At 70.1% G+C, this 57,671-nt stretch carries 50 protein-coding genes and 1 tRNA gene (1 of these 51 only partly in view); 33 read left to right on the forward strand and 18 right to left on the reverse strand.

What is annotated here, in order from left to right:
* The first annotated feature begins 544 nt into the window (after nt 1-544).
* A complete protein-coding gene (locus N5079_RS15345; RefSeq protein WP_261584434.1) occupies nt 545-1,453 on the forward strand; it encodes a glycoside hydrolase family 26 protein in 909 nt (302 codons plus the stop codon).
* Nucleotides 1,454-1,496: 43 nt separating this feature from the next.
* On the opposite strand, the gene cysC is transcribed toward N5079_RS15345, so the two are convergent.
* Nucleotides 1,497-2,744, reverse strand: a complete 1,248-nt coding sequence (gene cysC / locus N5079_RS15350) for an adenylyl-sulfate kinase (RefSeq protein ID WP_261584523.1) — start codon at nt 2,742-2,744, stop codon at nt 1,497-1,499.
* 93 nt (nt 2,745-2,837) lie between these two features.
* On the opposite strand from cysC, the gene N5079_RS15355 reads away from it, so the two are divergent.
* Complete coding sequence (locus tag N5079_RS15355) at nt 2,838-3,371, forward strand: SigE family RNA polymerase sigma factor (RefSeq protein WP_261584436.1); 534 nt, start codon at nt 2,838-2,840, stop codon at nt 3,369-3,371.
* Nucleotides 3,368-4,597 (forward strand): hypothetical protein, encoded by a 1,230-nt coding sequence (locus tag N5079_RS15360; RefSeq protein ID WP_261584437.1) that lies wholly within the window; start codon nt 3,368-3,370, stop codon nt 4,595-4,597. Before N5079_RS15355 ends, N5079_RS15360 begins: the two co-directional genes overlap by 4 nt.
* A 176-nt stretch (nt 4,598-4,773) precedes the next feature.
* On the opposite strand, the gene N5079_RS15365 is transcribed toward N5079_RS15360, so the two are convergent.
* Nucleotides 4,774-5,502, reverse strand: coding sequence for a class I SAM-dependent methyltransferase (locus tag N5079_RS15365; protein ID WP_261584438.1), 729 nt, complete (start codon nt 5,500-5,502; stop codon nt 4,774-4,776).
* Between the two features lie 435 nt (nt 5,503-5,937).
* Between N5079_RS15365 and mfd the strand changes: the two genes are divergently transcribed.
* From mfd to N5079_RS15410, 9 genes are all read left to right on the forward strand, one after another.
* On the forward strand, nt 5,938-9,435 hold the full coding sequence (gene mfd, locus N5079_RS15370) for a transcription-repair coupling factor (RefSeq protein WP_261584439.1): 3,498 nt from the start codon (nt 5,938-5,940) through the stop codon (nt 9,433-9,435).
* A gap of 60 nt (nt 9,436-9,495) precedes the next feature.
* Entirely contained in the window at nt 9,496-10,146 is a 651-nt protein-coding gene (locus N5079_RS15375; RefSeq protein ID WP_261584440.1) for a SurA N-terminal domain-containing protein, read from the forward strand.
* Between the two features lie 256 nt (nt 10,147-10,402).
* Nucleotides 10,403-11,377, forward strand: coding sequence for a MazG family protein (locus N5079_RS15380; RefSeq protein ID WP_261584441.1), 975 nt, complete (start codon nt 10,403-10,405; stop codon nt 11,375-11,377).
* An 82-nt stretch (nt 11,378-11,459) separates the two neighbouring features.
* Nucleotides 11,460-12,740: a phosphopyruvate hydratase gene (gene eno / locus N5079_RS15385; RefSeq protein WP_261584442.1), complete on the forward strand. Its 1,281-nt coding sequence runs from the start codon at nt 11,460-11,462 to the stop codon at nt 12,738-12,740.
* A gap of 40 nt (nt 12,741-12,780) precedes the next feature.
* Nucleotides 12,781-13,185: a septum formation initiator family protein gene (locus N5079_RS15390; RefSeq protein WP_261584443.1), complete on the forward strand. Its 405-nt coding sequence runs from the start codon at nt 12,781-12,783 to the stop codon at nt 13,183-13,185.
* Nucleotides 13,186-13,204: 19 nt separating this feature from the next.
* Entirely contained in the window at nt 13,205-13,795 is a 591-nt protein-coding gene (locus tag N5079_RS15395; RefSeq protein WP_261584444.1) for a DUF501 domain-containing protein, read from the forward strand.
* On the forward strand, nt 13,789-14,733 hold the full coding sequence (locus N5079_RS15400; protein WP_315967843.1) for a Ppx/GppA phosphatase family protein: 945 nt from the start codon (nt 13,789-13,791) through the stop codon (nt 14,731-14,733). Before N5079_RS15395 ends, N5079_RS15400 begins: the two co-directional genes overlap by 7 nt.
* A 70-nt stretch (nt 14,734-14,803) precedes the next feature.
* The gene (locus N5079_RS15405; RefSeq protein ID WP_261584447.1) at nt 14,804-15,130 is read left to right on the forward strand and encodes a PadR family transcriptional regulator; all 327 of its coding nucleotides are present in this window, start codon (nt 14,804-14,806) and stop codon (nt 15,128-15,130) included.
* The gene (locus tag N5079_RS15410; protein WP_261584448.1) at nt 15,130-16,386 is read left to right on the forward strand and encodes an HAAS signaling domain-containing protein; all 1,257 of its coding nucleotides are present in this window, start codon (nt 15,130-15,132) and stop codon (nt 16,384-16,386) included. The genes N5079_RS15405 and N5079_RS15410 overlap by 1 nt, the downstream gene beginning before the upstream one ends.
* Here the strand turns inward: N5079_RS15410 and N5079_RS15415 are convergent.
* Nucleotides 16,380-17,585 (reverse strand): cytochrome P450 family protein, encoded by a 1,206-nt coding sequence (locus tag N5079_RS15415; protein WP_261584449.1) that lies wholly within the window; start codon nt 17,583-17,585, stop codon nt 16,380-16,382. The genes N5079_RS15410 and N5079_RS15415 overlap by 7 nt on opposite strands.
* A gap of 129 nt (nt 17,586-17,714) precedes the next feature.
* Between N5079_RS15415 and N5079_RS15420 the strand changes: the two genes are divergently transcribed.
* The 5 genes from N5079_RS15420 (at nt 17,715) to N5079_RS15440 (ending at nt 21,717) form a co-directional block, all read left to right on the forward strand.
* Nucleotides 17,715-18,524, forward strand: a complete 810-nt coding sequence (locus tag N5079_RS15420; RefSeq protein WP_261584450.1) for a uracil-DNA glycosylase — start codon at nt 17,715-17,717, stop codon at nt 18,522-18,524.
* Nucleotides 18,525-18,996: 472 nt separating this feature from the next.
* Nucleotides 18,997-20,325, forward strand: coding sequence for an NAD(P)/FAD-dependent oxidoreductase (locus N5079_RS15425; protein WP_261584451.1), 1,329 nt, complete (start codon nt 18,997-18,999; stop codon nt 20,323-20,325).
* Nucleotides 20,326-20,471: 146 nt separating this feature from the next.
* Nucleotides 20,472-21,065: an ACT domain-containing protein gene (locus N5079_RS15430; protein WP_261584452.1), complete on the forward strand. Its 594-nt coding sequence runs from the start codon at nt 20,472-20,474 to the stop codon at nt 21,063-21,065.
* Nucleotides 21,065-21,598, forward strand: coding sequence for a peptide deformylase (def, locus tag N5079_RS15435; RefSeq protein ID WP_261584453.1), 534 nt, complete (start codon nt 21,065-21,067; stop codon nt 21,596-21,598). Before N5079_RS15430 ends, def begins: the two co-directional genes overlap by 1 nt.
* 46 nt (nt 21,599-21,644) lie before the next feature.
* Nucleotides 21,645-21,717, forward strand: a tRNA-Leu gene (locus N5079_RS15440).
* A 328-nt stretch (nt 21,718-22,045) separates the two neighbouring features.
* Here the strand turns inward: N5079_RS15440 and N5079_RS15445 are convergent.
* Entirely contained in the window at nt 22,046-23,536 is a 1,491-nt protein-coding gene (locus N5079_RS15445) for a sensor histidine kinase (protein WP_261584454.1), read from the reverse strand.
* Nucleotides 23,537-23,971: 435 nt separating this feature from the next.
* Here N5079_RS15445 and N5079_RS15450 point away from each other — a divergent pair, with 435 nt between their 5' ends.
* The 3 genes from N5079_RS15450 to N5079_RS15460 all read left to right on the forward strand — a co-directional run bounded on the left by N5079_RS15450 (nt 23,972) and on the right by N5079_RS15460 (nt 25,657).
* The gene (locus tag N5079_RS15450) at nt 23,972-24,757 is read left to right on the forward strand and encodes a Bax inhibitor-1/YccA family protein (RefSeq protein WP_261584455.1); all 786 of its coding nucleotides are present in this window, start codon (nt 23,972-23,974) and stop codon (nt 24,755-24,757) included.
* A 189-nt stretch (nt 24,758-24,946) separates the two neighbouring features.
* On the forward strand, nt 24,947-25,165 hold the full coding sequence (locus N5079_RS15455) for a DUF4287 domain-containing protein (protein WP_261584456.1): 219 nt from the start codon (nt 24,947-24,949) through the stop codon (nt 25,163-25,165).
* A gap of 81 nt (nt 25,166-25,246) precedes the next feature.
* Complete coding sequence (locus tag N5079_RS15460; protein WP_261584457.1) at nt 25,247-25,657, forward strand: PPOX class F420-dependent oxidoreductase; 411 nt, start codon at nt 25,247-25,249, stop codon at nt 25,655-25,657.
* A 237-nt stretch (nt 25,658-25,894) separates the two neighbouring features.
* Here the strand turns inward: N5079_RS15460 and N5079_RS15465 are convergent, their stop codons facing one another.
* From N5079_RS15465 to N5079_RS15475, 3 genes are all read right to left on the reverse strand, one after another.
* A complete protein-coding gene (locus tag N5079_RS15465) occupies nt 25,895-27,115 on the reverse strand; it encodes an acetyl-CoA C-acetyltransferase (protein ID WP_261584458.1) in 1,221 nt (406 codons plus the stop codon).
* A 289-nt stretch (nt 27,116-27,404) separates the two neighbouring features.
* Entirely contained in the window at nt 27,405-28,799 is a 1,395-nt protein-coding gene (locus N5079_RS15470; protein ID WP_261584459.1) for a PQQ-like beta-propeller repeat protein, read from the reverse strand.
* A 47-nt stretch (nt 28,800-28,846) separates the two neighbouring features.
* Nucleotides 28,847-29,821: an SGNH/GDSL hydrolase family protein gene (locus N5079_RS15475; protein ID WP_261584460.1), complete on the reverse strand. Its 975-nt coding sequence runs from the start codon at nt 29,819-29,821 to the stop codon at nt 28,847-28,849.
* A gap of 117 nt (nt 29,822-29,938) precedes the next feature.
* On the opposite strand from N5079_RS15475, the gene N5079_RS15480 reads away from it, so the two are divergent.
* From N5079_RS15480 to N5079_RS15495, 4 genes are all read left to right on the forward strand, one after another.
* Entirely contained in the window at nt 29,939-31,309 is a 1,371-nt protein-coding gene (locus N5079_RS15480; protein ID WP_261584461.1) for a cystathionine beta-synthase, read from the forward strand.
* Between the two features lie 214 nt (nt 31,310-31,523).
* The gene (locus tag N5079_RS15485; RefSeq protein WP_261584462.1) at nt 31,524-33,374 is read left to right on the forward strand and encodes a discoidin domain-containing protein; all 1,851 of its coding nucleotides are present in this window, start codon (nt 31,524-31,526) and stop codon (nt 33,372-33,374) included.
* A complete protein-coding gene (locus N5079_RS15490; protein WP_261584463.1) occupies nt 33,374-34,351 on the forward strand; it encodes a TolB family protein in 978 nt (325 codons plus the stop codon). Before N5079_RS15485 ends, N5079_RS15490 begins: the two co-directional genes overlap by 1 nt.
* Before the next feature lie 60 nt (nt 34,352-34,411).
* On the forward strand, nt 34,412-35,551 hold the full coding sequence (locus N5079_RS15495) for a cystathionine gamma-synthase (protein WP_261584464.1): 1,140 nt from the start codon (nt 34,412-34,414) through the stop codon (nt 35,549-35,551).
* A gap of 222 nt (nt 35,552-35,773) precedes the next feature.
* Here N5079_RS15495 and N5079_RS15500 read toward each other — a convergent pair whose 3' ends face one another.
* Genes N5079_RS15500 through N5079_RS15510 form a run of 3 tightly spaced genes read right to left on the reverse strand, consistent with a single transcriptional unit; the run spans nt 35,774 to nt 39,670 of the window.
* Nucleotides 35,774-36,205: a hypothetical protein gene (locus N5079_RS15500; RefSeq protein WP_261584465.1), complete on the reverse strand. Its 432-nt coding sequence runs from the start codon at nt 36,203-36,205 to the stop codon at nt 35,774-35,776.
* A gap of 36 nt (nt 36,206-36,241) precedes the next feature.
* A complete protein-coding gene (locus N5079_RS15505; RefSeq protein ID WP_261584466.1) occupies nt 36,242-38,248 on the reverse strand; it encodes a vWA domain-containing protein in 2,007 nt (668 codons plus the stop codon).
* Between the two features lie 12 nt (nt 38,249-38,260).
* Nucleotides 38,261-39,670: a sigma 54-interacting transcriptional regulator gene (locus tag N5079_RS15510; protein ID WP_261584467.1), complete on the reverse strand. Its 1,410-nt coding sequence runs from the start codon at nt 39,668-39,670 to the stop codon at nt 38,261-38,263.
* Between the two features lie 157 nt (nt 39,671-39,827).
* Here N5079_RS15510 and N5079_RS15515 point away from each other — a divergent pair, with 157 nt between their 5' ends.
* The 3 genes from N5079_RS15515 (at nt 39,828) to ilvA (ending at nt 43,297) form a co-directional block, all read left to right on the forward strand.
* Nucleotides 39,828-41,021 (forward strand): FIST N-terminal domain-containing protein, encoded by a 1,194-nt coding sequence (locus N5079_RS15515; protein ID WP_261584468.1) that lies wholly within the window; start codon nt 39,828-39,830, stop codon nt 41,019-41,021.
* 2 nt (nt 41,022-41,023) lie between these two features.
* Complete coding sequence (locus N5079_RS15520) at nt 41,024-41,992, forward strand: ROK family protein (RefSeq protein ID WP_261584469.1); 969 nt, start codon at nt 41,024-41,026, stop codon at nt 41,990-41,992.
* 90 nt (nt 41,993-42,082) lie between these two features.
* Nucleotides 42,083-43,297: a threonine ammonia-lyase gene (ilvA, locus tag N5079_RS15525; RefSeq protein ID WP_261584470.1), complete on the forward strand. Its 1,215-nt coding sequence runs from the start codon at nt 42,083-42,085 to the stop codon at nt 43,295-43,297.
* Between the two features lie 20 nt (nt 43,298-43,317).
* Here ilvA and N5079_RS15530 read toward each other — a convergent pair whose 3' ends face one another.
* From N5079_RS15530 to hppD, 3 genes are all read right to left on the reverse strand, one after another.
* The gene (locus N5079_RS15530) at nt 43,318-44,778 is read right to left on the reverse strand and encodes a M1 family metallopeptidase (protein ID WP_261584471.1); all 1,461 of its coding nucleotides are present in this window, start codon (nt 44,776-44,778) and stop codon (nt 43,318-43,320) included.
* 35 nt (nt 44,779-44,813) lie between these two features.
* Nucleotides 44,814-45,335: an RDD family protein gene (locus N5079_RS15535; protein ID WP_261584472.1), complete on the reverse strand. Its 522-nt coding sequence runs from the start codon at nt 45,333-45,335 to the stop codon at nt 44,814-44,816.
* A gap of 72 nt (nt 45,336-45,407) precedes the next feature.
* Nucleotides 45,408-46,511 (reverse strand): 4-hydroxyphenylpyruvate dioxygenase, encoded by a 1,104-nt coding sequence (gene hppD / locus N5079_RS15540; RefSeq protein WP_261584473.1) that lies wholly within the window; start codon nt 46,509-46,511, stop codon nt 45,408-45,410.
* A 96-nt stretch (nt 46,512-46,607) separates the two neighbouring features.
* On the opposite strand from hppD, the gene N5079_RS15545 reads away from it, so the two are divergent.
* Both N5079_RS15545 and N5079_RS15550 read left to right on the forward strand, forming a co-directional pair.
* Nucleotides 46,608-47,075: an Lrp/AsnC family transcriptional regulator gene (locus tag N5079_RS15545; RefSeq protein WP_261584474.1), complete on the forward strand. Its 468-nt coding sequence runs from the start codon at nt 46,608-46,610 to the stop codon at nt 47,073-47,075.
* 149 nt (nt 47,076-47,224) lie between these two features.
* On the forward strand, nt 47,225-49,480 hold the full coding sequence (locus N5079_RS15550; RefSeq protein ID WP_261584475.1) for a transglycosylase domain-containing protein: 2,256 nt from the start codon (nt 47,225-47,227) through the stop codon (nt 49,478-49,480).
* A gap of 378 nt (nt 49,481-49,858) precedes the next feature.
* Here the strand turns inward: N5079_RS15550 and N5079_RS15555 are convergent, their stop codons facing one another.
* Together N5079_RS15555 and N5079_RS15560 are read right to left on the reverse strand one after the other, a co-directional pair.
* The gene (locus N5079_RS15555) at nt 49,859-51,907 is read right to left on the reverse strand and encodes a thioredoxin domain-containing protein (RefSeq protein ID WP_261584476.1); all 2,049 of its coding nucleotides are present in this window, start codon (nt 51,905-51,907) and stop codon (nt 49,859-49,861) included.
* Between the two features lie 76 nt (nt 51,908-51,983).
* Entirely contained in the window at nt 51,984-53,291 is a 1,308-nt protein-coding gene (locus N5079_RS15560; RefSeq protein WP_261584477.1) for a hypothetical protein, read from the reverse strand.
* A gap of 177 nt (nt 53,292-53,468) precedes the next feature.
* On the opposite strand from N5079_RS15560, the gene N5079_RS15565 reads away from it, so the two are divergent.
* On the forward strand, nt 53,469-54,617 hold the full coding sequence (locus tag N5079_RS15565; RefSeq protein ID WP_261584478.1) for a hypothetical protein: 1,149 nt from the start codon (nt 53,469-53,471) through the stop codon (nt 54,615-54,617).
* A gap of 17 nt (nt 54,618-54,634) precedes the next feature.
* Here N5079_RS15565 and N5079_RS15570 read toward each other — a convergent pair whose 3' ends face one another.
* The 3 genes from N5079_RS15570 to mca are packed head-to-tail and all read right to left on the reverse strand — an operon-like array spanning nt 54,635 to nt 56,013.
* Complete coding sequence (locus tag N5079_RS15570; RefSeq protein ID WP_261584479.1) at nt 54,635-54,952, reverse strand: GNAT family N-acetyltransferase; 318 nt, start codon at nt 54,950-54,952, stop codon at nt 54,635-54,637.
* Nucleotides 54,949-55,122, reverse strand: a complete 174-nt coding sequence (locus N5079_RS15575; RefSeq protein ID WP_261584480.1) for a hypothetical protein — start codon at nt 55,120-55,122, stop codon at nt 54,949-54,951. Before N5079_RS15575 ends, N5079_RS15570 begins: the two co-directional genes overlap by 4 nt.
* Before the next feature lie 9 nt (nt 55,123-55,131).
* A complete protein-coding gene (gene mca, locus N5079_RS15580; RefSeq protein ID WP_261584481.1) occupies nt 55,132-56,013 on the reverse strand; it encodes a mycothiol conjugate amidase Mca in 882 nt (293 codons plus the stop codon).
* A 149-nt stretch (nt 56,014-56,162) separates the two neighbouring features.
* On the opposite strand from mca, the gene N5079_RS15585 reads away from it, so the two are divergent.
* The 3 genes from N5079_RS15585 to N5079_RS15595 form a co-directional block, all read left to right on the forward strand.
* Nucleotides 56,163-56,600 (forward strand): DUF4307 domain-containing protein, encoded by a 438-nt coding sequence (locus N5079_RS15585; protein ID WP_261584482.1) that lies wholly within the window; start codon nt 56,163-56,165, stop codon nt 56,598-56,600.
* 75 nt (nt 56,601-56,675) lie between these two features.
* Entirely contained in the window at nt 56,676-57,176 is a 501-nt protein-coding gene (greA, locus tag N5079_RS15590; protein WP_261584484.1) for a transcription elongation factor GreA, read from the forward strand.
* A 119-nt stretch (nt 57,177-57,295) separates the two neighbouring features.
* On the forward strand, nt 57,296-57,671 hold the 5' portion of the coding sequence (locus tag N5079_RS15595) for a C40 family peptidase (protein WP_261584485.1). The gene runs 977 nt beyond the window's last position; only the first 376 of its 1,353 coding nucleotides appear in the window; the start codon lies at nt 57,296-57,298; its stop codon lies off the right edge, out of view.

A 57,671-nucleotide genomic window follows, 5' to 3' on the forward strand; every position in this document is an offset into this window, starting at 1 on the left:
CTTCCGCGCTCAGTCTCGAACTATAGGGCGGCCATGTCTTTCTCCCTGCCGACTATTCAAGATTTCCATCAAGGAATGGCCAGTCAATAAAGGTCTTTCAACGGAAATTTCGGGACAGATGAGATGGCGAGAATGGCTCGCCACCCCTCCTCTCTAGTGGGAAGGTGAATGCCGACCGATCGAGGCGGGGGCCCGGTCGATTAGGAGGAGGGGCACCGTGCGACGAACTGGGGGCGCCGGCCTGGCCGCGAAAAAGACCGTTCCTGACCGCTCGGCCGCAGAAACCGGCTCAGCTCCGGAAACCGGCTCTGCTCCGGAAACCGGCTTGGCCGTACAAGGCCGCTTGACCGGCCAAGACCGCTCGGCAGGTCAGGATGGCTCAGTTGTACGGCGTCGCCGGGATGGGCGGCGCGGACTGGCACTGCTGGCGGGCTTGGCCGTACTGGCGCCGGGATGCCTGGCGGGGTGCGACTCGGCGGCCGGCACGTCGAGAGGGCTGGCGACGCCCATCGGTCACGGCCGCAGGCCGCCGGGGGACTGCGCGGTGACGGAGAAGCTCATCCCGACGTGCGGGGTGTGGTGGGGGATCGCGCCCGATGTCTTCTCGGGCAGGCGGCCTTTACGGGCGGTCGAGATGGCCGAGCGGCGGATGGGCCGCCGGGCCGACATCGTGCACGTCTACCACCGGAACGGCGAGCTTTTCCCGACTCCCGAGGAGCGGGAGATCGCGAAGGGGCCCCGGCTGCTGCTCATCAACTGGAAGCCGGCGATGGACCACACCTGGGCCGAGGTCGCCCATGGCGCGATCGACCATCGCATCGACACGCTGGCCGACTACATCACCCGCACCTTCCCCGGCCGGTTCTTCCTGACCATCCACCACGAGCCGGAGAACGACGTACGGCAGGGCGCGGGAAACTCCGCCGCCGACTACGCGGCGATGTACCGGCACATCGTCACCCGCCTCCGCGCAAGGGGCGTGCGGAACGCGGTGACCGTGATGACCTACATGGGCGCGCCGAACTGGGCGGACAAGCCCTGGTTCGAGAAGCTCTATCCGGGCGACGACGTGGTCGACTGGGTGGGCCTCGATCCCTACGCCGACGACCGGGTGAGCGACTTCGCCGGGCTGGTCAACAAGACCCGTCCAGATCATCCACAGTGGCCGGGTTTCTATCGGTGGATGCAGTCCCGCTTCCCGGCCAAGCCCATCATGATCGCTGAGTGGGGGGCGTTCGAGCGGTCGGGCACGCCGCGGTTCAAGCGCGACTTCTACACCTCGGTCGGGCGGCAGATCGACGAATATCCGCAGATCAAGGCCCTGGTCTACTTCGACTCACCGCTGGCTCCCCGCGGGGACACCCGGTTCGACACGACACCTGGGGCGACGAGGGCGTTCATCCAGCTCGGCCGCGAACGCCGCTTCACCCGCACGCCCGTCCCCGCCCAATAGGACCAGTAGGCCCTATAAGGGCCTGACAGGCCGTACGGCGAGCTCAGCGGATCCAGCCTCCGGAGGTGAGCAGATTCAGCACGGTGTTCACCGAACGCTCGATGGTCATGCCGGTGGTGTCCACGACGAGCTCGGCGTCGTCGGGCTCCTCGTAAGGGTCGGAGATGCCGGTGAACTCCGGGATCAGGCCGGCGCGGGCCTTGGCGTAGAGGCCCTTCCGGTCGCGGCGCTCGCACTCCTCCAGCGGCGTGGCCACGTGCACGAGGACGAAGTCGGCGCCGACCGCCTCGACCATGGCGCGGACCTCGTCGCGCGTGGCCGCGTACGGCGCGATCGGCGCGCAGATGGCCAGGCCGCCGTGCCGGGCGACCTCGGCGGCGACGAAGCCGATGCGCCGGATGTTCAGGTCGCGGTCCTCCCGGGAGAACGTGAGCCCGGCTGACAGCAGCCGCCTGACCACGTCACCGTCCAGGTAGGTGACCGTGCGGCCGCCCCGCTCCAGCAGCGCGTCGCGCAGGCCCCTGGCGATGGTCGACTTGCCGGAGCCGGACAGCCCGGTGAAGAACACGACGAGCCCGCGCCGGTGCGGCGGCCCCGGAATGATCACGGGAGCGGGCCCCGCGTAGTGCTCGGTCGCGCCGTAGTTGCGCGCCACGTGCTCCCGCAGCTCCAGGTCGATCTCGACGTCCTCGCGCGGCGCGAGCGGCACGGCGACCACCGACGACCCGGGAAGCTGGGCCGACGCCTTGAGCGCGGCCCGCACCACCGCCGGCCCGCCCTCGCCGAACACCAGCGGCATCAGCAGGACGGTCGCCTCCAGCTCCTCGGCGGTCGCGGCCACGTCGTCGAGGGCGGCCGAGTCGAGCGGCCCCCGCATGGTCACGGCCAGGATCTCGCCGTCGGGCAGGTCCTTGCGGACCTCCTCCGGCGTACGGCGCAGCCTCGCGAACGGTCCGTAGACGGGCGCGTCGAGCGCCTCCACGGGCCCTCCGGCGTGGTGCCCGTCCCGCTCCTCCACGGTCAGTACGGCTATCGCCGCGCCTTCGGGGTCCTTGAGCGTCACCCGGTCGCCGGGCTGGATCTCGCCGGGAAGGGCGATGGTGATCGGGTCGGGCCACGGGGCGCCGCCGGCCAGCCGTCCCCGCTCCACGACCTCGGTCACGTCGGCCGAGCTCAGGAAGCCGGTCAGCGGCGCGTACGCCCCGGAGAGCAGCAGCTCCAGGTCGGCCAGCTCCCGCGCGTCGGGAGTCCACTCGTGCATCGTTCCTATTTCCGATCGACTCGGTCGGATATTTCTCCGCCCACGATTGTGCCCACCCGTCAGGCATAGTGCCGCCGGGGGTCGAGGCGTCTAAGAAGCTGACATTAACCCCTGGAGGTGATCGTGGACGCCGCAGATGAGCGACGTTTCCGCGAGTTCGTGTCGGCGCGCTCACCGGCCCTCATGAGGCTGGGCTTCCTGCTCACCGGAGGTGACCAGCACGCCGCCGAAGACCTGGTGCAGACGGCCCTGGTGAAGAGCCTCTCACGTTGGAGCCGCATCGACGATCCCGAGGCGTACATCCGGCAGGTCATGTACCGCCAGCAGATCAGCTGGTGGCGGCTCGCGTGGCGGCAGCGGGAGACCCCTGTGGCGGAGCCACCCGAGCCCCCGGATCGGACGGCGGCGGGCGACGGCACGCATCAGGCGGATCTGCGGCTGGTCCTGCGCCGGGCCCTCGCCCGCCTCACGCCACGCCAGCGGGCCGTGGTCGTGCTCCGTTATTTCGAGGATCTCCCCGAAGACGCCGTGGCGCGGATCCTCGGGTGCTCCGTCGGGACCGTGCGCAGCACGGCGCATCGGTCCCTCGCCCGGTTGCGGTCCACCGCGCCGGAGCTTGCCGATCTCCGCCTGTCCATCAGCGAGGTGACGTCATGACGCCCCGGCTTCTCAAGGAGATCATGGAGGAGTGGTCCCGGGAGGTGTCCGTGCCCGGAGATCTCGCCGACCGGGCGCTGCGGGGGCGTTCCCGGGGGCGCGTCGCCGGCATGGCGGGGATGGCAGGGCTGGCGGGCGCGGTCACGGCGGCCGTGGTTCTGATGATGGTCCTGGTGACGCCGAAACACACCGCGCCGGCGAAGCCGGTCACGGTGGGGTCCCGGCCCGAGGTGATCCGGCTCGCCCCGGCCCATGCGCCGCCCGCCAAGGTGACCAGAGGGGGGACCAGCGAGGGCAACGTGCGGAGCGACACCGAGAGCTCGCCGCCGCGCACTGCCATCGCGGCCGGCCGTGTCGCGGTCTCCGCGTACTGGACGGGAACGTGGCGTGACTCGGGCTCGGGCCGCCAGGTCCTCGACCGCACCTGGTATCTGCTCGACCCGGTCACCGGCGTGTACGGAGAGACGGAGTGGGGTTTTCTCGACGTCGCCCCGGGCCTGCGGTACGCGGCGGTGCTGGAGAAGGCTCTCCCCGTCCGGCGGATCGGCATCTTCGACATGGAGACCCGCCACGTGCTGGCCTGGATCGGCGTCGGCCACCCCGTCGGCGGGGTCAGCTGGTCACCGGACGGCACGAAGCTGGTCGCCACCGCCTATGACCGCCACCCGGACGAGGAAACCGTTCCGGCGCAGGAGATGATCGACGGCACCCGGACGGGTCTGTACGTCGTCGACGTGGCCACGGCCACCGCGGGCGAGTTCCACCCCATGGATCTCGGCCTGGCCGACAACATGAACCAGCGGCGCGACTTCGGCTGGAGCGACGACGGCTCCCTGCTGTACGAGTGGGACGTCTCCCCACGTCACAAGGTCTTCTACGACCTGGAGGGACGGCCGCACGCCGCCCCGGCCGGCTACGTGCCGACGGAGTCGAAGGCCGGCTTCTCTCCCGACGGCACGTTGCTCGCGGGACGGGACGGCCTGCCCACCAAGGTCACCGAACGCGCGACGGGGAGGGTCGTCGGCACGCAACAGGTGCTCCAGTTGCTGGCCTGGGCGGACGACGACCACCTCATCGGGCTGGGCTGCGCGGGAAGCTGTGCGAACGAGTTCGACAACGGGCTCGTGCTGGTCAGTGTGGACGGCAAGGACACCGTCCAGCTCTCGGTCAACCGCCGGAACGCGCTCGACGAATCGTCCTGGCAGTTTCTCCTCACGCTCAGATAGCCGCTCCTCCGCCGCTAGTGCCCCTCCCGTCAATCTTTGCCCCGTCGCGTCGCCCAGGGCAGCGCCTCGCCGCGTTGTCGTCGTCGCTCGTAGGCTCCGCTACGACCTCCTCCTCCGCCTTGCGATGCACCACCCTGGACACCGCTCCTTCCGGGCAAACCTTGCCGGTCAGGGCCCTAGATGAGGCGCGCGAAGTGGTTGTGGGGCTTGCGGATGACCATGGTCACCTCGTCCTCCATGGTCAGGCGGCCCCGGGACAGCAGGGCGATGGCGCGGCAGATCAGGTTGACGAGACCGGCCTGGGGTCCCCTCCGGGCCGGGCCGCTCGTGCCTGAGTGGTCCTCGGCGATCATGAGGCCTCTCATCAGGCAGTACGCCTGGATGCCCTCGCGGGAGGCCAGCGGCTCGTAGACCGCGGGAAGCGGCCCCACGGACCCGGCCGGGACCAGCGACTTCCACAGCGTCCGGCGCAGCCACGGAGGCGTGACCCGGTCGCAGAACCCGTAGGCCGACTTCCCGTCGCGGGTCTTGATGAGGAGCAGCCCGCCGGGTCGCAGGCCCGCGACGATGCGGTCGAGCACCAACTCGGCGTGTCTGATGCGCTCCAGCAGGAACGCCACGTAGATCACGTCGAACGATCGGGGCGGGATCGGCACCGAGCGCATGTCGTCGAGGTACCACGCGTCCAGGTCCTTGCGCGTAGTGGTGTAGGCCCGCAATGGCGGCAGATCCTCGTCGATTCCCGTGATCTTGGGGTCGCACCGGCCGACGTCAAGGACGCCCCCGCGGCCGCAGCCGGCGATCAGGATGTCGAGCCGCCGACCCAGCTGGTCGGTCCACTGCTCGCGGATCCGCTGGCTGAACACGTCATCCTCGTCCACGGACGACCACTGAACCTCAGACATAGCACAGAGAGTAGTCACCTTCACACGAGTAGTAGCGGATTTGCGCGCCGCCAAGATTTTCCGTCGCCGAGCGTGCCCCCGCACCGGTCCGCGCCGCCCACCACACCACAGGGGTGGCCATCCGTGTCTCATGTCCCGAGACAGGCGCAATCGATCATGGCGATAGTGAGGTCGAACGGCGTCTTTGGCAGCACTATCGTCATAGTCGATTAGCCGACCAGGGCCCGCACTCGCGAAATCCTCGAGCGGGCGTGGTTGTGTGTCGGATCGAGGCCTCTCCTTCGGCCGTTCGCGGCGCCACGGTCCAACGCCGCCCGCGTCGGCGGGATGGGGGACTCGCGGTCCGCGCATGGGCGGACGGGCGTAGCCTTGATACCCCCGGTCCGCTTCGGCTCGGGGCCATTCGCTTGCCGTCGTGGGGCTCTGAAGGCATCAATGTCTCTTTCCGGACTGCTCGACCTTGTCGCCGCCGAACCGAAGCTGGCCGTCGCGCTCGAAAGCGCCAAACAATCCGCCGATCCCGGTACCGACCTGCTCGCGCCCGCCGCGCTGCGGCCGTTCGCCGTGGCCGCGCTCTCCCGCGTCAGGCCCGTGCTGGCCGTGACGGCGACCGGGCGGGAGGCCGAGGACCTGGCGGCCGGCTTGACCAGCCTCGTCGACGAGACCTCGGTGGCGGTCTTCCCCGCATGGGAGACCCTTCCGCATGAACGGCTGTCGCCGCGGAGCGACACGGTCGGCCAGCGCCTCGCCGTACTCCGCCGGTTGGCGCACCCGGTGGCGGGCGACCCGAACGCGGGTCCGCTCCGCGTCGTCGTCGCGCCGATCCGGTCGCTGCTGCAGCCGATCGTGTCCGGTCTCGGCGATCTGGAGCCGGTACGGCTCCGCGCGGGCGACGACGCCGACCTGGACGAGGTCGTCGTCAGGCTCGTGGGCAACGGCTACCACCGGGTGGACATGGTCGAGAAGCGCGGTGAGGTCGCCGTGCGCGGCGGCCTGCTCGACGTGTTCCCGCCGACCGAGGAGCACCCGCTGCGGCTGGAGTTCTGGGGCGACACGGTCGAGGAGGTCCGCTGGTTCAGGGTGGCCGACCAGCGCTCGCTGGAGATCGCCCAGGACGGCCTGTTCGCCGCGCCGTGCCGGGAGCTGCTGCTCACCGACGACGTACGGCGGCGCGCCCGCGAGCTGGGGGAGGAGCACCCGGCGCTGAAGGACGTGCTCGACCAGCTGGCCGACGGCGTGCCGGTCGAGGGCATGGAGGCGTTCGCGCCGGTGCTGGCCGGGGCGATGGACCTGCTCCTCGACCACCTGCCGGTGCGGTCGGCGGTGTTCGTCTGCGATCCCGAGCGCATCCGGAGCCGGGCCGTCGAGCTGGTCCGCACGAGCCAGGAGTTCATGGAGGCGTCCTGGATCACCGCGGCGGCGGGCGGCGAAGCGCCGATCGACCTCCAGGCGGCCGCCTTCCGGACGCTGGAGGAGATCCGCGACCACGCCCGTGAGCTCGGCCAGCCGTGGTGGAGCATCGCCCCCTTCGGAGACGGCGCCGAGCTGGACGCCCAGGACGTCGAGGCGTACCGGGGCGACACCCAGCGGGCGCTGGCCGACATCAAGGGCTGGCTCGGCGCGGGCAAGGCGGTCGTGCTGCTGAGCGAGGGCCACGGCCCGGCCGAGCGCATGGTGGAGCTGCTCAAGGGCGTGGACGTGCCGGCCCGGCTGGTGCCGGCGCTCGACGGGCCGCCCGGCCGCGACGTCGTGGAGGTCACGACGGGCCGCCTCGACCACGGCTTCGTCACCCCCGACCTGGCCGTGCTGACCCATCTCGACCTAGTCGGGCAGAAGGCGTCGACCAAGGACATGCGGCGGCTGCCGTCCCGGCGCCGGAACATGGTCGATCCGCTCCAGCTCAAGATCGGCGACCACGTGGTGCACGAGCAGCACGGCGTCGGCCGCTACATCGAGATGGTCCAGCGCACGATCCAGGGGGCGACCCGCGAATACCTCGTCATCGAGTACGCCAAGGGCGACCGGCTCTACGTCCCGACCGACCAGCTCGACGAGGTCACCCGCTATGTCGGGGGAGAGGCGCCCACGCTCAACCGGATGGGCGGGGCCGATTGGGCCAAGGCGAAGACCAAGGCGAGGAAGGCCGTCAGGGAGATCGCGGGAGAGCTGATCCGGCTCTACTCGGCCCGGATGGCCTCGCCGGGCCACTCCTTCGCGCCCGACAGCCCGTGGCAGCGCGAGATGGAGGACGCCTTCCCCTACGCGGAGACGGGCGACCAGCTCGAAGCGATCGACGAGGTCAAGCGCGACATGGAGCGGCCGGTCCCGATGGACCGGCTGATCTGCGGCGACGTTGGTTACGGCAAGACGGAGATCGCAGTCCGCGCGGCGTTCAAGGCGGTGCAGGACGGCAAGCAGGTGGCCGTGCTCGTCCCCACGACCCTGCTCGTGCAGCAGCACCTGTCGACCTTCGGCGAGCGCTTCGCGAGCTTCCCGGTCACGGTGAAGCCGGTCTCCCGGTTCCAGACCGACGGCGAGGTCAAGGGGACCATCGAGGGGCTCAGGTCGGGCGCGGTCGACGTGGTGATCGGCACCCACCGGCTGCTCTCGCCCGAGGTGCGGTTCAAGGACCTGGGCCTCATCATCGTGGACGAGGAGCAGCGGTTCGGCGTCGAGCACAAGGAGGCCATGAAGCACCTCCGCACCCAGGTCGACGTGCTGGCCATGTCGGCCACGCCGATCCCGAGGACGCTGGAGATGGGCCTGACCGGCATCAGGGAGATGTCGACGATCCTCACCCCGCCCGAGGAGCGGCACCCGATCCTCACGTTCGTCGGGCCGTACGACGAGAAGCAGATCGCGGCGGCCATCCGGCGCGAGCTGATGCGCGACGGCCAGACCTTCTTCGTGCACAACCGCGTGCGGAGCATCGACCGGGTCGCCGCGCGGCTGCACGAGCTCGTGCCCGAGGCACGGATCGCGGTGGCCCACGGCCAGATGCAGGAGCACCAGCTCGAAAAGATCATGGTGGACTTCTGGGAGCGCAACTTCGACGTGCTCGTCTGCACCACGATCGTCGAGTCCGGTCTCGACGTGCCGAACGCCAACACGCTGATCGTCGACCGGGCGGACAACTACGGCCTGTCGCAGCTCCACCAGCTCCGCGGCCGGGTGGGCCGGGGGCGCGAGCGCGGCTACGCCTACTTCCTCTACCCGCCGGAGTCCCCGCTGACCGAGACCGCCCACGAGCGGCTCGCCACGATCGCCCAGCACACCGAGATGGGCGCGGGGATGTACGTCGCGATGAAGGACCTGGAGATCCGGGGCGCGGGCAACATCCTCGGGGCCGAGCAGTCGGGCTTCATCGCCGGCGTGGGCTTCGACCTGTACGTCCGGATGATGGCGGAAGCCGTACAGGAACAGAAGTCCAAGCTCTCCGGCCAGCCGCAGGTCGAGGAGCGGCCCGACGTGAAGGTCGAGCTGCCGATCAACGCGCACGTCCCGCACGACTACGTGACCTCCGAGCGGCTGCGTCTCGAGGCGTACAAGCGCATCGCCGCGATCGGCTCCGAGGACGACATCGCCGCGGTCCGCGACGAGCTGACCGACCGGTACGGCCGGCCGCCGCGGGAGGTGGACAACCTGCTGGAGGTCGCGCGGTTCCGCATCAGGGCGAGGAAGGCGGGGCTCACGGACGTGACCCTGCAGGGCCAGCAGATCAAGTTCGCGCCGGTTTCGCTGAAGGACTCGCAGCAGGTGCGGCTGCAGCGGCTGTATCCCAAGTCGATCGTCAAGCAGGCGACCGAGATCCTGCTGGTGCCCGTGCCGAAGACGAAGCCCATCGGCGGCCAGCCCCTCAGGGATCTCGACCTGCTCAAATGGTGCGAGGACCTGGTCGAGGCCATGTTCCTCGAGCCGATGCGAGTACAGTGACCCCCGGGTTTGTGAAAATCGGCACAATTGCCTGGCCGGTGTCGTCGGGAGGATCGAAACGTGAAGTCGTATCGTGTGCGCGTCGCGGCCGCCGTCGTGGCGGCGGGTGTGGCGCTGAGCGCGTGTAGCCCCATGCAGGCCGGTGCCGCGGCCATCGTGGGGAAGGACCGCATCACCTCCAGCGACCTGAACGCCGAGATCCAGGCGTACCGCAAGGACCTGGCCGCGAACAAGATCCCTGAGGACCAGCTCGGTCTCCACATGTCCGTGCCGCAGCTCGTCCTGCTCAACATGGCCAACGGCAGGCAGTTCGCCGAGTTCGGCCGGCAGAAGGGCATCACGGTCACGGAGACGGAGATCGAGCAGGGCAAGCGCGCGATCGTGGAAGGCCAGGGCGGCCAGGCGTCGATGGACCAGATCCTGCTGGCGAACGGCATCCCGCTGTCGGAGGGGAACAACGCCATCCGCGCGCTCGTCATCCGGCAGAAGCTCATGGTGCAGCTCGGGGCGGGTAACGACCAGCAGAGCCAGCAGGCCGCATCCCTTAAGGTGGCCCAGGAGGCCGACACGGCCGTGCCGGTCACCTACAGCCCGCGGTACGGCAAGTTCGACCCGCAGCAGGGGTTCGTCGCCGACGACCGGTTCGGCGCGGTGGCCCCCGCCGCTCCCGCCGCTCCCGCGGCCCCGCCCGCCGGCGCCCCTCCGGCGTGATCATGCACGAACTCCCGGCTGGCCAGACTGACCTGGGCATCCTTGATTCGTGATCATGCGCAGCTTCCCCATTGGCCGTGCTGAAGTGCGAAGACATCTCCGTGATCATGCATTTGCATGATCACGGAGTGCGTTGCCGCTGGCGGGAGCCCCGCGTGGGAATCCGTGCATGATCACGCGGTGGGTTTGCGCCGGTGGGAGTCCTGCGTGGGAATCTGTGCATGATCACCTCAAAGGTGGGCGTTAGGGTGGCGGTATGCCGCTCATCGTTGTGACCACGTCTCCGCGGGTGGCGCCGGGGGTGCTGACCAGGCACGCGTGGGCGGTGCTCGGCGCGGGGCCGGTGCTCACCGGCTCCGCCGACCACCCGTACCTGCCCTTCCTGGAGGAAGCCGGCATCCGCGTCGACGTGGTGACGCCCGACCCGCCGGCGCTCGCCCGCGAGAGCCGTACGGGAACGGTCGTCTGGCTGGCCGCGCAGGACGGCGACGAGGAATTCATGCGGTCCATCGGCCTTGCCGCGGTCGCCCTGGAGGATCCCCCGGTCATCGAGGTGGTCCCGGGAACCTACGACCTGCCGGGGGCGAAGCTGCTCGACCTCGTCCACGTCATGGACCGGCTCCGCCGTGAATGCCCCTGGGACCACAAGCAGACCCACGAGTCGCTCGTGCCCTACCTCGTCGAGGAGGCGTACGAGGTCCTGGAGACGATCGACCAGGGGGACTACGCCGCCCTCCAGGAGGAGCTCGGCGACCTGCTGCTCCAGGTGATGTTCCACTCCCGGGTCGCCCAGGAACGGCTCGCGCCGGGCCGGGAGGACGGGTTCGACATCGACGACGTGGCCTCGGGGATCGTCGACAAGCTCGTTCGCCGCCACCCCCACGTCTTCGCGGGCGTCACCGTGTCCGGCGCGGGCGAGGTCAGCGACAACTGGGAGACGATCAAGGCGGCCGAGCGGGCCGCCAAGGGCCAGGCGGAGTCCGTGCTCAACGGAGTGCCCATGGGACAGCCCGCGCTCTCCCTCGCCGCCCAACTCCTCCGCCGCGCCGGGCAGGCCGGCGCCCCGGGCGCGCTCTCCGACGACCTCCCCTCGGCGCTCGGCGCCCGGCTCTTCGATCTCGTACGGCAGGCCCAGGCGGAGGGGCTGGACCCGGAAGCCGAGCTTCGCGCGGCGGCCCGGGAGTACCGCCGCCGGGTCGAAGAGTGGGAAAGCACACGCGACACACCGTGAAGAGGCAGCCCTGAGCAGTACCGGGTAGTAGGGACCGATAGGCTCAGGAGGCAAAATGCCCGCGACTTTGCTAGGAGCGTTCGTGGCTGCCATCGAGGCCGTTACCGCCCGCGAGATCCTCGACTCCCGGGGCAACCCCACGGTCGAGGTCGAGGTACTGCTGGACGACTACAGCACCGGCCGCGCCGCCGTCCCGAGCGGCGCGTCCACCGGCCAGTTCGAGGCCGTGGAGTTGCGCGACGGGGACAAGAGGCGCTACCTCGGCAAGGGCGTCGAGAAGGCCGTCCTCGGGATCACCGATGAGATCGCCGACGAGATCATCGGCTTCGACGCCGAAGAGCAGCGCCTCATCGACCAGACGATGATCGACCTGGACGGCACGCCCAACAAGGCGCGGCTCGGCGCCAACGCGATCCTCGGCGTCTCGCTGGCCGTCGCGAAGGCCGCCGCCGACAGCTCCGACCTGCCGCTGTTCCGTTACGTCGGCGGTCCGAACGCGCACATCCTGCCCGTGCCGATGATGAACATCCTGAACGGCGGCGCGCACGCCGACACGAACGTGGACATCCAGGAGTTCATGATCGCGCCGATCGGCGCCGAGACGTTCTCCGAGGCTCTGCGCATGGGCGCCGAGACCTACCACACGCTGAAGGGCGTGCTGAAGGAGAAGGGCTACGCCACGGGCCTCGGCGACGAGGGCGGCTTCGCGCCGAACCTGCCGTCCAACCGCGACGCGCTCGACCTGATCCTCGTGGCCATCGAGAAGGCCGGCTACACGCCGGGCCAGGACATCGCGCTCGCGCTCGACGTCGCGGCCACCGAGTTCCACTCCGACGGCGTCTACACCCTCGACGGCAAGGGCCTGTCGGCCGCCGAGCTGATCTCCTTCTACGAGGACCTCGTCCGGTCCTACCCCCTGGTCTCCATCGAGGACCCGCTCGACGAGGAGGACTGGGAGGGCTGGAAGGCCATCACCGCCTCCCTCGGTGCCAAGGTTCAGCTCGTGGGCGACGACCTGTTCGTGACCAACCCCGAGCGGCTGGAGCGCGGCATCCGCGAGGGCGCCGCCAACGCGCTGCTCGTCAAGGTCAACCAGATCGGCAGCCTGTCGGAGACCCTCGACGCGGTCGACCTGGCGCACCGCAGCGGCTACCGCTGCATGATGAGCCACCGTTCCGGCGAGACCGAGGACACCACGATCGCCGACCTGGCCGTGGCCACCAACTGCGGGCAGATCAAGACCGGCGCCCCGGCCCGCTCCGACCGCGTGGCGAAGTACAACCAGCTCCTCCGCATCGAGGAACTGCTGGACGATGCCGCCCGTTACGCGGGTCGCGGGGCTTTCCCCCGTTTCCAGGGGTAGTCACCTGAGACGAGATCCAACCGGAAGGGGTGGGTTCGCCTTGGCCAAGCGACCGCAGCTCACCGGGCGGGCGGCGATCCTCGCGGTCGTCGTCTGCGCGATCGCGATGAGCCTCGCCTACCCCATCCGGGAGTACCTCGCCCAGCGGCGGCAGATCGCCCAGCTCGAACAGCAGCAGGCGCAGGCGCTCCGGCACCTCCGGGACCTGGAGGAGCGCGCCAGGCAACGCGACGACCCGGAGTTCATCAAGCGCGTGGCCAAGACGCGGCTCCACCTCTGCGAGCCCGGAGCCAAGTGCTACGTGGTGCAGAACGACGACGCCGGCAGGTCCACCGCGAAGGCGGGGGTCAAGCCGGCCGAGAAGCCCGCCTGGTATCTCACGCTGTGGCAGTCGGTCGAGGCCGCCGACAACGGGCGCGGGGCCGTACAGGCGGGCCAGAACTGAAGTGGCGAGGAGTTCGACAGTGGCGGAACGGGGGGCGGAAGGGGTGGCGGAACGGGTGGTGGAGCAGGCCGATCTGGCGGCGGTGGAGGCCCAGCTCGGGCGCCCGCCGCGCGGGGTGCGGGCCGTAGCGCACCGGTGCCCCTGCGGGCTGCCCGACGTCCTGGAGACCGCTCCCCGGCTGCCGGACGGCTCGCCGTTCCCGACGCTGTTCTACCTGACCTGCCCCAAGGCGGCCTCGGCCATCGGGACCCTGGAGTCGTCAGGCCTGATGAAGCGGATGCAGGCCAGGCTGGCCGACGATCCCGAGCTGGCCGCGGCCTATCGGGCGGCCCACGAGGACTATCGCGCCCGCAGAGACCGGGCGGCCGCGGAGGAGGGCATGGAACCGCTCCCTCCGGACATGCAGACCGCCGGGGGCATGCCCGACCGGGTCAAGTGTCTCCACGCGCTGGTCGCCCACGAGCTCGCGGTGCCGGGGGCCAACCCGTTCGGCCGGGAGGCCCTGGAGCTGCTTCCCGACTGGTGGGCCGACGGGCCCTGCGTCGCCCCCGCCCCGTCCACTGATTCGGCTCCTTACCTGGCTTCAGACGCCGCGAAGGAGTCATCATGAGGGTCGCGGCCATCGACTGCGGGACCAACTCAGTCAGGCTCCTCATCGCGGACATCTCAGACGACAGCGACGAGCTGACCGACGTCGAGCGCCGGATGGAGATCGTCCGATTGGGCCAGGACGTGGACCGGACCGGCCGCCTCGCCCCCGAGGCCCTGGAGCGCACGTTCACCGCGATGCGCGGCTACGCCAAGCTCATCACCGGACACGCCGGCCCCGATGGATCGATGCCGGTGCGGGTGGTCGCCACCTCCGCGACCAGGGACGCGGCCAACCGCGACGACTTCGTGGCCGGCGTGCGCGATATCTTCGGCGTCGGCCCCGAGGTGGTGACCGGCGACGAGGAGGCCCGGCTCTCCTTCACGGGCGCCACCAGGGGGCTGGCCCGGCGCGGACCGGCCGCCGACGACACTCCCTACCTGGTGGTCGACATCGGCGGGGGATCGACCGAGTTCGTCGTCGGCTCGACCTCGGTCGAGGGGGCGCTGTCGGTGGACATCGGCTGCGTGCGGCTGACCGAGCGCCACCTGACGGACGACCCGCCGGAGGCGACGGCCGTACAGGCGACGATCGCGGACATCGAGGCGGCCATGGACCGGGTCGAGGCGGCCGTCCCCGTGCGGGACGCGCGGACTCTGGTCGGCCTGGCGGGCTCGGTCACCACGGTCGCCGGCATCGCTCTCGGCCTTCCGGCCTACGACGCCGCGAAGATCCACCATTCCCGCATTCCGGCCGAGCGGGTGCACGAGGTCTCGGCGCGGCTCCTCGCCATGACGCACGACGAGCGGGCGGCCATCCCAGTCATGCACCCCGGCCGGGTCGACGTCATCGGCGCGGGCGCGCTGATCCTCGATCGCATCGTCCGCCGGTACGGCTTCGCCGAAGTGGTGGTCAGCGAGCACGACATCCTCGACGGAATCGCCTGGTCCCTCGTCTGATCGCTTCTCCTGTGAGGCTGATCCGCGAAGGTGTGGCAGCTATTACGCATTGCGTAGTAGTGTGCCATGCGTGGATAGCAGCCAGCTCCTGAAAGGCGTGCTGGACGTCGCCGTTCTGGCGGTGCTCAACGAACGCGACAGCTACGGCTACGACGTCGTGCGCCGCCTGCGCGAGGTCGGCCTCGAAGACGTCGGGGACGCCTCGGTGTACGGCACGCTCCGCCGCCTGTTCAAGGCCGGGGCCCTCAACTCCTACGTGGTGGCCTCCGACGAGGGGCCGCACCGCAAGTACTACGGCCTCAACGATGTCGGCCGCCTGCTTCTCGCCTCGTCGGCGAAGACCTGGGCGTCCTTCGCCGCCACCATGAACGACCTGCTCAAGGAGGTTGACGCCTGATGAACCCGCCGATGAGCCCAGGCGAGTACGCCCGTGCCGTACGCGACGCCCTGGCGGACCTGCCCGACAGGGACCGCGAGGAGCTGCTGGAGGACCTCGACGACCATCTCAGCGAGGTCGCCGCCGAGTCGGACGTGCCGCTGGAGGATCGCCTCGGCTCCCCGATCGCGTACGCCGCCGAGCTGCGGGCCGCCTACGGGGGCCGTCCCGTGGCGCCGCGCCGAGCCCCGCGATCAAGGGACCGGATCCGCTCAGCCACCCGAACGGCTCACGCCCGGCTGCTCGGCCTCCCGCCGTACCAGCAGGCGGCCGCGTTCCTGCCCGAGCTCCGGCCCGCCTGGTGGGTGTTACGCGGCTACGCCCTCGCCCTCGTCGTGCTGGGAACGCTGGGACCGGACGATGTCGTCCCCGGCAACCTCGTGGCGTGGGCGTTCACCCTCATGGTGATCTGGGCATCCGTATGGCTCGGGCGGCGGACCGTGAGCCGTGGAGTGCCCACCCGGCCGGCGCCCGCCGCTGGACAGCCCGAGCGCTGGGGAGCCGCGTCCGCCAGAGGATCCGCGTCCGCCGGAGAATTCGGGTCTGCGGGAGAGCGTGTGCCTGCGGGAGCTTCCGGGTCTGTGCGGGGACCGGCCTCCGGGCGGCGAAGGGTCCTCACCTGGCGACGGGCGCTGCTGCTGGGGATCAACGCGCTCGCGGTCGTGTGCGTGCTCTCCGGGATGGCGAAGGCCTCCGACGCCGGGGACGGGGACAAGGTCGCCTTCGCGTACGGCGGGCCGGGATCCCGCGTCCCGGTCGAGAGCGTCGCGAGCCTGGACGGGGGAGGCGTCTACAACATCTTCCCCTTCTCCGCGGACGGCACGCCGCTGAGCGACGTCCGGCTCTACGACCAGGACGGCAAGGCGATCACCACCGACCCCGAGATGTACGGCCAGGCGATCATCGCCCCGTGCGGGGGAGGGCCGATCATCCGCAACGCCTACCCGCTGCCGCTCAAGCCGGAGGTCGAAGCCTTCGGGGACGGCCCCGGCCCACTCCCGGAAGGGGCTCCGGCGTGCGTCACGCCGACGCCCTTCCCGTCGCCGAGCACGTCCCCGAGCCCGGCCGACTCCCCAAGCGGGAGCCCGAGCGAGACGCCGAGTGCCGGCCCGACCCTTGGTCCCAGCCCGACCTCGACGCCGATGCCCAGCCCGACGCCGAGCCCGACGCCGAGCTCGACGCCGAGCCCGAGCCGGACCGGGAAGAAGGGTCACTGACGCAGCCGGACCGGCAGCGAGAAGAGCCCGCGCATGATGGCGCTCGGCCACCACGTCAGCCCGGCCGGGTCGGCGGCGAGCCGTAGATCCGGGAACCGGCGAAGCACGGTCCCGATCGCGACCTCGGCCTCGACCTTGGCCAAGGCCGCCCCGATGCAGTAGTGGGGCCCGCGCCCGAACGCCAGGTGCGGTTCGCCGATCCTGCCGGGGGAGAACGCGTCGGGGTCGGGGAAGGCCGACGGATCCCGGTTGGCGGCCAGCAGGGACACCAGGATGGGGTCTCCGGGCAGCATCTCCTGCCCGCCGATGACGACGGGCTCGGTCGGGAAACGCCAGGTCGCGTTCCGCACCGGCCCGTCGTAGCGGAGCATCTCGTCGATGACGTCGGGAAGCCGTGAGGGGTCCGCGCGGAGGGCCGCCGCCTGGCCGGGGTGCCGCAGCAGCGCCAGCAGACCGTTGCCGATCAGCGCCACAGTGGTCTCGTGGCCGGCGATGAGCAGCAGGAACGCCGTGGACGTCAGCTCGTCGGTGTCGATCTCGCCGTCCTTCGAGCGCCTGACCAGGTCGGTCAGCAGGTCGTCGCCGGGGCGCGAGCGCTTGAGCTCGACCAGGTCGGCCAGGAACTTCTCCAGGGCGTCGGTGGCCCGCGCGATCTCCTCGACCTCGGAGGCCTCCGCCGAGTCGATCACCGAGGCGTGGCGGTGGAAGGTCTCCCGTTCCTCCTCCGGCACCCCGAGGAGGTCGCAGATGATCGTGATCGGCAGCGGGTAGGCCAGATCGGCGATCAGGTCGGCCTCTGGCCCGTCGAGGCGGTCGAGCAGGCTGTCGGTCACCTCCTGGGCGCGGGACCGGAGGCCCTCCATGCGCCGCGGGGTGAAGGCCGCGCTGACCAGCCGCCGCAACCGGGGGTGATCGGGCGCGTCCGCGTTGATCATATGGCGGGCGAGCGAGGGCCGGTGGTCCAGGGGAAGGCCGAGGCCCGCCGCGCGCCACTCGGGCGAGCCCGAGGCGGGGTCCTTGGACAGGGAGGGGTGCGTGAGCGCGGCCACCGCGTCCTCGTAGCGCGTGACCAGCCAGGTCTCGCAGCCCGGCAGTGGGACGCGAACGACGGGGGCGTTGCGCCGCAGCCAGTCGTAGGCGGGATAGGGGTCGGCGTCGAAGGACGGACCGAACAGCGGGGGGCATGAGTCGTCAGACACGGGCGGTACGTACCCACCTCATGTCCTGGAGAAAAGACGCTTTGCCCGCCTTCATGCGCCGGCGATGCGGCCGGGGATATGACTGGGCGCGTGGGCCTGGCGGCTGCCCGGGCTGGCACGATCGGTGTCATGAGTTCCGTACCTCCCGGATCCGGCTGGCCGGACGACCCCGCCAGGCCGGACACCCCCGTCGCCCACGATGCCGTGGAGGTCGCCAAGCTCGCGGCCGACAGCCGTACGCCGGCGGAGCTGACGGCCCGGCAGTCGGTCTGCCGGGCCTGCCCCCGGCTCGTGGAGTGGCGGGAGACCGTCGCCGACGTCAAGCGACGGGCCTTCGCCGGCGAGACCTACTGGGGGCGCCCCGTCGCAGGGTGGGGGGACGATAACCCGCACACGCTCATCGTCGGGCTGGCCCCGGCCGCCCACGGTGGGAACCGTACCGGCCGGATCTTCACGGGCGACCGCAGCGGCGACTGGCTGTTCGCGTCGCTCTACCGGACCGGCCTCGCCGTACAGGAGACGAGCACGCACGCGGGGGACGGCCAGCGGCTCGTCGGCGCACGCATGATGGCGGCGGTCCGGTGCGCGCCGCCCGCGAACAAGCCCACGCCGGAGGAGCGCGACGCCTGCTTCCCGTGGCTCTCCAGGGAGCTCGCCCTGGCCGCGCCGTCCACTCGGGTGGTCGTGGCCCTCGGGGGGTTCGCCTGGCAGGCCGTCTGGCCCGCTCTCCGGGACGCGGGTTTCTCGCTGCCTCCCCGCAGGCCGCCTTTCGGTCACGGGGTGGAGGTGCCCATCGCGTACGGCTCGGCGGCCGCGACCCTGCTGGGTTGCTACCACCCCAGCCAGCAGAACACCTTCACCGGGCGGGTGACGGCCGGCATGCTCGACGCGATCTTCACGAGGGCCCTCGTGCTCGCCACCGCCCAACCACCGGCGTGATCATGCAGAGGTTCCCGCACCTGCGGGCCGAGCTGGGCACTTCCGGTGCGTGATCTGGCAAACGTTCCTCGGATAGACCTCTAACGTGCGAACTTCCGATTCGTGATCATGCACGGGTTGCCGATATCCGACTGCATGATCACGAGTTGTCCCCTGCGAGGTCAGCGGGCGCCTACGGGAACCCGTGCATGATCACCTGCGACGGGTGCGCAGGCCTCGGCATTGCGCGGGAACTTGTGAATGATCACGCGGGGCATCACGGTGGCTGCGAGGGGCTTGTGAACCGTTTCACGAGTGTGAAGTGCGTCACGGACGGAAGTTCGGTGAAATTTTCGCCGTAAAACCAGCGCTGATGTGGCTAAAGGCGCAAATCTCGTCAAAGTTACGCCATGGGGGGATTGGTGCTGTCGCCTGCCCGTGACGTAGCCTTGTGAATGCTTTCACAAGCCATCAGGCACGAAGGGCATCCGTGGTGAACCGCAAGTCGAAGCACATCGTCATCGTCGGCGGTGGATACGTGGGCCTCTACACCGGCCTGCGCCTCCAGCGCACGCTTCGCCGTGAGCTGCGCGACGGGAGCGTGCGGATCACGCTCATCGACCCGCAGTCCTACATGACCTACCAGCCGTTCCTTCCCGAAGCCGCGGCGGGCAACATCTCGCCGCGCCACGTCGTGGCCCCGCTCCGCCGGGTGCTGCCCAAGGTCCGGATCCTCAACGGCAAGGTCTCCAAGGTGCACCACGAGGCCAGGACCGTGACCTTCGAGCCTGCCGTCGGCCACTCGCGGGAGATCGAGTACGACGTCATCGTCATGGCCGCCGGTTCCATCTCGCGGACGCTGCCGATTCCCGGCCTGGCGGACTCCGCCATCGGCTTCAAGACCGTCGGTGAGGCCATCGCGCTGCGCAACCGCGTCCTGGCCCTCCTCGACCGGGCCGAGTCGACCGATGACGAGGACGTGCGCCGCCGCGCGCTGACCTTCGTCGTGGTCGGCGGCGGTTTCGCGGGCATCGAGGCCCTCGCCGAGCTCGAGGACATGACCGAGGATTCGATCAAGTACTACCCGAGCATCGAGAAGAAGGACCTGCGCTGGGTCCTGATCGAGGCGAGCAACCGCATCCTGCCCGAGGTCGGCCCGGAGATGGGCGAGTGGACCGCCGAGCAGCTCCGCGAGCGCGGCATCGAGCTCAAGATGGAGACGCTGCTCCAGTCCTGCGAAGGCGGGCTCGTCAGGACCTCGGACGGCGACGAGTTCGAGGCGGCCACGATCGTGTGGACCGCCGGCGTCAAGCCGAGCCCGGTCGTCAACTCCACGGACCTGCCGCTCGACGAGCGTGGCCGGATCAAGACCACGACCCGGTTAACCATCGCGGGTGTCAAGGGCGCGTTCGCCGCCGGAGACATCGCCGGTGTGCCGGATGTGACCAACGCGGGCCAGTACTGCGCGCCCAACGCCCAGCACGCCGTCCGCCAGGCCAAGGTCCTGGCCGAGAACATCACCGCGTACCTGCGAGGCGAGAAACTGAGGGACTACCGGCACAAGTACGCCGGATCGGTCGCCGGTCTCGGCCTCTACCGCGGTGTGGCGAACGTCTATGGGGTGAAGCTACGCGGGTTCCCGGCGTGGTTCATGCACAGGACGTATCATCTCTCGCGGGTGCCTACGGTGAACCGCAAGGTCCGTGTGGTGGCCGACTGGACGCTGTCGCTGTTCTTCAAGCGGGAGACCGTCTCGCTGGGCGAGATCGAGAACCCGCGCGAGGTGTTCAAGGCCGCCGCCGAGAGTGGTCGCAAGCGCTGACCATCGCCGTACGGCACGCGCCTCCACCGTGGGGCGCGTGCCGCGCCGGCACCCCGTAGCACGACGCCGGCCACCCCTTCGTCGGCAGTGCGGTCCGCATGTGACTGCGACGGAGGTGGTTCAGAGTGGGGCTCTACGCTGTAACGGTGATCGGACGGGATCGTCCCGGCGTGATCGCCGAGGTCACGAGGGCACTCGCGGACCGAGGCGCCATCGGCGACTCGTCGATGATCCTGCTGGGCGGCTATCTCGCCATGACCCTCGTCATCACGGCCGGCCTCGGTGCCGACCGTCTCGGGGAGGGGCTGACCGGGCGCTTTCCGGGCTACGCCGTAGGCGTCGCCGATCTGGTCGAGACACCGCTCGCGTCGGCGCACAACGGCGAGACGGCGAGAGCCGCGCGGGAGGTCGTGACGCCGGGCGTCGTGGGGGGCGCCCGGCCGATTCGAGGCCCCCAGGGCCTCGGGGTGGTGGAGACCATACGAACGGGGCTGGGCTACGTGCTCACCCTCCATGGCCCTACGCAAGGGGACGTGCTTCCCGTCCTCACGGGACTCCTCGCCGGCTCCGGCTGTTCCATCACTTCTCTGATCACCCGGGTCGTGGGAGATCTGCTGGTGCTCGTGGCCGATGTGGAATTGCCGGAGCGAGCCGACGTACCGTCACTTATGCGGGGCATGTCCTCGGCTCTGGACGATCATCGGATCGCCTTCCGGCCCGCCGAGCCGGCGGTGATCTGATGGAGGGTGACAGCCGTACGGCACTGTTGGAGGGGGTGGTCACCGCGCCGCATCCCGTGCTCGTGACGCCTGCGGCTCCGGTGGACGCCACCGACGCCGCAGTGGTCGCCGCCGCGGCCCGGATCCTGGAGGCCATGCGGAGCATCCCCGGATGTCTCGGCCTGACGGCTCCCCAACTCGGGTTGGGACAGCGGTTGATGTGCCTCGACGTCTCGGGACACCCGCTGGCCCGATCGTGCTCCGGGGAACTGGTGATCGCCAACCCCGAGGTCGTCGAGGCCGCTCACTGGGAGGTCGCCAGGGAGGGCTGCCTGTCGGTCCCCGGCCTCGCCGCCGAGGTCGCGCGGGCCGGCCTTGTCACGGTCCGCGGTGTACGGCCCGGCACGGGGGAGGCTGTGACGATTTCCGCCGACGGCTTCGAGGCCCGCTGCGTCCAGCATCAGATGGACCATCTGGACGGTCTACTCTTCCTGGACCGGGTCGCGGGCACCTGGGCCGTTCATGCTGTCCGGAAAGGGGGACAAGCGGCGTAAGGCCTAACCAGTTACAGATGAGTGATCCGTGGCATATGATCGCGGCGCCCCCGTAGCCCAATGGCAGAGGCAAGCCCCTTAAAAGGGCTGTTGTGCGGGTTCGAGTCCCGCCGGGGGCACTCGCCTCTGCATTCCCGCTTACAGCCCTGTGACCTGGTCTATCCGGCCGGTCGTTGCCAGCGTCGCGGTGTCTCCGTCTCCGCGCGGGGCTGATCGGCCACGGCAAGGCAGTACCCCACCTGTTGCACCCTTATGCCTGAAGTGCGGCAGTTTCTCGCGTCTCTTCTGGTCCGTCCCGGCGAAGTCCCCCTTCCTGACCGACCTGCTCGCCGGACCGGCGGCGCGGCGGGGAGCGATCGTCAAAGCCCGCGCGGCGCTGACGGTCGCCCTCGGCGCCGGAGGCCGCGACGCCGTACGCGACTGGTTCGGCAGGCTGTGACCCGTCGATCAAACCCGTCGATCAAACCCATGATCGAATCCGTTGATCTGACCCGTCGATCCGGACGTCAGCGCGCGTGAGTTCACGGGAGAGTTGCCCAGAGGCAGGTTCAGCACGAAGCGAGCACCGCCGCAGGGCGACTCGCCGACCCGCAGGGTGCCCTGGTGGGCCTTGGCGATGTCCCGGGCGATGGCCAGGCCGAGCCCGGTGCCTCCGCGGTCGCGGCTGCGGGCGGCGTCCAGCCGGGTGAACCGCTCGAAGATCCGCTCTCGCTGGCATGGCGGGATTCCGGTGCCGTCGTCGCTGACCGAGAGCTCGGCGTCGCCGCCGTTGAGGTGCACCTCGACCCGGACCGAATGCCTGGCGTGCCGCTGGGCGTTGTCGAGCAGATTGGTGAGCAGCCGGCCGATGTGGGAGCGGACGGCGCAGACCATCACTCCCGACTCCAGCCGCAGATGCACCCTCACCCGGTCGTTCCGCCGCAAGACCTCCTCCTCGACCAGCTCCGCCAGGTCCACCGGCTCCTTGTCGGTGAACTTGCTCGCGCCGACCCGGGCGAGCAGGAGGAGGTCGGTGATGATCGCCTGTAGCCGGTCGACGTCTGACAGAGCCCGGTCGAGCAGCTCCCGCAGATCGGTCTCGTCCGGGTGCAGCTGCGCCTCCTCCAACTGGGCGCGCAGCCCGGCGAGCGGCGTCCGCAGCTCGTGCGAGGCGTCCGCGGCGAACTGGCGCTGCTGCTGAAGGGTGAGCTCGGTCACCTGCTTCGCCCGCTCTATCCGCCCCAGCGTGCTGTTGACCGTCTGCGCGAGCCGGGCGATCTCGTCGTGGCCGGAAGGTTCGGCTATCCGGTTGCCGACGTCGTTGACGTTGATCGCGGCCAGCTCGGACCGGATGTCCTCCACGGGGCGGAGCGTGCGACCTGCGATCTTCCAGGTTCCCCACATAGTGAGCATGATCAAGGCAGCCACCTCCGCGGCGAATAGCGCGTTCAAGACCCCGGACGAGCCCGTCCCCCCAGAGGGACGCCCCGCGTAGACGACGAGGGAGTCGGCCGCCGGTTCGACCCTGAGGGCCGAGACGTGCAGGCATGTCTTCGGGTTGGCAAGGCAGGTCCGCAGGTCCTGATGTGGACGGTTGGACGGCGGCCACACCGAGGCCAACGGCGGCAGGGCCTTGGCCGCGGCCGACGACGCGACGACGCGACGATCGGGCGTCACGACCTGGACCAGGTCGATGCCGGCGACGCGCGGCACGATCGGGTCAGCCAGCTGTCCGAGGCGTGCGGCCGCCGCGGTCAGCGTGGCCTGCTCGCGGGTGTCCAGCCACGTGGCGTCGCCTGCCCCCTGGCGGACGATCATGCCGCTGATCAGGCCCATCGGGATCAGGAGCCCGAGGGCGAGCATGGTCACGAGGATGGTGATCCGGCCGCGGATCGACCGCGGGCGCAACCGTGCCAGAGGTGAGCGGACGCGTCTGGCGAGATTACGGATGGTGTCCACAACGCGGCCTCCTCCCACAGGACCATGTCTCCGTTGCCCAGAGTGCGGTGAGAGATCGTGACGCTTGTCTGTCTCCGTACGCCAGGTCGGCTGGATTATCGGACGGGCCTCTCAAGGTCTCCGTACGGCGGGCTCTCGCGAGATTGTCTCCTCGGGCGGAGCCGGCCGCCTTTCGTCCACGAGCACTACGGTAGCACTAGAATTGAACGACTCAAGTAAAAGAATCGTCCCAGTCTTGCGTCGTGGAGCATAGATTCCGCGGGGGGTGTCCTCGAAGAAGACATGCCGCCCCGGAAGGGCGGGGAACTCGTGCGCCGGGCTGATCGTTGGAGCGGGTGGTGGAGTGGCGAGATCCCTTGCCGGGGCCGTCACGCCCCGGGCACCATCCCGATATGAGCCGCGCAAGAGGCTGAGAAGTCGCGTCCTGGAGGCACGATGGAGAGCAGGAACCCCATATTCAGCCGGCGTGGGACGGCCGGTCAGCAGACATGGTCCACGCCGACGCCGAGCGTGCAGCAGCTGAACGACATGTACGGCACGCCGTCGTACGCGCCGCCGTCCGAGCGGACGATGACGATCGACGACGTCGTCGTGCGTGGCTTCATGACACTCGGCACGCTGGTCGTGTCCGCGGCCCTGTCGTGGTACTTCGACCTCGGCATAGTGATCGGCGGGCTGGCGGCGATCGTCGGCCTCGTGCTCGGACTGATCGTCTCCTTCCGCCAGAGCACGAACCCGGTTCTCATTCTCGGCTACGCCGTCTGCTACGGCATCGCCATCGGCGCGCTGAGCCAGGCGTATGAGGCCCGGTTCAACGGCATCGTCCTGCAGGCCGTCCTCGGCACGATGGTCGCCTTCGGCGGCACCTTGGCCGTCTACGCGCTGAAGATCTTCCGGCCCACGCCGAAGTTCACCAAGTTCGTGATCGCGGCCGGCTTCGGCGCCCTTGGACTCCTGCTCATCAACTGGATCGCGAGCATCTTCGTCACGGGCGGCCTCGGCCTGCGGACGGACAGCCCCATCGGCTGGATCTTCAGCGTGGCGATGATCCTGCTGGGCTGCTTCTTCCTGCTCCTCGACTTCAGCGAGATCGAGCGGAGCGCGCGGGCCGGCGTTCCGGAGCGCTACTCCTGGCTGATGGCGTTCGGCCTGACGCTGAGCCTGGTCTGGCTCTACCTGGAGATCCTCCGGTTCATCAGCTACTTCACGAACAACGACTAGCGTCCGTCTCCGGAAAGAGCGCTCCTCCTCGCCGAAGAGCGCTCTTTTTGTGCGCTATAGCAGGACATCGCGGCTCCGCGCGTAAATTTTGATCAACTTAACGTAACGAATCGATGTCTGCCAGGGTCTTGTCAATCACGGGCGCGTGATGCACTGTGACACAAAGCAGCCTTATCCGTGGAGGTGCCCATGTCGTTGAACCACTCACCGGAGACACAGAACAAGCTGATCGCACGCGTCCCGTCCATCACCGGCCGCGACCTCCCAGAGTGGTTCCAAGCCATCGACAACGGCCCATCGTTCCTGCGGTGCGAAGAGAGGGCCAACTGGCTCGCCGACGAGCACGGGCTGAGCCACGGCTACGCCGCCGCCATCGTTCTCGAGCACGAACGGCGCCGTCGCTTCTGACGACACAGCTTCTAGCGACACAACGGACACAGACGACGCACTCGCGCCCGCGCCGCACCGGTGCGGGCGCATCATTGTCTTATGGATCTCGATAAGGCGCGTGCGTTCGTCAGGGACAACCACCGCGCGGTCATGCTGACCTGGCACGCCGACGGGCGGCCGCAGATGTCCCCGGTGACCGTGGGCCTCGACAAAGACGGATATGTCGTCATTAGCAGCCGTGAGACGGCGATCAAGACCCGCAACAGCCGCAAGAACCCCCAGGTGCACCTGACGGTGATGACCGACGCCTTCTACGGCCCGTGGATCTACATCGAGGGCCAGGCGGAGATCATCTCGCTGCCGGAGGCGATGGACCAGCTGGTCGACTACTACCGGGGCATCAGCGGCGAGCATCCGGACTGGGACGACTACCGCGCGGCGATGGTCCGGGACAAGCGGGTCATCATCCGCGTCACCCCCACCCGCGCCGGCCCCGACTACCAGGGCTGATCCCGCCCCGCCGTGGTGGTGATTCCCGCCCCACCATGGTGGTGATCATGCACACCTTCCCCCGCACCTCACTCAACCAGCCTCTTGTTGGTGCGCGATCATGCACGAGCATGATCACGGCCAGGGTTGGGCCGGTGAGGGTGGCCGTCCAGGAACTTGTGCATGATCACCACCAGTGGGTGTGTGATCACCACCCGTGGAGGGGGCGCTGGGATCCCGCCGGAACAGAACGAGCTGCTAGGACAGGCGCTCCAGGACCATGGCCATGCCCTGGCCGCCGCCGACGCACATGGTCTCCAGGCCGATCGACTTGTCGTGGAACCGGAGGCTGTTGAGGAGCGTCGAGGTGATGCGCGCCCCGGTCATGCCGAACGGGTGCCCCACCGCGATCGCGCCGCCGTTCACGTTGAGCCGGTCGAGGTCGATGCCGAGCTCCTGGTAGGACGGGATGACCTGGGCGGCGAACGCCTCGTTGATCTCGACGAGGTCGATGTCGCCGATGGACATCCCGGCCCGGGCGAGCGCCTGCTTCGACGCCTCGACCGGCCCGAGGCCCATGATCTCGGGGGAGAGGCCCGTGACGCCGGTCGAGACGATCCGCGCCAGCGGGGTGATGCCCAGCTCGGCCGCCTTGGTGTCGCTCATCACAATCACGGCGGCGGCGCCGTCGTTCAGCGGGCAGCAGTTACCCGCGGTGACCGTGCCGTCAGGGCGGAAGACCGGCTTGAGCTGGGACACCGCCTCGTAGGTCGTGCCGGCCCGCGGGCCGTCGTCCTTGCTCACCACCGTGCCGTCGGGCAGGGTCACCGGCGTGATGTCGCTCTCCCAGAAGCCGTTGGCGATGGCCTTCTCCGCCAGGTTCTGCGACCGCACACCGAACTCGTCCTGCTCCTGCCGCGAGATGCCCTTCAGCGCGGCGACGTTCTCCGCCGTCTGGCCCATGGCGATGTAGACGTCCGGCAGCGCGCCGTCCTCGCGCGGGTCGTGCCAGACCGGCGCGCCGCCCTCCGCCGCCTTGTCGGTGCGGCCCTTGGCGTCCAGGAAGACCGGGTTCGTCGTTCCTGGCAGGGAGTCGGAGTTCCCCGTGACGAACCGGGACACCGTCTCCACGCCGGCGGAGATGAACACGTCGCCCTCGCCCGCCCTGATCGCGTGGAACGCCATCCGGGTCGTCTGCAGCGACGACGAGCAGTAGCGGGTGATCGTGGTGCCGGGCACGTTGTCCAGGCCGAGCAGCACGGACACGACCCGGCCCATGTTGTAGCCCTGCTCGCCGCCCGGTAGACCGCAGCCCAGCATGAGGTCGTCCACGTCGTTCGGGTCGAGTTGCGGCACCTTGGCGAGCGCGGCGCGGATCATCTGGGCGGTCAGGTCGTCGGGACGGATGTCCTTCAGCGATCCCTTGAAGGCGCGGCCGATCGGCGAACGCGCGGTCGCCACGATCACTGCCTCGGGCATGTCACTCTCCTGCCTGGTTTCCGGCCACCACGCGCAGAGTTCGGGCGGCCCTCCTCCGCAGGAGGTTACCCCTCGGTACGGCTCCCGCCACGCCCAGGCCCCCACAAAACAGAACTTTGTACCGGAGACGTGAAATTGCTTCTCCGAGGCCCACCAGTTGCGAGGGGCGCGGCTGTGTCTGGACTGAGAGCGCCCGGAGCGAGGAACGAGTGAGGACGCGACGAGGGAAGACGCGGCCTCAAGGGCGCCCCGAGCCCGCCTCGCCGAAGGCGAGGCAATCAAACACTGCTCAGCCGTACATGCCGGGGGTGGTGGCGGTGCCGTCGTTGACGGCGTGCAGGGCGCCCTTCTCGTCGCGCCAGAGGCGCCAGCCGTTCTGGCTGCCGGTGAACCAGGCGGGCGGGGCCGTGGAGGAGTCGATCCGCCTTCCGGTGGCGAGGTCGAATTCGCAGAGCGCGGCGATGGAGTAGAACCCGGGGGTCATCCCCGTGAGCGACAGGGGCTTGGGGTCGGTCACGCAGAACGACCAGCCGCTGGCGCCCTTCACCGGGGTGGGCTCGCCGGTCGTCAGGTCGAATGCGGTGCCGGGTGCGCCACGCTTGAGGAAGCCCAGTTTGTCCATGGCGTTCGGGAAGGCGAGCCACCAGCCCGAGCCGGGGACCTGGGTGGGCGTGATCTGCCCGAGGACGCGCCCGGTCTCTCCGTCGAGGCGGGCGAACCCGCCGTACTGGCCCTGCTCGTCGACCGGCCGGACCACGGGCGCGAACGCCGGGTTGCCGCTGGGGTAGACGCGGACGACCGAGGGGCGCATCCAGTCGACCACGCCGTCGTTGAGCTGTACGGAGAACAGGCCGAATGTCGAGGTCTGCTTGGTCTGGGGGTTGGTGTAGGGGGCGACGTAGCCCACCAGATTGTCCCCGGTCGAGCCGAAGGCCCATCCTCCCGACAGGTCGACGCCGGGGCCGAGCGCCTGCTCGATCGGGAGCTGCCAGATGACCTTGCCGTTCTTCAGCGAGTGGGCCTCCAGCACGGGGTGGGAGGCGAGCCGGAGCATGACGACGCGGGTGGGATCGGACCATTCCACCTCGGCGATGCCGGGCAGGTTCCACAGGGTCTTACCGGTCTGGGGCTCCAGGACGACGAGGCGGGCCGACGAGAGCGCGGTGTTCTCGGACAGGCAGACGTACGGCCCGCAGCGCTGGGGCCCGAAGGTCGACTCGATGGGCCGGGTCCACCGCTGCCGCCCGGTGCGGGCGTCTCGGGCGACCAGCGTCGCCTTCCATTTGCCCGCCGAGCCGGTCGCCGAGCTCGCCCCCGCCTTGGCGGGGTCGACCGCAACGACGACGGCCTGCCCGGTCCCGGTCCCGGTCTCGACGGTCGCGGGGGCCTGCACGCCCATGCCGGGGAGCCGCCCGACCATCGTCGCGGGGGAGGACCAGAGCTTCCTGCCGGTGGACAGGTCGAGGGCGACGGTCTCCAGGGTGCCGCCCGACGTCATCGAGGTCGCCGCCGCGACGCCGGCGGCCGCGGTGGCCCGGCTGACGGCGTTCACCTGGGCGTTCTGCCAGGCCCGCTGGGCGTCGTCGTGGGCGGCGTCACTGCCGGAACAGCCGGTGAGGACGCCGCCGGAGACGAGGGTCGCCGCGGCGAGCGCCAGAGCGGGTTTCGCGTGAGGCCGTGTCATGTCACTCCTACAGGGGGTGATGGACAGGCCGCGAAGGGTGACCGGCTCTAGCCGCTCGGCATCGGCCCAGGTCTCCGGCGAAGCAGCGCCGCCCATCGTCCATGGGGGCCGACCGCCCGGCCGGCGACGCGGGTCGCGGTGACCTCGGTGCCGGGTTCCTCCACGGCCATTGCCGCCAGAAGGTATTGCGATCCTTCGACGCGCGCGGGTTCCGGCTCGGGCCACAACTCCAACGCAGCGCATACAGACGGTAGCACTGCGTACGCGGCTTGTAGGTAACCTCGGGCAGATGGATGAAAACGATCAGGTCCGAACATCTCGGCCGGGTTGGTCTCGAACTCCGGTCCGAGGAGGTCGGCGAAGGCCACCGTCCTGCCGCCCGCGTCGATGACCGCGACGGTCTGCGCGGCCGCGAGCTGGCGCGACCATCGACGGCTGACCCAGCGCAGCGGCTGCGGGAGGGGCCTGACGGTCCCGAGGTCGGGGCAGGTCCCGACGACGACCTCCGCCCCCTCGTCGCGGAGCCTCCGCACGGCCTTCTGCAGGTGCCGTACGGCACGGGCCGGGGGGGTCGCGGTCGTGACGTCGTTGGCGCCGACGAAGACGACGGCGATCTCCGGCCGGGACTCGATGGCCTTGTCCACCTGGACCCCCAGGTCGGCGGAGGCCGCGCCGGACTGGCCGAGGACGCTGAGCCGTACCGGACGCTCGGCGACGGCGGCGAGGCCGCGCGCGATGATCACTGCCGGGGTGTCGGCCGGGTCGGTCAGGCCGAGCCCGACGGAGGTGGAGTCCCCGAGCACCACCATGCGGATCGGCTCGCCGGGGAAGTCGCCGTAGAGCCCGTCGGCCGGCGGGCCGTCCAGGCCGTGCGGCTGCCCGACGATCCTGCGGGCGACCATGGCCTCGGCCCTGAGCAGGCCGTACGTGACGGCTCCCAACGCGGTCAGGCCGCCTCCACCCAGTGCGGCGGCGGTGGCGATGCGGCGGGCGGCGCGCGCCGCGCCGGACGTCCAGATCACCCGCTCTCCCCCCGTGACGGTACGGTTTGAAATGAGAATCAGCCGGTCCCGGCCACCCCCACGGGATCGGCGGCCGGCAGGCTGACAAAGCTTAAGTTAACCAAGGTGGTCTTCGCGGTGCGCGTACACGACTCGCTGATCGAGCTGATGGGCAACACCCCGCTCGTCCGGCTGCGCAAGGTGGTGGCGGGCGCGCCCGCCCAGGTGCTGGCCAAGGTGGAGTACTTCAATCCGGGCGGTTCGGTGAAGGACCGGATCGCGGTGCGGATGATCGAGGCCGCCGAGCGGAGCGGCGCTCTCAAGCCCGGTGGCACGATCGTCGAGCCCACCTCGGGCAACACCGGTGTGGGGCTGGCGATCGTCGCGCAGGAGAAGGGCTATCGCTGCCTGTTCGTCTGCCCGGACAAGGTGGCCCAGGACAAGATCGCCGTGCTCAGAGCGTACGGCGCGGAGGTCGTGGTGTGCCCGACCGCCGTCTCCCCGGACCACCCGGACTCGTACTACTCGGTCTCCGACCGGCTGGCCCGCGACACGCCCAACGCGTGGAAGCCCGACCAGTACTCGAACCCCGAGAACCCGGCGAGCCACTACCACTCGACGGGTCCGGAGATCTGGGAGCAGACCGAGGGCAGGGTCACCCACTTCGTCGCCGGAGTCGGCACGGGCGGCACGATCAGCGGCACCGGCAAGTATCTCAAGGAGGTCTCCGGCGGCCGCGTGAAGGTCATCGGGGCCGACCCGGAGGGCTCGGTCTACTCGGGCGGCAGCGGCCGTCCCTACCTGGTGGAGGGCGTCGGCGAGGACATCTGGCCGGCGACCTACGACACCACGATCTGCGACGAGATCATCGCGGTCTCCGACAAGGACTCCTTCGGCATGACCCGCCGCCTCGCCCGCGAGGAGGCCCTGCTCGTCGGCGGCTCGTGCGGCATGGCCGTGGTGGCCGCGCTCCGAGTCGCCCAGGCCGCCGGGCCGGACGACGTGGTGGTCGTGCTGCTGCCGGACAGCGGCCGGGGCTACCTGTCGAAGATCTTCAACGACGAGTGGATGGCCGACTACGGCTTCCTCACGACGTCGAGCGACGAGGGCCTGATCGGCGACGTGCTGAGCCGTAAGGCGCCCGGTCTGCCGGAGTTCGTGCACGTCCACCCGCACGAGTCGGTCGGCACGGCCATCGCCGCCATGCGGGAGTACAGCGTGTCGCAGCTCCCGGTCATGAAGGAGGAGCCGCCCGTCATGGCGGCCGAGGTGGTCGGCTCGATCGTCGAGCGCGACCTGCTGGAGGGCCTCTACAAGGGGAGGCTGCGCTCGGACGACCCGATCGGCAACCACATGTCCGCGCCGCTTCCCATGGTCGGCTCGGGCGAGCCGGTCGCCCGCGCGGTGGAGGCGCTGGAGAAGGCCGACGCCGCCGTGGTGCTCGACGACGGCAAGCCGGTCGGCCTCCTCACCCGCCAGGACCTGCTGACCTTCCTTGCGGGCCGCTGAAGCCGGGCTGAAACGTTAGGGAACCTTCCTAACGAACGTTGACATCGTGGTGAGTGCTTGTCACGATGCCGGGTAACGGCTTGGCGCGGCGTCCGTGAGGACGTGACGCGCTCAGTGAGATCTGCCCCGGCCGTTCAGGGAGTGCCCGGCGTCGCGTCGCGCGACGTCGGACGCGCCCCGGTCCGCCGTGGACTCTCACCCCCAGGAGACAGCCGTGTCCCCGCTCTTCCGCCGAAACCGGTACGGCGCCGCCGCCGCAGCCGGAGTGCTTCTCGCCGGTGTGCTCACCGGCCTCACTGTCACAGCCCAGCACGCCGACGCCGCCGAGACCCTGCTGTCGCAGGGCAAACCGGCGACGGCCTCCTCGGCCGAGTCCTCGTCCTACGCCGCGTCGTACGCGGTGGACGGCAACACCACCTCTACCCGGTGGGCGTCGGCCGAGGGCCACGACCCCGAGTGGCTGAGCGTCGACCTCGGCGCCTCCTTCTCGATCTCCCGCGTGAAGCTGTATTGGGAGGCCGCCTACGCCAAGGCGTACCAGGTGCAGACGTCCACCGACGGCGCAGCCTGGACGACCGTCTACTCCACCACCACGGGAGACGGCGGCACGGACGACCGGACCGGCCTGTCCGGCACCGGAAGGTACGTCCGCGTCCTCGGCACCGCCCGCGGCACGTCCTACGGCTACTCCCTCTACGAGGTGCAGGTGTACGGCGAGGCCGGGGCCACACCCAGCCCGAGCCCGAGCCCCAGCCCGAGCCCCAGCCCGAGCCCCAGCCCGAGTCCCAGCCCGAGTCCGAGCCCCACGCCGACGGTTCCGGCGGGCGGTGACTACCAGGCCGAGGACGCGACGCTGTCGCAGGCGGCGGTGTTCTCCAACCACACCGGATACACCGGCACCGGGTTCGTCGACTACGTCAACGTGGCGGGCGGATCCATCGAGTGGACGGTGAACGCGGCCACGGCGGGCAACGCGACGCTCGCCTTCCGGTATGCCAACGGCACCACGGCCAACCGGCCCATGGACATCGCGGTCAACGGCGCCGTCGTGGCGAGCCCGGTCTTCGCGCCGACCGCCAACTGGGACACCTGGGCGACCGCGAGTGTCGTGGCGGCGCTGCCCGCCGGGACGAGCAAGATCCGCGCCACGGCGACCGGCGCCACGGGCGGCCCGAACGTCGACAAGCTGACCGTGACCTCCGGCGGAGCCTCCCCTTCGCCGTCCCCCTCCCCGTCTCCCTCCCCGTCGCCAAGCGGGCCGGGTGGCGCGTTCACGGTGGTGGCGGCCGGGGACATCGCGGCGCAGTGCACGGCGTCGTCAAGCTCATGCGCCCACCCCAAGACGGCGGCGCAGGTCCAGGCGATCAACCCGGACTTCGTCCTCACGATGGGCGACAACCAGTACGACGACGGCACGATCACCGACTTCCGGAATTACTACGACACCTCGTGGGGCAAGTTCAAGGCCAAGACGCACCCGGCGGCGGGCAACCACGAGAGCTATGACCCCGCCGGCTTCGAGGCGGGCTACAAGTCCTACTTCGGGGCGATCGCGTTCCCGGCAGGCAAGAGCTACTACAGCTTCAACCAGGGCAACTGGCACTTCATCGCGCTCGACTCGAACATCTTCGACCAGACCGCGCAGATCGACTGGCTGAAAGCCGACCTCGCGGCCAACACCAAGGGCTGCGTCGCCGCCTACTGGCACCACCCGCTGTTCAGCTCCGGCGAGCACGGCAACGACCCGGTCAGCAAGCCGGTCTGGCAGATCCTGTACGCCAACAAGGCCGACCTGATCCTCAACGGCCACGACCACCACTACGAGCGGTTCGGCCCGCAGAACCCCTCCGGCGCGGCCGACCCCAACGGCCTGGTCGAACTGCTGGGCGGCATGGGCGGCGCCGACCCGTACCAGATCGTGAACGTCCAGCCCAACAGCCAGTTCCGGCTGAGCGGCACGTACGGCGTGGCGAAGCTGACGTTCACCGACACCACCTACTCCTGGCAGCTCATCGGCACCGACGGCAAGGTCAAGGACTCCAGCCCGACCTACACCTGCCACTGATGCAGATCTCCGCGACCCGGCGACCTGTGCGCCGGGTCCTCATCCTGGTCGTGGCCGTCATCGCCACGGTGGCGGCCGCGTACACGGCCGTCGCGGCCAGGCGTCACCCACAGCCGGTGACCCACGGCCTGGATCTCGCCACGAACGGCCGGCTGCTGTTCGTTTCGGCCGGCGAGGTGGCGTCCGCGCCCCTGGCCGGCCCGGGGCCGCGGACGGTGAGCGGCATCGCCTGTCAGCGGTTCTACGCGGCGGCCGGCACCGGGGTCTGCCTGCTGGAGACGGCGGGTCCGGTGCGGGCGACCTACGTGAAGGTCCTCGACCGCTCGATGAGGGAGATCCGGCGCGTCCAGACCGCCGGCATCCCGAACCGCGCCCGCGTGTCGGCCAGCGGGCGCATGGTCACGTGGACCGTCTTCGTGGCCGGGGACTCCTACAAACAGGGCGGGTTCTCCACGTGGACCGGCATCCTGGACACCAAGACCGGCTACGCCGTACCGAACATGGAGAACATCCAGCTCTACATCGACGGCAAGCGCTACCGGTCCCCGGACGTGAACTACTGGGGGGTCAACTTCGCCTCCGACGACAACCGCTTCTACGGGGCGGTCTCGACCAGGGGAAAGACGTACCTGATCGAGGGCGACTACGGGAAGTGGAAGGCGCGGACCCTGCGGGAGAACGCCGAATGCCCGTCGTTGTCGCCCGACGGCACCCGCCTCGTCTTCAAGAAGCGGGTCCGGCCGGGCCCCTGGCGGCTGTACGCGCTCGACCTGGCCACGATGAGGGAGACGCCGCTCGCGGAGCCGGAGAGCGTCGACGACCAGGCGGCCTGGCTCGACGGCGACACGGTCATGTACGGCAAGCGGGGGTCCGTCTGGGCGGTCCCCGCCGACGGGACCGGAGCCCCTCGCCTGCTCCTCACCGGGGCCTCCTCGCCCGTCGCCGTCGGCACGGCACAGCCGGTCGCGATGGGGTAGGGCACGGCGGCCGGGGCGGCTCGCCGGGAGCAGGGCGGCTCAGCGGCTACGCTCGTCCTCATGAACGAAGGCTTCGAGACGCTCGCCATCCACGCTGGTCAGGAGGCGGACCCCCATACCGGCGCGGTCGTGCCGCCCATCTACGCCGTGTCCACCTACAAGCAAGACGGCGTGGGCGGCCTGCGGGCCGGATACGAGTACAGCCGCTCCGCCAACCCGACCAGGACGGCCCTGGAGGAGGCCCTCGCGGCCGTCGAGGGCGGCGCGCGCGGGTTGGCGTTCGCGTCCGGCCTGGCCGCCGAGGACACGCTCCTGCGGGCCCTGTGCAAGCCCGGGGACCACGTCCTCATCCCCGACGACGCGTACGGCGGCACCTACCGGCTGTTCGCGAAGGTCCTGGAGCGGTGGGGCCTGTCCTTCGACCCGGTCCCGGTCGGCGACCTGGACGCCGTCCGCGCCGCCGTACGGCCCGAGACCCGGGCGATCTGGGTGGAGACCCCGACGAACCCGCTGCTCGGCATCGCCGACATCGCCGGGCTCGCGCAGATCGCCCACGAGGCGGGCGCGCTGCTGCTGGTCGACAACACGTTCGCCTCGCCGTACCTGCAGCAGCCGCTGGCGCTGGGCGCCGACGTGGTGGTCCACTCGACGACCAAGTACGTCGGGGGGCACTCGGACGTCGTCGGCGGAGCCCTGGTGAGCGGTTCCGCGGAGCTGGGGGACCGGCTCGCCTACCACCAGAACGCGATGGGCGCGGTCTCCGGGCCGTTCGACGCGTGGCTGACCCTGCGCGGCCTCAAGACGCTGGGCGTCCGGATGGACCGGCACTGCGACAACGCCGAGCGCGTGGTCGACCTGCTGCTGTCCCACGAGAAGGTGTCCCAGGTGCTCTACCCGGGGCTGCCCGAGCACCCCGGCCACGAGGTCGCCGCCAAGCAGATGAGGCGCTTCGGCGGGATGGTCTCGTTCCGGGTGGCCGGCGGCGAGGAGGCGGCCGTCGAGATCTGCAACCGGACCAGGCTGTTCACCCTCGGGGAGTCGCTCGGCGGCGTCGAGTCGCTGATCGAGCACCCCGGCCGGATGACGCACGCCTCGGCCGCGGGCTCTCCCCTGGAGGTCCCCGCCGACCTCGTCCGCCTGTCCGTCGGCATCGAGACGATCGACGACCTCCTCGCGGACCTGTCCCACGCGCTCGGCTAGGCCTCTCATCGCACGTGATCATGCACGGATTCCCGGTGACCGCACCCTAGCCGCGCGAAAGCCGCACGTGATCATGCACTCGCAACGCGTCTGCATGATCACGAAATTGCCGTCCGCGGCTCACCATAGGCGCGGATGAAGCTGTGCATGATCACGTACGGCTGGGGCGCAGGTCAGCAGGACACCCTGGGAACCTTTGCATGATCACGCGCAATGTGGGGGTCAGGGGTTGAAGAAGACCATCAGGAAGAGGATGACGAGCCAGATCAGGGCGGTGACGCCGGCGAGCGCGGCGATCCGCCCGGTCTGCATCCTCGCGTCGTCCTCCCGGCTTTCGGTGGTCAGCGCCAGGATGGCGCTCCGCTGATCACGGTCGATGATCACCAGGAGCACCGCCGCCACGATGAACAGCGTCATCGAGGCCGACAGGTACGGCTTGGCGAGCGCGCTCCGGCCCAGGAGCAGACCGAACAGGAACACGCCGAGCGTGAGCAGCCCGAAGAGCCGGGTCGACCGGTTCAGGTAGCGGAGGACGTTGACGTCACGCGCCCGGATGTAACGGGGCGTGACGCTCGTCACCGCGGTCAGCGGGCCGATGGCGAAGATCGCGAAGCCTATGTGCAGCCACAGCAGGAGCTTGTCGGGAAACGACATGGGGCTGAGGTTATCGCCTGATTGATCGGATCGGCCTCACTTGCGGCGTCTGGCTCGCAGGAAGTCGCTGACGACGTACTCACCGAGGCGTTCGGCACTGGGGGCGAACACCCGACCGCCGTTCCGCCGGGCCACCTCGTCGACGAAGTCCCGTAGCCGCTCGTCGGCCGCCAGCATGAACACGTTGAGGGTCGCCCGCCGCCGGGTCATCTTGTCGACTTCGGCCAGCGTCAGCTCCACGGTCTCCGGCGACGGCGGCCAGTCGAAGCGCGGCACGCCGTTGCGCATGAGGTGCGCGGTGGGCTCGCCGTCGGTGACGACCAGGACCACGGGCTCGAAGTCCGGGTGCCTGTCGAGGTGACGGCCCGCGATGAGCAGCGCGTGATGCAGGTTGGTGCCCTGAACCATGTCCCATTCCAGGCCGGCCAGCTCCTCGGGCTGGAGCACCCGGGCGTAGTTCGAGAACCCGATGATCTGCACTGCGTCCTGGGGGAACTTCGTGGCCACGAGCGACTGGAGCGCCAGCGCCGTCTGCTTGGCCACCGCCCAGGTGCCGCGCAGGGCCATCGAGTACGACAGGTCGACCAGAAGGCACACGGCGGCGGCGGTCCGCCGTTCGGTCTCCGCCACCTCGAAGTCGTCCACGGACAGCTCCACCCGCGCGGGCGTCCCAGCCAGAGCTCCAGTACGGCTCCCGCCGCGCCGCACGCCGTTGACCACGGTCCGCACGACGTCGAGGGGCTGTTCGTCGCCGAACCGCCAGGGCCGGCTCGACCCCGTGAGCTCGCCCGCGGTCCCTGCGTCCCGCTGGTCGTGGTCGCCGCGGCGGCCCGCTTCGAGCGATGAGAACACCCGCCGGAGGGCGGTCTCCCCCAGGCGGCGGACCGCCTTGGGCGTGAGCTCCAGCTTGCCCCGATGGCGCCGGAGATAGCCCTGGGCCTCCAGTTCCCGCTCGACCTGCCGCAGGGCCTCCAGGTCGTCCACGGCGGACCGGCCCAGCGCCCGCCGGATCGCGTCCTCGTCGATGTCGTCAAGCCGGGCACCCGGATAGTCCTGCCGGAGTGAGGTCTCCAGGTCGCCCAGGTCGGCCAGGTCCTGAAGCGCCGTCACGGCGTCGCCCATGCCCATCGGGTCCTCGCCGGAGACCCGTTCGGGCGTTCCCCAGGCGAGGTCGGGGCGACGCGAGTAAAGGGCGTCTCCGAGGCGGCGCATCTGCTCGGCGAGGCCGGCCTGCTCCAACGTCTGCTCGATCAGCGCGGCCAGCTCCTCGCGCTGCTCCGGGGTCAGCGAGGCCAGCAGCCGCTGAGCCGCCGCCGCCCGCCGGGCCAGTGTGTCGACCAGCTCCTCCAGGTTCCGGGGATTCTCGGGGAACATCTCCCCGTATTTCTCCATGAACTGGTCGAAATCCTGCTGTGTGTGCTCGCCCCGCGAGTCCCGGTCCAGCATGTCGTTGAGGTCGGACATCATCTGGCGGACCCGCTCCATCGCGGCCGGGTCGGGGTTGGCCAGCGCGTCGCGCATCCCGCGGAACTGGCTGTCCAGCACCTCCCGGCGCAGCAGGTCACGCAGCTCATCGAACGTCTGCCGGGCGGCGGCCGAGCGCCAGTCGTAGGAGCTCAGCTCCTGGATGGCCCTGGCCGTGTCCGAGGGCAGCGCGTCGAGCGCCGCCTCCCGGAACCGCGCGTCGTCGGAGGGGTCCGGACTCTGCTCACCCGGGGGACGACCCCCGGACCCCCGCTGAAGTTCCGAGCGCTCCTGGCCGATCGCCTTGTCGAGCAGGGCGCGGGCCCGCTCCAGCGTGCTGTCGAGCCGCGTGTTCTCCCGCAGCTCGCGGCGGCGCTGCCGTACCTGCCGGAGCAGGTCGTCCAGGCCGCGCCGGTCCGGGGCGCCCGGCAGGCCGCGTTTCAGCAGGTCCCGCAGGGCGTCGAGTGGAGTCGAGCCGGACAGGATCGCGTCGCCCATGTCGTCGAGCGCCGAACGCACGTCGTACGGCGGAGCCAGCGGATCGGGCCCGTCGTCATATGCGCCGTACCGGTAAGCCATCTGGTTACGCTCTCATGTCCGGTAGACCGCCCCGCCCGCCAGCTCGTCCTTCGACAGGCGGCGCATCAGGTAAAGCCCTTCCAGGGCGAACTCCAGCGCGGCGGCGGCGTGGCCCGGGGACTCGTCGCCCTCGCCCATGCCGAGCCGCGACATCATCTTGGACAGCCCGTCGACCCTGCCGACGCGGCGCAGCAGCTCGGTGGCCGGGACGAGCTCGCCCGACTCGACCTGGACGCCTTCGGAGAACTTGTCGAGCAGCGGCGTCAGATCCATCCCGCCCAGGGATCCGCGGAACGTCTCGGCCGTCGCCCGGCGCAGCAGGTGGGCCAGCACCTCGATCTCCCGGCCCTCCTCGCTGACCTCGAACTCGACCTTGCCGCGCAGCGTGTGAACCACGCCGGGCAGGTCGCACACCCGCGTCACCGGCCGTTCCTCGCCGGACAGGGCGGCCCGCCGTACGGCTGACGCGGCGGCGGTCTCGGCGGCGGCGATGGAGAAGCGCGCGGAGACGCCGGAGCGGGAGTCCACGGCGGTCGACTCGCGAACGAGCCGGGTGAACCGGGCGATGACCTCCAGCAGGTGGTCGGGGAGATCGGCCCCCAGCTCGGACAGCGTGGCCTCCTGCCGGATCAGGACCAGCTCGTCCTCGATCGACAGCGGGTAGTGGGTGCGGATCTCCGCTCCGAACCGGTCCTTCAGCGGCGTGATGATGCGGCCGCGGTTGGTGTAGTCCTCGGGGTTGGCGCTGGCGATCAGCAGGATGTCCAGAGGGAGCCGCAGGTTGTAGCCCCGGACCTGGATGTCCCGCTCCTCCAGCACGTTGAGCAGCGACACCTGGATCCGCTCGGCCAGGTCGGGCAGCTCGTTGACCGAGAACACCCCCCGGTTGGTGCGGGGCACCAGGCCGTAGTGGACGGTCTCCGGGTCGCCCAACGTGCGACCTTCGGCGATCTTGATGGGGTCGACGTCGCCGATCAGGTCGCCGACCGAGGTGTCGGGAGTGGCCAGCTTCTCGCCGTAGCGGTCGTCGCGGTGCTTCCAGGCGACCGGAAGGCCGTCGCCGAGGTCGGCGGCCAGCCGCAGGCACCGCACGCACACCGGGTCGTACGGGTGGTCGTTGATCTCGCAGCCGGCGACGACCGGCGACCACTCGTCGAGCAGTTCGGTGACCGTGCGGATGAGCCGGGTCTTGCCCTGGCCGCGCTCGCCGAGCAGCACCAGGTCGTGGCCGGCGATCAGGGCCCGTTCGAGGTGCGGCAGGACCGAGTCGTCGAAACCGACGATGCCGGGAAACCTGGGCTCGCCGGCGCGCAGCCGCGCCAGCAGGTTCTCCCGGATCTCGGCTTTGACCGTCCGGTGGACGTGTCCACTCTCGCGCAGTTCACGCAGAGTGCTGGACGCAGGCGCGGGCGATTTGTGCACGCTGTCGAGACTACGTCCCCATAGTGGGATCCGGCATCCCGGTTGGCCGGATCCGAATTTCGGATCTTCACCATCGTGTGACGCATTGTGTGCGTTGTTGTCGGCGTAGTGGGGAGAATCGGCAAGAAGGACTACTCCCAACTGAGGGGGCGAGACGATGGCGGTAATGACGAGCCGCTTCGCCGACGGTCTCGCCGTGGGGACCAACCTGGTGGACACCGCCGAGGCCGCGATCCGCCAGGCGCTGGCCGGCCTGTCCGGCCCGCCTGACCTGGTGTGCTTCTTCATCTGCGGCGACGATCCCGACGACGTCGGCCGCGCGGGACAGCGGGCGATGGCCATGGTGCCGGGCGCCCACGTGATCGGGTGCAGCGCGACAGGCGTGATCGGGGCCGGGCAGGGAGTGGAGCTGCAGCCCGCGGTCAGCGCCTGGGCCGCGTCCCTCGGCGACACGAAGATCACCACGTTCGCCCTGGAGACTCTGCGCGCGGACGACAGGTTCGTGGTCGTCGGCCTCCCCGAGCGCGGCTCCGACGATCAGGTGGCCATCCTGCTCGCCGACCCCTACAGCTTCCCCACCGACGCGTTCATCGAGCATTCGAGCGAGGCGCTGGGCAGCCTCCCGATCATCGGCGGCCTGGCCAACGGCCTGCAGGGCCGCGGGTCGGTACGGCTGTTCGCCGACGGAGAGGTCCACGAGGAAGGGGCGATCGGAGTGGTCCTCGGTGGCCCGGTTAGCATCGGGACCGTGGTGAGCCAGGGATGCCGTCCGATCGGGCCGTCCATGGTGGTCACCCGCGCGGAGGACAACCTGCTTCTCGAGCTCGCCGGCCAGCCGGCCCTCGCCCGCCTGGAGGACATCGTCAGCGCCCTCGACGAGGACGACCGCGAGCTGGTCGCCTCCGGGTTACAGATCGGCGTCGCCATGGACGAGTACGCCGAGCGCCACGAGCGCGGCGACTTCCTCATCCGCGGGGTGCTCGGCATCGACCCGGAGCGGGAGGCCGTCGCCATCGGTGACGTCCTGGAGGTCGGCAGGACCGTCCGCTTCCAGGTCAGAGACGCCGAAACCGCCGACGAGGATCTCTACGAGCTGCTCGACGCCCACGTGGAGCGGACCGGCCGGGTCGACGGCGCGCTGCTGTTCTCCTGCAACGGCCGCGGCTCGGCGATGTTCGGCTCCGCCGACCACGACGCGCTCGCCGTACGGGACACGCTCGGCCCCATAGGCGTCGCCGGGTTCTTCGCCGCGGGCGAGGTCGGCCCCGTCGGGGGCCACAACCACGTCCACGGCTTCACCGCGTCCATCCTGGTGTTCTCTTCGCAGGCGGCTCCGGCCGCGGGAGCGTGAAAGTGGCAGACCTGGTGCTGGCCGTCGACATCGGCGGGACGAAGTTCGCGGCGGGCCTCGTGGGGCCGGACGGGGAGCTGGTGTCCTCGGCACGGGCCGCCACCCCTCCCGACGGTGACGCCGAGAGCCTGTGGGAGGCGCTCGACGCCCTGCTCGACGGCCTCGGCGCCCCCGAGGACGTGACCGGCGTGGGGATCGGCTGCGGCGGCCCCATGACCTGGCCGTCCGGCGAGGTGTCACCGCTCAACATCACCGGCTGGCGGGATTTCCCGCTCCGGGAGCGGATCGCCGCCCGGTTTCCCGGCCTGCCGGTCCGCATTCACAACGACGCCATCTGCCTCGCCATCGCCGAGCACTGGCTCGGGGCCGGCCGTGGGAGCGACAACATGCTCGGCATGGTCGTCTCCACCGGCGTCGGAGGCGGGCTCATACTCGGCGGCCGCCTCATCGACGGCGGAACCGGCAACGCCGGCCACATCGGGCACGTCGTCGTCGATCCCGAAGGGACGCCCTGCCGCTGTGGCAGCCGCGGCTGCCTGGAGGCGATCGCCCGCGGCCCCGGCCTCGCCGAGTGGGCCCTCGAGCAGGGCTGGACCCCGGGGGCCCGCGCCGACGACGGCGAGGGCCTCTACCAGGAGGCCGTCACCGCCACCGCACGCAGGCTGGCCGGCGACGCCGCGGCCGGAGACCCGATCGCGCTGGCCGCCATGACCCGCGCCGGACGCGCCCTCGGCCTCGCCATCGCCTCCGCCACCAACCTGTGCGACCTCGACGTGGTGACCGTCGGCGGCGGGCTCTCCCAGGCCGGGCCGCTGCTCTTCGACCCCCTCGAAAAGGCGCTACGCGAGCACACGCGCATGGACTTCGCCGGGCGCGTCCGCGTCGTCCCCGCCTCGCTCGGCCAGGACGCCGGACTCATCGGCGCCGCCGCCCTCGTCCTCGCCGCAGACAGGTACTGGTCTGCGCGTTAGTTTTGCCGCGCCTTCGGCGCGGCGGGCTCGGGGGAGCGGCCGCTGCGGGCCTTGCGTTCATGGTGCCGGTGGTCCTGGGAAGATGGCCTCATGGCAGTCCCACAGGTGACGTACGACGATGTCGTCGCCGCACGCGAGCTCCTCAAGGGCGTGGCCGCCCAGACTCCGGTCGTGCACTCCCGCGTGCTGTCGGAGACGGTCGGGGGCGCGGTCCACCTCAAGTGCGAGAACCTCCAGCGGTCCGGGTCGTTCAAGGTCCGCGGGGCGTACGTGCGCATCGCCCGGCTGACCGACGAGGAACGGGCGCGGGGCGTGGTCGCCGCCAGCGCCGGCAACCACGCGCAGGGCGTGGCGCTCAGCTCTGGGCTGCTCGGCGCCAAGTCGACCGTCTACATGCCGGAGGGCGCGCCCCTGCCGAAGGTCGAGGCGACCCGGGCGTACGGCGCGGACGTCGTCTTCGCCGGACACACGGTTGACGTGGCGCTCCAGGCGGCCCGGGAGCACGCCGACAGGACCGGCGCGGTCTTCATCCACCCGTTCGATCACCCTGACGTCGTCGCCGGCCAGGCCACGATCGGGCTGGAGATCCTGGAGCAGCTTCCCGACGCGGCCACGATCGTGCTGCCGATCGGCGGCGGCGGGCTGGCCGCCGGGGTCGCGCTCGCGGTGAAGTCACTGCGGCCGGGGATCAGGGTCGTCGGCGTCCAGGCCGAGCGCGCCGCCGCCTACCCCGAGTCGCTCGCGGCCGGGCATCCGATCATGGTGGAGCCCTCGTCCACGATGGCCGACGGGATCGCGGTCGGCAGGCCGGGCGAGCTGCCGTTCGAGCTGATCCACTACCTGGTGGACAGCGTGGTCACCGTCTCGGAGGAGTCGCTGTCGCGGGCGCTGCTGCTCTGCCTGGAGCGCTCGAAGCTCGTCGTCGAGCCGGCGGGCGTCGCCGGGGTGGCCGCGCTGCTCGACCAGCCGCACGCCTTCGAGCCGCCCGTGGTGGCGGTGCTCTCCGGCGGCAACATCGACCCGCTGCTGCTCGCCCGGGTCCTCCGGCACGGCCTCGCCGCGGCCGGGCGCTACCTGGCCTTCCGGATCCGGCTGGCGGACCGGCCCGGCGCGCTCGCGTCACTCCTCGGCAGGCTGGCCGAGCTCGGGGCCAACGTGCTCGACGTGGTCCACGAGCGGGTCGGCGCCCGCCTGCACCTTGAAGAGGCGGAGGTCCTGCTCCAGCTGGAGACCAGGGGCCCGGCGCACTGTGACGAGGTGCTGAGCGCCCTCAGGCGCGACGGGCACAAGCTGATCTTTTCCTGAGCCCGATCCCGAGCACCGCGTCAGGTCACCGGCGCGGGACGCCGGGGTTGGTAGAGCCAGGCGTCGAAGAGGCCGTCGAGCTTCTTCCCGGACATGTGCTCGGCCAGCGCGACGAACTCCTCCGTGGTGGCGTTGCCGTACCGGTGGGCGGCGGTCCACTTCTTCAGCAGCGCGAAGAACGTCGCGTCGCCGATCTCTTTGCGCAGGGCGTGGAGCGTCATCGCCCCCCGCGTGTAGACCGAGCCGTTGAACAGGTCGGCGCGCTGGGCCCGGCCGGGTGGGTAGCTCCAGATCGGGTCGAGGTTGTTCGCGTAGTAGGACCGGAAGAGCGCGTCGGCGGTCTGGCCGCCCCTGTGCTCGGACCAGAGCCACTCCGCGTAGGTCGCGAAGCCCTCGTTCAGCCACAGGTCCTTCCACCGCGTGATGCTCACGGAGTCCCCGAACCACTGGTGGGCCAACTCGTGGGCGATGATCCCGGTGTCGGGGGTGAAGCCGCCGTAGACGGGCTTCGTCTGGTTCTCCAGGGCGTATCCGGCGGAGTAGTTGTCCACCACGCCGCCCGTCGAGGAGAACGGGTAGGGCCCGAACACGGTCGTCCAGTAGTCGGTGATCTTCGCGGAGGCCGTGTAGAGGTTGTCCAGCGAGCCGTGGAACGCCGGATCGACGGCCGCGTAGACGGGGATCCCCAGGTCGCTGGTGCCGGTGCGGACCTCGAACTTCCCAGTGGTCATCGTGGCCAGGTAGGTCGCCATGGGGTGCTTCTCGCGCCAGGCGAACGTCGTCTTGCCGTCGCTCGTCTTCGGCTGGGCGTCCATCTCGCCGTTGGCGATCGCCGTCAGCCCCTCGGGCACTGTGATCTTGAAGTCGTAGGTCGCCTTGTCCGACGGGTGGTCGTTCGACGGGAACCAGGTCTTGGCCCCGTTGGGCTCGCAGGTGACGAACGACCCGTCCGTGGTCGCGATGAACCCGTAGGTGCCCAATCCGGCGTAGTTGCGCACGGGGTCGGGCACCCCGGCGTAATCGACCGTCACGTCGAACCGGGTGCCGTTCTTGATCCGCGCGGGGGCGGTGACGGTCAGTTCGTCCTCGCGCCGGCCGAACTGGGCGGCCGCGCCGTCGACCGTCACCCGGCTCACCGTGAGCCCGTGCAGGTCAAGGTCGAAGGCGGTCAGGTCCTGTACGGCTCTCGCCCGGATGGCCGCGCTGCCTTCGAGCCGCTTGGACGCCGGGTCGTAGGAGAGTTTCAGGCCGTAGTGGTCGACGTCGTAGCCGCCGTTGCCATCCTGCGGGAAGTCGGGGTCGCCGACTCCGGGGGCGCCCACCGTGTCCCCGGCAGGTGGGGCCTTGACGCCCCCCGGGACCGTCTCAGCGGCGACCGCCCCCTCGGACGCCGTGCAGGCCGTGGCGAGCCCTAGGAAGGGGGCTCCGAGGGACAGTGCGGTGGTCAGGGACAGCGTTGTCGCGAATCGGTGAGCAGCCATATGTCAAGCCACCTTACGTGAGGTGGGTTCCCAGGTCAGGCATCCACGACCAGGGTTTTCGCGGCCTTGTCGTGGAGGGCCTGCTTCCTGCGGTCGAACAGGATCCAGGCGAGATCGATGATCCCGAGGCAGCACAGCCAGGCCAGGAGGATCTCCACGACCTGCCGGACGGCGATCTGTCCCTTCGCGGCGGGCTCCCCGGTCTCCCTGACGACGCGCATGCCGAACGCCTTCTTACCGAGCGTCTGGCCGTTCCAGAACGACTGGAGCAGCCAGAAGTAGAGGAAGCCGATGAGGCCGGCGAGGAAGGTGTGGGTGACGTTCACCCGGGCGGCCGTGCCCGTCGCCGTGTCGGAGACGGCTCTCCAGTCGGTCCAGGAGAACGGGGCGGAGAGCGCGGCCACGATGATTGCGTCCGTCACCCCGGCGAACAGGCGGCGCCACCGCCCGGCGAGCGGCGGGGCCGCCGGACCGAACGGCGGTGGAGTCCACGGCACCCGCGGTTCCTCGTACGGACCCTCGTACGGGCCGCCCGGAGGCGGCGGTGGTGCTCCCATGGCTGGTAGGTCACCACGCCGCCTTCCGGGCAAAGCCGTGGGCACGCAAAGGCTTCACAGACGGGCAAAGGTTTACAGGGTGCCGCGGATGGCCTGCTCCCGCTCGATGGCCTCGAAGAGCGCCTTGAAATTGCCCTTGCCGAAGCCGAGCGAGCCGTGGCGCTCGATCAGCTCGAAGAAAACGGTGGGCCGGTCCACCACCGGCTTGGTGAAGATCTGAAGCAGGTAGCCGTCCTCGTCACGGTCGACCAGGACCCGCCGCTTCTTGAGCTCCTCGACCGGCACCCGGACCTCGCCGATGCGGGCGCGGAGCTTCGGGTCCTCGTAGTAGGAGTCGGGCGTGTCGAGGAACTCCACGCCGGCCTGCCGCATGTAGTCCACCGTGGCGAGGATGTCGTTGGTGGCCAGCGCGATGTGCTGCACCCCCGGGCCGCCGTAGAACTCGAGGTACTCCTCGATCTGCGACTTCTTCTTGCCGGCTGCGGGCTCGTTCAGCGGGAACTTGACCTTGCGGGTGCCGTCGGCGACCACCTTGGACATCAGGGCCGAATACTCGGTCGCGATGTCGTCGCCGATGAACTCCGCCATCTTGGTGAAGCCCATGATCCGCTCGTAGAAGTCCACCCACTCGTCCATGCGCTCGACGTTGCCGACGCAGTGATCGACCGCCTGGAACAGCCTGCCGTTCCTGACGTCCGGAGGGGCCACGAGGGGCTGGGCGGCGACGTATCCGGGCAGGTAGGGGCCGGCGTAGTTCGACCGGTCGACGAACGTGTGCCTGGTCTCGCCGTACGCCGCGATCGCGGACAGCACGACCTTGCCGTGATCGTCCTCAAGGACGTGCGGCTCGGCCACTCCCGTAGCCCCCCGCTCCAGGGCGTGCCGGTAGGCGGCCTCCGCGTCCGGCACGTCGATCGCGAGGTCGATGACGCCGTCGCCGTGCTCGGCGACGTGCCTGCCGAGGGGCGTGCCCGGCCGTACGGACCCGCGCAGTTCGAACCGCGCGGAGCCGGACACCAGCACGTACGCCACCTCGTCGGGGCTGCCGGTCTCCGGCCCCCGGTAGGCCGCCAGGCGCATGCCGAAGGCGGTCGAATAGTAGTGCGCGGCCTGCTTCGCGTTGCCCACCGCGAAGACGACCGCGTCCATGCCGTGTACCGGAAAGACATCGTTCATGTGTCCACTCTCGACCGGGATGACCAAATTGTGCAAGAGTGAGATGATTTGATGGACAATTTGCTCACCCACTAACCTCGATTGGAGGCAAATATTGTGACGATTGATCAGCTCGATGCACGTCTCATCTCCCTGCTGGCCGCCGAGCCCCGGATCGGGGTGCTGGAGTGCTCCCGCCGGCTCAACGTCGCCCGGGGCACGGTCCAGGCCCGGCTCGACCGGCTGGCCGCCCGGGGCGTCATCACGGGCCACGGCCCCGAGATCGACCCGGCGGCGCTGGGCTACGACGTGACAGCGTTCGTGACGCTGCAGATCCGGCAGGTCAGCGGGCACGTTCCGGTCGCCGACCGCCTCGCGCTCGTCCCCGAGGTGCTGGAGGTCCACACCATCACGGGCGGCGGCGACATGCTCTGCCGGGTGGTCGCGCGCAGCAACGCCGACCTCCAGCGCGTCATCGACCTCATCGTCGACGTCGAGGGCGTCGTACGGACGTCATCGGTGATCGCCCTCGACACGCCCGTGCCGTACCGGACTCTTCCTCTGGTGGCCGCCGCCGGGAGTTAGGCCGCTGGGAGATAGGTCGTGCCCCGCCCGGCGGTATCGGAATGTGCCGAGCATCGTTATCCATCGTTTACCGTGGTTCCATCCGCCCAGCTCACGGGTGTAAGCGGACATATCGGGGGGAACGCGTGCACAGCGGCGAGGAAGGTCCTGTGGAGCCGGACGAACCGGCCCGCGGGGAGGGGGCGGGGCGACACAGCGCGTTCACGCCGCTCGCCGGTCCGGTTCCCGCGCGCCCGGCGAAGAAGCCGGGGAAGAAGCGGCGGCGGCTGCTCCGGATCCTTTTGGTCACCTTCGCCGCCTGTGTTCTCGCTCTCACCGCGATGATCGCCGCCGTGTGGGCGCTGACCCCCATTCCCGACACCGCCCAGCCGCTCGCCACGGCCCAGGGCTCGGTCATCTATTACCGGGACGGCAGGACCGTGCTCGCCACCGAGGGCGTCAACCGGAAGAACGTGCCGCTCAGCCAGGTGCCGCAGGTCGTCAGGAGCGCCGTCATCGCCGCCGAGAACCGGACGTTCTATCAGGACAAGGGTGTCTCGCTCTCCGGCACCGCGCGGGCCATGTGGTCCACCCTCACCGGCCACCAGCTCCAGGGCGGCTCCACGATCACCCAGCAGATGGTCCGCAACTACTACAGCGGCCTCGGCCAGGAACGTTCCATCGGGCGCAAACTCAAAGAGATCATGATCTCGCTGAAGGTCGACCGTTCGAAGTCGAAGGACTGGGTCCTGGAGCAGTACCTCAACACGATCTACTTCGGACGCGGCGCGTACGGCATCCAGGCCGCCTCCCGGGCCTACTTCGCCAAGGACGTGCGCGACCTCACTCCCGCCGAGGGCGCCTACCTCGCCGCGGTGATACAGCAGCCGTCCAGGTTCGCCGACCCCCGGGGCGCGGACCTCGACGCGGTGCGCTCCCGCTGGAAGACCGTGGTCGACGGCATGGTGGAGACGGGCGCGCTCAGCCGTGACGAGGCCGAGCGGCAGGCGTTCCCCGAGCTGGCCACCCAGAAGGCCCCCCTCTCGCTCGGCGGCCAGAACGGCTACATGCTGGCTCAGGTGCGAGCCGAGCTGAACCGGATGGGCTACACCGACGAGGACATCAACCACGGCGGGCTGAAGATCACCACGACCTTCGACAAGAAGCTCATGGCGCTGGCAGCGCAGGCCGTGAAGTCGATCCTGCCGGACGACACGCCCAAGAACGTCAGGACCGGCCTGGCCGCCGTCGACCCGGACACCGGCGAGGTCGTCGCCTTCTACGGCGGACGCTACGAGACCAACCAGTACGACAACGCCTTCTCGGCCAAGGTCCAGGCCGGCTCGACCTTCAAGCCGTACACGCTGGCCGCCGCCCTGGAGGCCGGCTACGGGCTCGGCACCAGGGTCAACGGCAACTCGCCGATGCGGGTCGCCTCGGCCGAGATCCCCAACTCCGACGGCAGGTCGTACGGCTCGGCCATCACGCTGGTCGACGCGACCCGCCACTCGGTCAACACGGCCTTCGTCGACCTCGGGCAGATCGTCGGCCTCAAGAAGGTCGCGGCGGCGGCGGAGGCCGCGGGCATCCCCGCGGGGCAGCTCGCGCCGCACGAGTCCGCCCCGACGTTCCCGCTGGGCGTGGCCTCGGTGAGCGCCGTCCAGCAGGCGTCCGGGTTCGGCACGTTCGCCGCTCAGGGCGTCCACCACGCCGCCCACGTGATCCGGTCGGTGACCGACGCCAAGGGGCAGAAGAAGAAGGTCACCACGCCCGGCACGCGGGCGTTCAGCGAGGACACCGCCGCCGACACGACGTACGCCCTGGAACAGGTCGTGCAGGGCGGCACCGGCACGGCGGCCCGCCTCTACGACCGGCCGGTGGCCGGCAAGACGGGCACCACCGACGAGTCGGCCGCCGTCTGGTTCAGCGGCTACGTCCCGCAGCTCTCGGTCGCGGTCAACATGTTCCGCGACGACAACAAGCCGGTGACCGTGCCCGGCTACGGGGAGCTGTACGGCGGAACGCTGCCCGCCGAGATCTGGAAAGAGTTCATGAGCGAGGCGATGGACGGCAAGCCGGTCAAGGACTTCCCGGACCCCGTGTCCTGGGACCCCTATTACTACTGGGACGGGTACGGCAACAGCCGGTCCGCCCTGCCCGGCACAGGCACCGCGTCGCCGTCCCCGGGAGACACCTGGGCGCCGGAGCAGGACCCCTCAGAAGGCGGCACGGGGGACGGCCAGCCGGGCGATCCCGGCGTGGGCGTCCCCGGAGGCCCCGGTGACCAGCCCGGCGGCGGCGACCACGGCGACGGAGGCGGTGATCCCGGCGGCGGCCCCGGAGGGGACGGTCCGGGAGGCGGCGGTCCCGGCGACGGCGACGGCGGCGCGCCCCCAGACGACGGCTTCGGCGATCCGGGCTTCTAGAGATCTTTTTAAGAGAGCCGGTCACGTAACCGTCGCCGTGATCATGCAGGGTTTCCCGGGAAGCTCGGCGACAAGGGGCTCCACGGGGTTCCCCGGTTCGTGATCATGCATAGATTCCGCCGTACGCGGTCTGACCAGGGCCGACACTGTTCGTGATCATGCATAGATTCCGCCGTACGCGGTCTGACCAGGGCCGACACTGTTCGTGATCATGCAGTATCCGTCCGCCGGGCGCACCCTCGTCATGCATGGTCACGCTGCACAAAGCGCCAGGTGGGACGGCGCGTGCGGGAACATGTGCATGATCACAACTGAGGTCGGCGCTGGTCGTGCGGCATGCCCGGGAATCTCTGCATGATCACGCCGGGAGTGGGGGGGTTAGCGGGCCAGTTCGGCGCGGAGCTCGGCGGGGGTGGTCACCGGGGCCCGGCAGGTGAAGCGGCGGCACACGTACGCCGCCGGTTCGCCGCCGACCATGCCGCGCCCCTCAAGCAGCGGGACGTCCTCCGCCCCGATCACGCCCGCCTCCGGTGTTCCGGGGCCGAGGGCGATGACCAGGCCCGGGGCGTTGGACATGAGGGCGGCGCGGTGCAGCGTCCTGGTCCGGGGGTCGTCGGCGGGGCCGATGACGGCCACCTCGGCGGGGCCCCCAAGCGCTGCTTCCGCCACCGCCAGCCCCCAGCCGGCGAACCTGGCGTACTTGCCGGCCAGCACGGACACCGCTCCGAGCGCCGCCTCGGCGGCCTCCCGGTGCCGGGCCGATCCGGTGAGCGCCGCGTAGGACAGCAGCGCGCCCGCCGCCGCGAACTGCCCCGACGGCGTGGCGTTGTCGGTCGGGTCCTGGGGCCGCTGGAACAGCCGCTCACCATCGTCGGCCGAGTCGAAGAACCCCCCGGACCCGTCCGGGAACCGGATGAGCACGGTCTCCAGGAGATCGCCGGCCAGATGGAACCACCGGGTCTCGCCGGTCACGCCATAGAGCGCGATAAAGCCCTCGGCCACGTTCGCATAGTCCTCCAGGACTCCGGGGTTGGCCCCCGCTCGCCCGTCCCGGGAGGTCCGCAGCAGCCGCGCCGGCCCCCGTCCGTCCTCACGGCGGCCGTCGTGGCCCTCCATGTGGTCGTGGCCCTCCATGTGAAGGTCGGCGAGCAGGGCGGCCGCCGTTCGGGCGGCGTCTACCAGGTCGGGCCGTTCGAACAGGGCTCCGGCCTCGGCGAGCGCCGCGATGACGAGCCCGTTCCACGCCGCGACCACCTTGTCGTCCCGCCCGGGCCGTGGCCTCTTCTCGCGGGCGGCGCGCAGTGCCGTACGGACCCGGTCGAACCGGGCCTGGTCGTCGGGGTCGGCGAGGAGTTGGAGGACGGAGGTCCCGTGCTCGAACGTGCCGGTGACCTCGAACAGCGAGGCCGCCCAGGCGCCGTCGTCGGCTCCCAGCACGTCGTGGAGCTGCTCGGGCGTCCAGACGTAGAACAGGCCCTCTCCGTGGGAGCCGTCCGGCCCCTCGCTGTCGGCGTCGAGCGCGGAGGCGAAGCCGCCCTCGGGAGTGGTCATTTCGCGGAGCAGCCAGTCGGCGGTCTCCAGGGCCACGCGCCTGGCCGGCACGGACCCGGTGGACCGCCACCAATGGGCGTAGACCCGCAGCAGCAGGGCGTTGTCGTACAGCATCTTCTCGAAATGGGGGACCACCCAGTCCGCGTCCACCGAGTAGCGGGCGAAGCCCCCGCCGAGCTGGTCGTACATGCCGCCCCTGGCCATGGCCTCCAGTGTCGCGCCGGCCATGGCGAGGGCGTCGCTCGTGCCGTGCCGGAGAAGGAACTCCAGGACCATCGACGGCGGAAACTTGGGCGCGCCGCCGAAGCCGCCGCGTTGTGGATCGAAGCTCCCCGCGAGATTCCGTACGGCCTGCTGCAGCGTCTCGGTGGTCGGCAGCGGGCCCGACGGCAGGGCGGCCCGCTCGTTGAGCGCCTGGACGACGGCCGATCCCTGGGCGACGACGGCCTCCCGATCGTTCCGCCAGGCCTCGGAGACCCCGTGGAGGAGCCGCTGGAACTGGGCGCGCGGGAAGTAGGTCCCCGTGTAGAACGGGTGGCCGCCGGGCGTGGCGAAGACCGTCATCGGCCAGCCGCCGTGCCCGGTCATCGCCTGGGTGGCGGCCATGTAGACCGCATCGACGTCGGGCCGCTCCTCCCGGTCGACCTTGACGTTGACGAACAGCTCGTTCATGAGCCGCGCGGTCGCCGTGTCCTCGAACGACTCATGCGCCATGACGTGGCACCAGTGGCAGGCGGAGTAGCCGACGCTGATCAGCAGGGGCACGTCCCGGTTGCTCGCCTCTCGCATCGCCTCCTCTCCCCATGGCCACCAATCCACCGGATTGTCAGCATGTTGGAGGAGGTAGGGAGAGGTCTCACCACCCAGCCGATTCATACGATCAGCCTCTCACACCGTCAGAAGAGGACGATGCGGGTAAGGCACGCCGTCTCGCGGGGGTCGTGCGCGGGGTTCAGCCTTCGAAGGCGGTCATCTGGACTCCGGAGACGGTGAAGTGCACCGGGCTGAAGTGCGCCGGGTCGGCATGCTCCCGCAGCGCCTCGCTCAGATATATCCGGCCTGGCCGGCCCATGTCCTGGGCCATCTTGGAGGCGATGTTGACGGGCATGCCCGCGATGTCCGTGCCGCCACCGGGCAGTCCGCTGACCAGGACGGGCCCGGCGTCGATGCCGATCCGGCAGGTGATCTGCCGCTCCTCCAGGTCCCCCCGGACCTTCCGGGCGAAGCCGACAGCGGCGGTGGGGTCGTCGAAGAGGTAGATCCCCAGGCGGCCGGAGACCTTGACCTCGGAAGCGCCGTCTTCGGGGAGATGGCGCAGGCCGGTGTCCTTCATGAGCGCCGAGAGCGCCAGCTCGTTCAGCAGGGAGGCCTCGTGGTCTCGGGCCGGGCGGGCAGCGTGGGCCGGGTGGGCCCGGTGGGCAGGCTGGGCAGCGTGGGCCGGGTGGGCATGGTGCTCGACGAGGACGACCGTGCTGTCCCGCAGATGCCTGTCCGCGAGCCGGCGGCCGAAGGCGGCAGCGTCGTCCAGACGTTCCGCGTAGGCGACGAGGCCGGTGTAGAAGACCTCGGAGTAGGGGATCGGGTAGTGCCCGCCGACCGGCTGCACGTCGTTGAGGCGGGGGCCGTCGAGCACGCGGTACATCGCGCCGATCGCCGGATGCTCGCCGTCCTTGCGGGTGAGGGTGAAGGTGTGGCCGTCCGGCAGTTGGTCAACGACCGTCTGGCTGACGAGGATCTCTCCCGCTTCGGTGTCGTTCTCCGTGATCTCCTCGATCGCGTTGGCCTCGCCGCCGTAGAGGCCGCCCGCCAGGCGGTAGAACTCGCCGAAGTGCGCCCCGAGGCCGATCTGGACCCGGCAGCGGCGCGCGATCTCGTCCTGCACGGTGAGCAGGCTGGAGAGCAGCACATCGGCGCCGGTCGAAGGGGGATAGAGCATCTGCGTGTTGTCGGCGGCCCAGATGCCCACGCCCTCGCCTCCGATGGCGGTGCCATGGCCGTACACGATCTGCTTGGGCCGGTCGATCAGGGCGAGGATCTCCATCAGGCCCTTCTGGCGGGTCAGCCTCGTCAGGCCGGCGGAGTCGGAGACGACGGTGTAGCCCAGGACCTTGTGCTCCTTCAGCAGGCGCAGCGCGGCGTCGGAGCTCTGTTCACTCTCGATCCAGAGCTCGACGAGCTTGATCGGCAGTCCGCCGGTGATGTCCCGCGCGAGGTCGAACAACGCGGGGGAGTAATGCGCCTTCGCGAGTCTCTCGGCCATGGCCAGACAATAAACTAACTGTGGGTAATCCTTAAAGTGCTGACAGTAGTAATCGCTGTCGCGGCACGCCGTACGGCCTGGGCGAGGGCGTGAGAGATCCGTCCGGCGAGGCGGCGATGAACCGCCGGGGGTGGCCGGGGATGTGTTCCGGCGTCGTGCGGCGTAGGCTCACGGGGCGTGAGCTTGGATCTGGACTTCGCGGTCAACCATTCGGGTCGGCCGGCGACGGCGCTGACGCGGCGTGACGTGGCACGCGCACTGCTCGCCGTACCGTCGGGGCAGGCCCTGGTCTCCCTTCCCGACCTGCGCAGGGAGCTGCTGGCCGCCGGCAACCCGCTGTCCGTCACGTTCTGGGAATCGGCCAAGAGCATCCTCGCCCGGATCGAGTCCGGGGTCGCCACGGTGGGCGACGTGCAGCGCTGGCTGGAGTCCAGCGGGACCGAGCCGATCCTGCTCACCCGCAGCTACTTCGTGTGGCCCGACGAGAGCGAGCGCGGCCCGGTGGCGACCGAGATGTACGAGCGCATGGTCGAGTTCCTGGAGCAGCGGGTCGCCGCCGGCGAGATCGACGCGGACGCGCTGGCCGCCGGAGACACCGACGCCCGCCACGCGTACGAGGAGCTCCAGGAGCGCTGGCTCAGCACGCCGCTGCCCGACGGCCGGGTGCCGAGCGTCGTGGTGAGCGACGAACAGGATCAGGAGCTGTTCGCGGCCTGGGACGAGGAGGAGGCGTTCGCGCTCAGCGAGCTCCGCCGGGTGCTCGAGGGGCTGCCCGAGCCTCCCTTCCCCGCCGCCGACCTGCGGTCGGCCGCCGGGCGGCTCCGCGTCACGCTCACCCAGACCGGCTATCCGGGCAACGTGCTGCGCGCCTGCGCGGGCCTGGACGACGGGATCCTCCCCGAGCGGGACGAGGATCTCTGGCTCGCCGTGGCCGCCGGGATTTCGGCCCCGATCTCCGACCTTCCGGATGAGGAGGACGCCGCCCGCTTCTTCGACATGGAGGGCGAGCTGAGCCACGAGGACTCGATACTGGCTTCGCTGTGCGCCATCCACCACGCCGACTGGCTGGCGGCCGTGACCGCGCTCGCCCGCTACGGGCCGGGGGTGCTCGCGTCCCCCGAGCGGATAGCCCGGTTCATCGCCGACTCCGAGGACATCGACGTGGAGCCGGACGAGCCGGAGGACCTGGAGGCCACCGAGATGCTGTTCACGGCGGTCACGCCGCTGTGGGCGCACCTCGGCATTGTGGACAAGGCGGAGGTTCTCACCCCGCTGGGCTGGTGGGGCCTGCCGAAGGCGCTGGAACGCGCCTGGTCGGTGGACTGAGGCCGGGGAGTCCGGCCTTACGGCTCGTCGGTGGAGGAGGACACGAACTCGCGGTAGTTCTCGTCCACGAGGTCGCGGTACTCCGGGTGGCGCTGGATGTACCCGGCGACGAACGAGCACAGCGGCGCGACCTCCAGGGCCGCGGCCCGCGACCCGTCCAGGGCCGTGGAGACGAGCCTGCCGCCCAGGCCCTGGCCCTCGAACTCGTCGCGGATCTCGGTATGCGTAAAGGTGATCTTTCCGGGCCGCAGGCGGTACTGCGCGAAGCCGGCGATCCGGCCGTCGACCAGGATCTCGTAGCGTGCTGCCCCGGGGTTGTCGACGACCTCGATCACTCACCGGCTCCGTTCTGACGGTCCTCGGGCTTGTCGTCCCGCGGTTGGATCTTGGCGAACTGCCTGTTCATCGATTTGATGAGGAAGAACAGCGCGAGACCGATCGCGGCGACGACAAGGAATGCGAGGATCCCGGGACCGACGTTGGAGTAGTCGGGAGTGGCGTTCACACCTCAAGCTTACGAGCAGGCGGGGGAGACCCCCGCGTGGATCCCCGCGAACAGGTCGTCCTCGGGAAGGGTCGTGTCCACCAGAGACCGCGCCAGGTGGTAGTCCTCGGTGGGCCAGACCTCCTGCTGGATCTCGCGCGGGCAGACGAACCAGAACCCGTCCGGGTCGACCTGGGTGGCGTGCGCCAGCAGGGCGAGGTCACGGGTCTCGAAGTAGTCGGCGCACGGCACCCGGGTGGTGATGTCCCACTTCTGCGGGCGGTCCTCCCACCGGGCGATCCAGTCGCCGTACGGCGAGCCCATCCCGCGCTCGGTCATGGCGTCGTGCAGCGCCTCGAAACGCTCGCGGGTGAAGCCCATGTGGAAGTAAAGCTTCAGCGGCTGCCACGGCTCCCCGGTGCCCGGGTAACGGTCGGGGTCCCCCGCCGCCTCGAAGGCCTCCACCGACACCCGGTTCGTCATGATGTGGTCGGGGTGCGGGTAGCCGCCGTTGTCGTCATAAGTCAAGATCACATGGGGGCGGAACTCGCGGACGGCGGCCACAAGTGGCGCGGACGCCACCTCGATCGGCTGCAGGCCGAAGCAACCCTCGGGGAGAGGCTCGTTCTCGTCCTCCGGCAGCCCGGAGTCCACGAAGCCGAGGAACTGCTGCTTCACGCCGAGGATGTCCCGCGCCTTCTCCATCTCCTGGCGGCGCACCTCGGCGATGTTGTCCAGGATGTCCGGTCGATCCATCTTCGGGTTGAGGATCGAGCCACGTTCACCGCCCGTGCACGTCACGACGAGGACCTCGGCGCCCTCGGCGACGTAGCGGGCCATCGTGGCGGCACCCTTGCTCGACTCGTCGTCGGGGTGCGCGTGAACGGCCATCAGCCTCAGCGGTGCACTCACGGCTCTCCTCATGGTGTTCTGTAGCTCCCCAGAGAGGTTAGCTTCTAATTGGCCGTGTGCTTCGGATTCGTCGCGTGCCGCGACCCCGCCATGGCCCTCTATGAACAATTGTCTCGGACAACGCCGAGAGAGCGCAGGGAGATTCCGTCATGCCCAGCGACGAGGCCAACGGCACAGCCGGCGGCCCGGGGGCTCGCCCGATCCTCGGGACGCCGGACGACTTCGAGGAGCGTCCGGCCGGTCCCGGGCGATTCCTGGCATACCTCATCATCGGCGCGATCGTCGCCATCATGGCTGGTGGCTGGGGATACGTCATGGTGGCCGCGCGCGGCAACCCCGAGGTGCGGGCCGAAGTCATCGCGTTCGACGCGAGCGCTCCCACCTCCGCCCAGATAACCTTCTCCGTGCACAAGCCCGCCGATCGCGAGGCGACGTGCCGGTTGCGGGCGGTCGACACCCAGCACATCGAGGTGGGCAGCCGTGAGATCGACGTTCCCCGGGGGAAGTCCGACCTGGCGTTCACCGAGCGCCTGAAGACCAGTGCCCAGGCCACAGCAGTGCACGTCCAGTACTGCAATCTCGTATAGTGGAATCTTTGGGGAAGCGTTCGAAGGCGTTAACTTGTCAGCCTTTCGAGTCACTTACAGGAACAAGGAGAACCCGTGGCCGTCTCCCAGAACGAAAACGTCACCTGGCTGACGCAAGAGGCGTATGACCGCCTCAAGGAGGAGTACGAGTACCTTTCGGGCCCGGGTCGCACGGACATCGCCAAGAAGATCGAAGCCGCCCGGGAAGAGGGTGACCTCAAGGAGAACGGCGGCTACCACGCCGCCAAGGACGAGCAGGGCAAGATGGAGGCCCGCATCTTCCACCTCCGCCAGATCCTCGACAGCGCCAAGGTGGGCGAGGCCCCGCGCGCCGAAGGCGTCGTCGGCCCCGGCATGACCGTGACGGTCCGTTTCGGCGGCGACGAGGAGGAGGTCACCTTCCTGCTGGCCTCCCGCGAGGAGAGCGGCGCCCCCATCGACGTGTACTCGCCGAAGTCCCCCCTCGGTGCCGCGATCAACGGCAAGAAGATCGGCGAGAAGGCGACCTACACGCTGCCGAACGGCCGGCAGAACACCGTCGAGATCCTCGAGGCCGTGCCGTACATCGGCAACTAGTCCAAGGCCAGGTAATCAGGGACACCAGGTGCCGGGGGTCCCGCCGCTGATTGCGGGATTCCCGGCCGTACGGCAGGCTCGTTCATGGAACGGACCATTGCCGTGGAAGGGGTGAGAACGTGCTCGACCATCGAGCGCGCGTTTTCACCCGTGTCCGGAAGAGCCTCGGCCGAGTGCTGTCGGAGGCCCGCCAGGACCTCGCCTACCGGCCCAGGATGTCCGGGCGCGCCCCCTGGCCGAGTCCCTGGCAAGACCCGTTGCGGGACCGGGCGCGCCGATCCCGGAACTTACGCCGCGACGTGCCGCTCATCGCCGTGCTGCTGGTCTCGGTCCTCGCCGCCGACCTGGTGATCCTCGAAGAGCTCGGCGGGCCGGAGTCGCAGGCGGTGGCCGTACGGTATCCGCAACGACCGGCGCGTCAGCACGGTGACTACGTCGCCGCGGTGGACGAGCGTAAGCCGGGGCCGGCGGAGGCCGCCACGGCGGCGGTCGCCC

This window comes from Planotetraspora sp. A-T 1434, assembly GCF_025420585.1.
GTDB lineage: Bacteria > Actinomycetota > Actinomycetes > Streptosporangiales > Streptosporangiaceae > JAOEGB01.

What these genes read in the sequence shown, in the direction of transcription:
- N5079_RS15360 (WP_261584437.1), top strand. Translation starts at nt 3,368, where the DNA reads ATGACGCCCCGGCTTCTCAAGGAGATCATGGAGGAGTGGTCCCGGGAG.
- N5079_RS15365 (WP_261584438.1), bottom strand. Translation starts at nt 5,502, where the DNA reads ATGTCTGAGGTTCAGTGGTCGTCCGTGGACGAGGATGACGTGTTCAGC.
- mfd (WP_261584439.1), top strand. Translation starts at nt 5,938, where the DNA reads ATGTCTCTTTCCGGACTGCTCGACCTTGTCGCCGCCGAACCGAAGCTG.
- N5079_RS15380 (WP_261584441.1), top strand. Translation starts at nt 10,403, where the DNA reads ATGCCGCTCATCGTTGTGACCACGTCTCCGCGGGTGGCGCCGGGGGTG.
- N5079_RS15410 (WP_261584448.1), top strand. Translation starts at nt 15,130, where the DNA reads ATGAACCCGCCGATGAGCCCAGGCGAGTACGCCCGTGCCGTACGCGAC.
- N5079_RS15420 (WP_261584450.1), top strand. Translation starts at nt 17,715, where the DNA reads ATGAGTTCCGTACCTCCCGGATCCGGCTGGCCGGACGACCCCGCCAGG.
- def (WP_261584453.1), top strand. Translation starts at nt 21,065, where the DNA reads ATGGAGGGTGACAGCCGTACGGCACTGTTGGAGGGGGTGGTCACCGCG.
- N5079_RS15450 (WP_261584455.1), top strand. Translation starts at nt 23,972, where the DNA reads ATGGAGAGCAGGAACCCCATATTCAGCCGGCGTGGGACGGCCGGTCAG.
- N5079_RS15455 (WP_261584456.1), top strand. Translation starts at nt 24,947, where the DNA reads ATGTCGTTGAACCACTCACCGGAGACACAGAACAAGCTGATCGCACGC.
- N5079_RS15460 (WP_261584457.1), top strand. Translation starts at nt 25,247, where the DNA reads ATGGATCTCGATAAGGCGCGTGCGTTCGTCAGGGACAACCACCGCGCG.
- N5079_RS15465 (WP_261584458.1), bottom strand. Translation starts at nt 27,115, where the DNA reads ATGCCCGAGGCAGTGATCGTGGCGACCGCGCGTTCGCCGATCGGCCGC.
- N5079_RS15470 (WP_261584459.1), bottom strand. Translation starts at nt 28,799, where the DNA reads ATGACACGGCCTCACGCGAAACCCGCTCTGGCGCTCGCCGCGGCGACC.
- N5079_RS15490 (WP_261584463.1), top strand. Translation starts at nt 33,374, where the DNA reads ATGCAGATCTCCGCGACCCGGCGACCTGTGCGCCGGGTCCTCATCCTG.
- N5079_RS15495 (WP_261584464.1), top strand. Translation starts at nt 34,412, where the DNA reads ATGAACGAAGGCTTCGAGACGCTCGCCATCCACGCTGGTCAGGAGGCG.
- N5079_RS15500 (WP_261584465.1), bottom strand. Translation starts at nt 36,205, where the DNA reads ATGTCGTTTCCCGACAAGCTCCTGCTGTGGCTGCACATAGGCTTCGCG.
- N5079_RS15505 (WP_261584466.1), bottom strand. Translation starts at nt 38,248, where the DNA reads ATGGCTTACCGGTACGGCGCATATGACGACGGGCCCGATCCGCTGGCT.
- N5079_RS15515 (WP_261584468.1), top strand. Translation starts at nt 39,828, where the DNA reads ATGGCGGTAATGACGAGCCGCTTCGCCGACGGTCTCGCCGTGGGGACC.
- ilvA (WP_261584470.1), top strand. Translation starts at nt 42,083, where the DNA reads ATGGCAGTCCCACAGGTGACGTACGACGATGTCGTCGCCGCACGCGAG.
- N5079_RS15530 (WP_261584471.1), bottom strand. Translation starts at nt 44,778, where the DNA reads ATGGCTGCTCACCGATTCGCGACAACGCTGTCCCTGACCACCGCACTG.
- N5079_RS15535 (WP_261584472.1), bottom strand. Translation starts at nt 45,335, where the DNA reads ATGGGAGCACCACCGCCGCCTCCGGGCGGCCCGTACGAGGGTCCGTAC.
- hppD (WP_261584473.1), bottom strand. Translation starts at nt 46,511, where the DNA reads ATGAACGATGTCTTTCCGGTACACGGCATGGACGCGGTCGTCTTCGCG.
- N5079_RS15555 (WP_261584476.1), bottom strand. Translation starts at nt 51,907, where the DNA reads ATGAATCGGCTGGGTGGTGAGACCTCTCCCTACCTCCTCCAACATGCT.
- N5079_RS15560 (WP_261584477.1), bottom strand. Translation starts at nt 53,291, where the DNA reads ATGGCCGAGAGACTCGCGAAGGCGCATTACTCCCCCGCGTTGTTCGAC.
- N5079_RS15585 (WP_261584482.1), top strand. Translation starts at nt 56,163, where the DNA reads ATGCCCAGCGACGAGGCCAACGGCACAGCCGGCGGCCCGGGGGCTCGC.